Genomic DNA, 49,427 nt, shown 5'->3' on the forward strand with positions numbered 1-49,427 from the left:
TGGAGGATTTTTGCCTTGATATAGTCATAGGTAAAGGCTCAACAGCAAGATCCGTTCGTTTAGATCTCCCTCCATTCACGCTAATTGGAGCAACAACAAGAGTTGGCTTGTTAACAGCTCCGCTTCGTGACCGTTTTGGAGTCTTGAGCAGATTAGAATATTATAATGAAAAACAGCTAGCACATATTATTGAACGTACAGCAGAAATATTAGAAGTTGGTATTGAATATGATGGTGCAATCGAAATGGCTAGAAGATCTCGTGGTACACCAAGAATTGCAAATCGCTTGCTAAGAAGAGTAAGAGATTTTGCTCAGGTTATGGGAGTAGAGACAATAACAACTGAATTAGCTGTAGACGCATTAGAGAGGCTTCAAGTAGATAAATTAGGATTAGATCATATTGATCATAAGCTTCTCCTTGGAATTATTGAAAAATTCCGAGGAGGACCGGTTGGAATTGATACAATTTCGGCTACAATAGGAGAAGAGTCACATACAATTGAAGATGTATATGAGCCATATTTACTGCAAATTGGATTTCTTCAACGAACTCCAAGAGGAAGAATTGTAACAGATCTTGTATATCGTCATTTTCAAATGGAGGTTCCAAACATTGACTGAGTTTCCTAAAGTATTAATGATAATCGGTGGTGTGCTTTTAATCATTGGGGTTTTTATGCAATTTATTGGGAAACTACCTGGAGATATTGTGTTTAAAAAAGGGAATACAACTATATTTTTTCCCATTGTCACATGTATTGTCATTAGTATTGTTCTTTCTCTCATATTTTCGTTTTTAGGTCGATTTAAGTAAAGTAAGTTAAGTGATTATAGAAAAAAGGTGAACGTTTTGAAGGTAGAATTATTTGATTTTCACCTTCCAGAAGAACTGATTGCACAGGTTCCTTTAAAGGAAAGGGATGCGTCTAGACTAATGGTTCTTCACAAGGAGACAGGTGAACTACAGCATGAGTCATTTAAGTCAGTTATTGATTATTTCCACTCTGGTGATTGTCTCGTATTAAATAATACAAGAGTTATGCCAGCGAGGCTTTTTGGTATGAAAGAAGATACTGGTGCAAGTATTGAGATCTTGTTATTAAAACAGCAAGAAGCTGATGTATGGGAAACTTTAGTTAAACCAGCCAAACGGGTAAAAGAAGGCACAGTGATCACTTTTGGTTCAGGTATACTAAAGGCTACTTGTGTGGGAACAAGTGAGCATGGTGGTCGATTACTACAATTTGATTATGATGGAATCTTTTATGAAGTTCTAGATTCACTTGGAGAAATGCCATTACCACCGTATATAAAGGAACAATTAGATGATCGAGAAAGATACCAAACTGTTTTTTCTCGTGAAATTGGATCTGCTGCCGCACCAACTGCAGGATTACACTTTACAGAAGAAATTCTTGATCAACTTAAAGAAAAAGGGGTTCATATCGCGTTTATTACTCTACATGTGGGGTTAGGTACATTTCGGCCAGTTAGTGCTGAGACAGTAGAAGAACATGATATGCATGCTGAATTTTATCAAGTAACAGAGGGTACGGCTTCTCTTTTGAATGAAGTACGTTCAAGAGGTGGTCGAATTATCTCAGTGGGGACAACCTCGACTAGAACACTTGAGACGATTGCGTCCAAGAATGAAGGGCAATATGTATCAGAAAGCGGCTGGACCAATATTTTTATTTATCCTGGTTATGAATTTAAAGGTATTGATGGTATGATCACAAACTTCCATCTGCCTAAATCTTCTTTAATTATGCTCGTTAGTGCTCTAGCATCAAGAGAATATGTGATGAACGCATACGCAGCAGCTGTTAAGGAAAAGTATCGATTTTTTAGCTTTGGAGATGCGATGCTTATTATCTAGATAGATAAGAAAAGGTTGGAAAATAATATTGTGTCTAGCTTCAACGCCAAACTATTCATGAATTGATGATAAAGAATACCTTATCTTCATAAAAGTTTTAGTTTCACTAGGCTTTAGCGAGGCACTTCCGCATTTCATTTAAGGAGGAAAAAAGGTGTCAACTTCACCAATTCGTTACGAACTTATTAAAACTTGTAAACAAACAGGTGCAAGGCTTGGAAAGGTACATACACCACATGGCAGCTTTGAAACACCTGTATTTATGCCAGTAGGCACGCTTGCAACCGTAAAAACAATGTCTCCTGAAGATTTAAAACAAATGGGAGCAGGAATTATATTAAGCAATACCTATCATTTATGGCTTCGTCCAGGCCATGAGATTGTGAAAGAAGCCGGTGGATTACATAAGTTTATGAACTGGGACCGAGCAATTTTAACAGATTCTGGCGGATTCCAAGTTTTTAGCTTAAGTGATATGCGTAGAATAGAAGAAGAGGGAGTACATTTTAGAAATCATTTAAATGGAGACAAGCTTTTCCTATCTCCAGAAAAAGCAATGCAAATTCAAAATGATTTAGGCTCTGACATTATGATGGCTTTTGATGAATGCCCGCCATATCCTGCTGAATATGATTATATGAAAAAATCGGTTGAACGGACGAGCCGTTGGGCAGAGCGGTGTTTAGAAGCTCATAACAGACCAAATGAACAAGGATTATTTGGGATCATTCAAGGTGGAGAATATGAGGAATTACGTAAACAAAGTGCACGAGATTTAGTATCATTAGATTTCCCAGGTTATGCAGTTGGCGGATTATCAGTAGGGGAACCGAAAGATGTCATGAATCGTGTTCTTGACTTTACAACTCCACTTATGCCAGCAAACAAGCCGCGATATTTAATGGGTGTAGGCTCACCGGATTCATTAATTGATGGAGCGATTCGTGGAATTGATATGTTTGACTGTGTTCTACCAACTCGTATTGCTCGAAATGGAACATTAATGACAAGTGAGGGTCGATTGGTTGTGAAAAATGCAAAATTCGCAAAAGATTTCGGACCACTTGATGAGAATTGTGATTGTTATACATGTCGTAATTATTCACGTGCATATATCCGCCATTTAATAAAATGTGATGAAACATTCGGATTAAGATTAACATCTTACCATAATCTATATTTTCTGGTAAACTTAATGGAGAAAGTAAGAGAAGCCATTCGAGAAGATCGTTTAGGCGATTTCCGCGATGAATTTTTTGAAAAATACGGTTTTAATAAACCGAATGCTAAAAACTTCTAATACATGCTTGAAAGGGGTGAAAATAATGGAAATGTTAGGAACTGTATTACCTTTAGTACTTATGTTTGCTATTTTTTATTTCTTGTTGATTCGTCCGCAGCAAAAGCAACAAAAAGCGGTACGTGAAATGCAGAACAGCTTACAAAAGGGTGATAAAATAGTAACGATTGGTGGCCTACATGGTATTTTAGATTCAATCGACGAAAACAAGATTATTGTTAAAGTTGGTGACGGGACTCGTCTAACGTTTGATCGTAAATCAATTCGTGATGTTGTTAAAGACTAAAATGTACATAAGTGCACAAAAAAACAGGGTTCAATTGGACCCTGTTTTTATTTACTCGCTCTAGATGATGTCATATTGACTCCAAATACTCCCCCGAGCATTGCTACAACTAAAAAACCTCCGTGATACATTGTTTGTTCCATTGTAAAGATATGACCATAGCCTAAAAATTGAAAAAGAAAAATAATTAAAGAGTAGAGGATAGCAGTCACTCCACCAATTAACCATCCCTTTTCCTGTCCTTTTCCTCCAGCTACAAATCCTCCTATAAACATTGCTAAAACTGAAAGACCTAATAGTAACCATGCAATGGAAGATTCCGTTAGGCTTGTAAATTTTAAAAGCAAAGAAAATATTAAGCTAGTAGCTAAAGCGATAACAAAGATTGTGATAAGACCATAGAGAATTGCTTTTCCCCATTTTTTTGTTTCCACTTAGACTTCCACCTTTCCTTCTAAGTTCAAGCTTGTTTCTGCTCGTCTTAGTACAGAATATTCATAGAAGAAAAAAATAGAATACAAATATTTTTGTGGACTTGCATCATATGATGGTAAGAGGAAGTATATTTCTTGAGATATAGTTTTAGTGTCTAGCTATAGTGACTAACCCCTTGGCTCTACAGCACTCATAATAGAAGGGAAATACTTCTTCTATTCATGATCGTTAATTTCCTGAGGACGAACAAGTCGCTTAAGCTTTTCATGTGGAAGGGGTTAAATGATGCTAACAATATTGACTGTCATCATTTTTTTATTAACCTATATCGTAATTATGACAGAAAAAATTGATCGTGCGTTAGCTGCTGGGATCGGTGGTGTCGCAATGCTTATCGTTGGAATCTATGATGTGAACAAAGCCTTTGTCACTTATATTGATTGGAATACGATTGCATTGTTATTTGCTATGATGATCATTGTCATCATAACTAGTCAAACAGGTGTGTTTGAATATGTTGCGATTATAATGGCGAAGGCTGTTGGCGGTAGACCAATTCCCTTGTTGATTGTTATTTCAACCTTAACAGCTATTGGTTCAGCTTTTTTGGCTAATGTGACAATGGTTTTGTTACTCGTACCAATTATATTAACAATTGTTAGAATGCTCGATATTCCTGCAATACCCTATTTGATTTCGATTATTATTGCATCAAACATTGGTGGAACTGCAACATTGATTGGAGATCCACCCAATATTATGATTGGTCAAGCAGTTGAGCACTTATCGTTTAATGCATTTCTTATCCATCTTAGTCCAATTGTTCTGATTATTTTTGCTGTTGTTTTGCTTTATTTAATCATCATTTATTGGCCTAAGCTACAAGTAGATCACATTGATCGAAAAAAGCTTGCTTCTGTAAAAGCAAGCAATTACTTAAAGCTGACCGCTGCATTGCCAAAGTCAATTATCGTCTTAGCTTTAACAATAGCGGGATTTATTTTAAACCCGATACTTCATATCGATTTAACAAGTATTTCACTAGCAGGTGCACTGCTTCTCCTTTTGCTTACCCATGATGAAAATAATCCTGAAGGTATTCTTAAACAGGTAGAGTGGGGAACATTGTTTTTCTTTATTGGTTTATTCATGTTAATCGGTGGGTTAGAAGAGGTTGGGATTATTGATGAATTAGCTAGAGGAGTTGTTCTTTATACAGAGGGAGATTTACCTAAAACGTCTATGTTAATCCTTTGGATGACAGGGATTTTATCTGGATTTGTTGATAACATTCCATTCGTTGCAGCAATGATTCCGGTCATTTTAGAATTTAAAGATTATGGAATGACGAATCTTGATCCATTGTGGTGGTCATTAGCACTGGGTGCATGCCTAGGAGGTAATGGTACATTATTAGGAGCAAGCTCTAATTTAGTAGTAGCAGGGTTAGCAGCAAAGGAAAAGGAACATATCAGATTTAGTGAATTTTTAAAGGTCGGCTTTCCGATTGTTATTATCTCATTAATCATATCGTCGATTTATGTTTATCTTCGTTATTTACTAAACTTTACAGGCTAACTGTTTTTTCTTACATAAAACAATGGTTAACGTCCAAACTAATTGTAAGTAACTGCGGTAAAAGGAGGCCATTAAATGGAAGTATATATCACCATTGTGGCTCGAACGATTTTTCTTTACTTCTTAATCGTTTTGATTTTTCGATTAATGGGGAAAAGAGAAATAGGAGAATTGAGCATTTTTGATTTAGTTGTCTTTTTAATGATTGCTGAAATGGCTGTAACAGCAATAGAGGATCATAAAGACTCATTAATACATACAATAATCCCAATGTTACTTCTAATGATAATTCAAATTTCATTAGCATTTTTGTCGCTGAAAAGTCAAAAAATCCGGTACTTGCTTGATGGGAAACCGACCATTATTATTAATCGTGGAAAGGTAGATGAGCACGCAATGAGATCACAACGTTACAATTTTGACGATTTAATGACTCATTTACGTGAAAAAGACATTAAGAGTATTGCTGATGTTGAATTTGCCTTATTGGAGTCTTCCGGAAAACTGTCAGTGATCGAGAAACAAAAGGACGAAAGAAATCAACCCGAACTACCAATTCCAGTTATTATTGATGGACGTATCCAAGAGGAGAACCTAGAATCCATTAACAAAAATAATTTATGGCTAAGGCAACAGCTTCGAAAATTAGGATATGATAACATCAAACACATCTCCTTTTGCTCATTTGGAAAAGGGATCTTTTTTATTGATTTGAAGGATGAAAAAAAATAAATACAAACATACAAAGTTGAGGATCTTTAGGTCTTCATCTTTTTTGTTCTAGATAATAGGACATAACAAAAACAGACAGTAAATACCGTCTGTTTCATCTTTAGATATAGAGGTTTATCACATACTAGTTTGGCTTTATTTTTTTACAGGAATTAACCTTGATAATTGTCCGCCAATATAAGGTATCCGATTAATCTCATCCTTTTCAACCAAATTTAACAATAAGAGCAGGATACAGTAAAAGATCGAGGTTACACTTATCGCAGCAATTAGTCGAAAAGCAATGGCTCCATTAACTAATACATTCTCATAAAAAAGATACCCTACAAAACCTGATGCAACCATGGTTAAGCCGCTTTTTAAATAGTCTTTTATATATATAGTGAATGGTAAAACTTTCATGACTGTAGCAAAATGTAATAAGGTGACTAACATAATCCCAATTACAATAGCCAAAGCAGCACCCATAATTCCAAGTGATGGTCTAGTAGCTAAAACAAAAATTAATGCCGTTTTAACAGCAGCTCCTATTAAACTATTAACCATAGCAGCTTTTGCTAAATCAAGTGCTTGTAAAACTGCTTGTAGTGGTCCTTGAAAATATTGAAAAATAAAGAATGGAGCCATTACTTTAACAAAAATGGCGGATTGACTACTACCATACATGACAAGCATTAACGGCTCTGCAAAGATATATAGAACAACACATGCTAAGCCACCACTCACTATTGATAAACGAATTGACTGCTGAAGGCGATGCTCAACAAGTTTTAAATTGTTTTGTGCCATTGCTTCACTTATAGCAGGAACTAATGATGTAGATAGGGAAAATGTGATGAAAGAAGGTAGCATTAATAATGGAAGGGCATATCCTGTTAGTCCACCATATTGTTTTGTAGCAACAGTGGTTAATACGCCTGCAATAGCTAGACTATTAGCAACAACAATTGGCTCAAAAAACCATGAAATTGATCCTATTAGCCGACTTCCTGTAGTTGGAAGAGCAATGCTCATTAATTGATTAAACGTCTCTTTACCGTTTTTGACAGATTTGAAAAATTTTCTACGTATCTTTATTTTCTTTTTTACCTTGAACATCGCGGCGAGATAAATGAGGGAGACAAGTTCACCGATAACTGCTGAAATCATTGCACCTGCTGCTGCATACTCAATCCCATAGGGTAAAAAAGCACTTGTAAAAAGAGCAACTAAAGAAATTCGAACAACTTGCTCTAATACTTGAGAAGCTGCAGCGGGACGCATGTTTTGCTTCCCTTGAAAATAACCACGAATAACAGATGAGATCGCAACAATTGGAACGACAGGTGCAATTGCAAGTAGTGGCCATTTAATACGATCATCTGTAAACACTTCTTCAGCTAAAATAGGTGCTAAGAAACCCATTGCCGGAGTGAAAAGAATACTTAAAGTTCCAGTGACAGTTAAAGAAACAACAAGAATTTTTTTGATTTTCCGGTGGTCTCCTTGTGCCTCTGCTTCAGCAACAAGCTTTGAAATGGCAACAGGTAAACCAAGCTGTGTAATCGTAATAACCAATACGAGAGTAGGTACAGCCATCATATATAAGCCTACACCTTCTTCTCCAATAAAGCGTGCTACGACGATCCGATTAATAAAACCTAATACTCGCGTAATAAATCCTGCTAAAATTAAAATAAGCGTTCCTTTTAGAAACGTTTGTTTTGACATTTCTCTCCCTGCCTTCTCAAATAACGTGGAATCATATACAATTACTATATGCGGACTTGTGGGCCAAGCATGACAAGTTCTAACATGAAAGAATGAGAATGCATTCTAGTTACATAAATGAAAAGATAATCAAAGAAGATCTATTTAGTTTAATTAAGGAGTGGAGTTAATGGATAGGCAGCCTTTGGATGAATTCAAAGATCATGTAAAACCTGCAATTGTAAGCAAGCTTGAAGAGTTTGTATTATTAGGCTATACGGATGTATCTGAAGAAAAACTGTGGGGATTTTTAAAAAACAAAAAGTGGAAAAAAACAACAGAACTTTCTGTACATGAAGTTGTCCGTGATGTATTAGCATTAAAAATAGGTGATTTTATGAATTATGCAACAGTGGAATCTTATAAAACAGCAAATTGGTTTGAAAGTGATGAAGGAAAAGACATCTTGAAAGACCTTATATAGAGTTAATTAAATTTCATAAAAAGCGTATAATTTTGATGAAGAATCTTACTTGTTAAGTATATTAAAAGAGATCGTTTACCATCTTATATTTGCAGTCATACATAAATTGTTTTCTAGATGTTAAGGAGGATACATAATGGTCAAGCGTGGACGCATTATTGCGTTTTTTCTACTTGTCCTATTTGTGGGAAGTTTAATTGGCTTAAACACAAACAGGGTGACGAACAACATTATATTAGGCTTAGATTTACAAGGCGGCTTTGAAATACTTTATGAAGTAAAGCCAGCAAATGAAGGGGATAAAATAACAAGGGACGTACTAGTAAGCACAGTGAATGCACTACAAAAACGTGCCAATGTTCTTGGTGTCAGTGAACCTAATATACAAATTGAAGGTGATGATCGGATACGCGTTCAGCTTGCTGGAGTAGATGATCAAACGAAGGCACGAGAAATCCTTTCCACACAAGCTGAATTAACATTCCGTGATTATCAAGATAAGGAAATGTTAAATGGAGCTGATTTAGTTGAAGGTGGAGCAAGTCAGTCATTTGATGAACAAGGAAAGCCGAACGTTGCAATCAAGCTAAAGGACGCATCAAAATTTAAAGAAGTAACTCAAGAGATTGTTGGTAATGCTCCTTATAATCAGTTGGTTATTTGGCTAGATTATGCAGAAGGAGATGCGTATCAGGAGGAGGCTACAAAGGCTGAACCAAAATTTATTTCTGCACCAAATGTAGACCAAGTGTTTAATCAAACAGATGTAACGATTACTGGAGATTTTACGGTACAGGAAGCAAAGGATTTAGCTAATTTATTAAATGCTGGTTCCCTTCCAGTTAAGTTAGATGAGATGTATTCAACCTCGGTTGGTGCACAGTTTGGTGAACAGGCTTTAGATCAAACAGTTCTTGCGGGTATTATTGGGATTGCGATTATCTTCTTATTTATGCTTGCTTTTTATCGCTTGCCTGGGTTAATCGCAGTTATTACGTTATCTACGTATATTTACGTGATCCTCCAAGTGTTCGACTGGATGAATGGCGTATTAACATTACCTGGAATTGCTGCTCTTATTCTTGGGGTAGGGATGGCTGTTGATGCCAACATTATTACATATGAACGAATTAAAGAGGAACTAAAGCTAGGTCGTACTGTTCGCTCAGCCTTTAAAGCAGGGTCGAGACGCTCCTTTGCTACAATTTTTGATGCAAACATTACGACGATACTCGCTGGTGGAGTCCTATTTTTCTTTGGGACTAGCTCTGTAAAAGGTTTTGCCACAATGTTAATTCTAAGTATAGTTGTTAGTTTTATAACTGCTGTTTTCTTATCGAGAATCTTACTTGCTCTTTTAGTTGAAAGTCGTTGGCTTGATAAGAAAAAAGGATATTTTGGTGTGAAGAAAAAGGATATCTTAAGTATTGAAGAAACTGATGATGATACAACTGCTCCAACTAAGTTTGATCAAGTAGATTTCTTAAAGTATCGTAAGTTATTCTTTATGCTTTCAACAGTTGCTGTTATTGCAGGGATTATCATCTTATTGGTATTCAAACTAAACTTAGGGATTGATTTTGCAAGTGGTACACGAGTTGAAGTTCTTGCCGGTAAGACGATGACAACAGAAGAAATAACTGAAGAAATGAGCAAGCTTGATCTTGAAGTAGATGATGTTGTGTTATCAGGTGATGAAAATGAGATTGGAGTTGCCCGTTTTACAGGTACTTTAGATCAACAGAAGATTGCAGATTTAAAAAATCATTTCAAAGAGAAGTATGGTACTGAACCGAATGTTAGTACTGTTTCACCTACAGTAGGTAAAGAACTTGCTCAAAATGCGATGTATGGTGTTCTAATCGCAGCTATTGGTATCATTATATATGTCGCGATTCGTTTTGAATTTTATATGGGACTTGCCTCAGTAGTCGCGTTATTACACGATGCGTTTTTCATTATCGCTTTCTTTAGCATTACGCGTTTAGAGGTTGATATAACGTTTATCGCAGCTGTCTTAACAATAGTCGGATATTCGATAAATGATACGATTGTAACATTTGATCGTATACGTGAATTACAAAAAAAGAGAAAGGTTAAAACAGTGGAGGATTTACAGTTCATAGTAAATCGAAGCCTTCAACAAACCTTTACTCGTTCAATTAATACGGTGTTAACCGTTGTTATTGCAGTTGTTGCATTGCTTATATTCGGTAGTTCATCGATTACAAACTTCTCAATCGCACTATTAGTTGGATTAGTTTGTGGAACGTATTCATCGCTGTTCATTGCAGCACAGCTTTGGTTAATTTGGAAAGGGAAGCAGCTTAGTAAAAAGAAGGAAATGCCTTCTAATGTAAGTGATGAACCACAAGTTTAAATAATTGTTAATAGGGTCAGCTCTCTCAAGGAGTATGATATTATGAACGTGATGAAATAGGTCACGTAATAATACATTGAGGTGAGCTGACCCTTATTTACTAACAACAAGGCTCTGTTAACTTGGTTGTTGATTTCCGCTGCATGCGTTCGCTACAATCAACAAAGTGCCAAAATACAACAGTGTGCTTTAATAGAGCTAATAACAAGAGAAAGGAGAGTTCAAATGAAACGTCAATGGAGCATTATTTTAGCCATTATTTTTACAATTATTATTGCTGTTTTTGCGGTAATAAACGTTGAGTCTGTCGAGGTGGACTATTTGTTTGGAACCGCTGAATGGCCACTCGTTCTTATCATCCTTGGTTCTGTTCTAATGGGTGGGTTTATGATCGCGACAACAGGGGTTGTACGTATTTTATCACTTCAACGGAGACTTAAACTAGCTGAAAAAGAAAATGCAAAATTAAAAAATGAACTCGATGCTAGCAAGCAACAACAAGAGCAATTACCTGAAACTCACGTAGAGGAAATCGATCAATAAGTCGAATCTACTTAGAAGAGATGTTATATCCATAATCCTCAAATTGAAACCCCTTGATCTCTCTAGTATAATGGGAGGGTTGAGGGGTGAATTTATGTTAAAGGCAAAAACTAGATGGATGGTTCAACCATCTGATGATACATTAATGAAAACATATATAGATAACTTATCGATTACGCCACTTGTTGCGTCATTACTTGTTAATCGTGGGATAAATACAATTGAAAAAGCTCGTGAATTTTTACAAACGGAGCAACAGACTTTTCACGATCCTTACCTTTTAAAAGATATGGACAAGGCTGTCCACCGAATTAAAACAGCAATCGAAAAAAGAGAACATATATTAGTATACGGTGATTATGATGCGGATGGCGTAAGTAGTACAACTGTTTTGTTAACTACTTTACGTAAGATGGGAGCACAAGCAGACTTTTATATACCGAATCGTTTTACAGAAGGCTATGGCCCTAATGAAACAGCTTTTAGACAGGCACATGAGAAGGGCTTTTCACTGATTATTACTGTTGATACAGGAATTGCAGCTGTTCATGAGGCTGATGTTGCTAAAGAGCTTGGTATTGACCTTATCATCACTGACCATCATGAACCAGGGCCGATTTTGCCTGCTGCTTTAGCCATTATCCATCCCAAACAACCTGAATGTCCTTATCCATTTAAGGAATTGGCTGGTGTTGGAGTTGCATTTAAATTAAGCCACGCACTTTTGGGTGAACTCCCAGCGGATTTATTAGAGGTCGCAGCAATTGGAACAATCGCCGATCTTGTGACTCTACATGGGGAAAATAGATTAATTGCAAAAATCGGAATTAATCAGTTGAAATCGACAAGCCGTACTGGGATAAAAGCATTGTTAAAGGTAGCGAAAGTTACTAACTCAGACATTAACGAAGATACCATTGGTTTTGCATTAGCACCAAGAATTAATGCAGTTGGCCGGTTGCAGTCTGCTGATCCTGCTGTAGACTTATTATTAACAGAAGATGCAGAAGAAGCATTTGAAATTGCGCAGGAAATAGATTTATTAAATAAAGAGAGACAAAAGCTAGTAAGTACAATGACAGAGGAAGCGATAGAGCAGGTGGAATCAAGTTATCCGGTCACTGATAATCCTGTGCTTGTCATAGCAAAGGAAGGCTGGAATCCAGGGGTTGTCGGAATTGTTGCATCACGGCTTGTTGAACGCTATTATCGACCAACAATTGTTCTAAGCATTGATAAAGAAAAAGGTATTGCGAAAGGTTCTGCAAGAAGTATTGTTGGGTTTGATTTATTTGAAAATCTTTCAACCTGTCGAGATATTTTGCCACATTTTGGTGGTCATCCAATGGCTGCAGGTATGACACTAGAACTTGAAAATGTAGATTTATTAAGAAAACGATTAGTTGAAAAAGCAAACACTATTTTAACAGATGAAGATTTTACACCAATTACAAAGGTTGATGTCTCCTGTAAATTAGAGGATATCTCAGTAAAATCAATAGAAGAGATGCAGCTTCTTGCACCGTTTGGTATGCACAATCCAAAGCCGATTATTCAGGTTGAGGATGTCACGTTAGCAAACATACGAAAAATCGGTGCAGAACAAAATCATCTAAAGCTTGTATTTGAACAAGAAGAACATCAACTCGATAGTGTTGGATTTGGATTTGGTTATATTCATGACGATCTTTCACCTACTGTTACATTATCTGCAATTGGGGAACTATCTATTAATGAATGGAATAATTTTCGAAAACCTCAATTAATGCTACAGGATGTAAAAGTAGATCAATGGCAACTGTTTGACTATCGTGGCACACGAAATGTTGACAAGCTTTTAAAAAATGTTAATTTAGTAAAAAATAGTACCATTATTACATTTCAGTCAGCTATTTATGAGGATTTGAAACAAAAAGGCTTTGATACGAATACAATCTTTGTTAATACTGTATCTGTCGCTCAAGACCTTAATAGAATAAATAAAAACCTTGTATTAATGGATATACCGTCATCACTAGACTTGCTGGATTCTCTTTTTGTTCAAGGAAAGCCAGATCGAATCTATACTGTTTTTTTACAAGAGGCCGATCACTTCTTTGCAACAATACCAACTAGAGATCACTTTAAATGGTATTATAGCTTTTTATTAAAAAAGGGCTCCTTTAAATTAAAGGAACAAGGTGAACAACTTGCAAAACACAAAGGTTGGTCAAAAGAAACAATAGAGTTCATGTCACAGGTGTTTTTTGAGCTAGAATTTGTTACAATAGAAAATGGTGTTATTTCGACAAATTCTACGTCTCGAAAAAGAGATTTAGCTGAATCGAAAACATATGCACAAAAGCAAATGCAAATTGAATTAGAAAAAACGTTATTATATACATCTTACATGCAGTTAAAACAGTGGTTTGAAGAGAGATTTCAATCATCAGCTGATACGTTTGTAAATGTATAAGGAGGACAAAGGAAAAATGGATTTAAAGCAATTCGTAACAGTCGTACCTGATTATCCAAAACCAGGTATCCAATTTAAGGATATTACAACATTGATGGATAACGGTGATGCGTATAGATATGCGACAGATCAAATCGTTGAATATGCTCGTGAAAGACAAATCGAGCTTATCGTTGGACCTGAAGCTCGCGGCTTTATCATAGGTTGCCCAGTTGCATACTCTCTTGGTGTAGGTTTTGCTCCTGTTCGTAAGGAAGGGAAATTACCTCGTGAAGTTGTACGTGTAGAATATGGGCTTGAATATGGTAAAGATGTATTAACTATTCACAAAGATGCTATTAAACCTGGTCAACGTGTTTTAATTACTGATGACTTACTTGCTACAGGAGGAACAATTGAAGCAACGATCAAGCTGGTTGAAGAGCTAGGTGGAGTTGTTGCAGGAATTGCTTTCCTAATTGAGTTATCATATTTAGATGGACGTAAATTACTTGATGGATACGATGTATTAACATTAATGCAGTTCTAAAAGAAGAGTAGCGACATTCTGTCATACAGACAAATGTTATACTTTCTTAGTATTAAAAAGAAGCACTCAAATGGGTGCTTTTTTTACAAGATTTTTTAATGAGATTAAAGAATTTGTTAGTCCTCAAGCTTTACATCTAATTGATTGAATATTTATTAAATACTTTATTCACTTTTGTACTATACCCAACATGATTCTTTCGCTTCAATTATTCCAGTGCGTATAACATGAATTTATATTTTATTTAGAAATATTAATTACTAGGTTGAAAAGAAACCAGTAATTGGACGGCATAAAAAATGTGAATCTTCTTTACATCTCTACTTTTTTTATTGATAATAGTTACAATATAGAAAAACTTCCAAATTCGAGAAGAACATATTTATTTAGTTGTTTTTTACTAGCACTTATAACTAGAATTTTATTATAAAATATCTGCCCACTGTAAACATATAGAAATGATTTTATCAGAGGGCTTATCAAAGTTTTCATTATAAAAAGGTGATTCCATGGCAAATGAACAAGTACTATCTTCCGAGCAAGTAATTGAAAAGGCACAGCGTTATTTGTCAGCTGACGATACCGCTTTTATTCAACGTGCCTACGACTTTGCTGAAGAAGCACATCGTGAACAATTCCGAAAATCAGGTGAACCATATATCATCCATCCAATCCAAGTTGCAGGAATATTGGTAGATTTGGAGATGGATCCTTCTACAATAGCGGGTGGCTTCTTGCATGATGTTGTGGAGGATACGGATGTTACTCTTGACGACATACGTACAGCGTTTAGCGACGAAGTAGCGATGTTAGTTGATGGGGTAACCAAGCTAGGGAAAATTAAATATAAATCTCAAGAAGAGCAGCAAGCTGAAAACCATCGTAAAATGTTCGTTGCAATGGCTCAAGATATTCGTGTGATTTTAATAAAGCTTGCTGACCGCCTTCATAACATGAGAACCTTAAAGCATTTACCACAAGAAAAGCAAAGACGAATTTCAAATGAAACATTAGAAATTTTTGCACCTCTTGCACATCGTTTGGGGATCTCAAAAATAAAGTGGGAGCTAGAGGATACTTCACTACGCTATTTAAATCCTCAACAATATTATCGAATTGTTAATCTAATGAAGAAAAAGCGTCAAGAACGTTTGGAATACTTAGATCAAGTGATTGATGAGGTTCGCGATCGGGTTGATGAAGTTAATATTGAAGCAGAATTCTCTGGTAGACCAAAACATATTTACAGTATCTACCGAAAAATGGTTCTTCAGAATAAGCAATTTAACGAAATTTACGACCTTTTAGCTGTTAGAATAGTCGTTAATAGTATTAAAGATTGTTATGCCGTATTAGGGATCATTCATACATGTTGGAAGCCAATGCCTGGCCGTTTTAAAGATTATATTGCCATGCCTAAACCAAATATGTATCAATCTCTCCATACGACTGTAATTGGTCCAAAAGGTGATCCGCTAGAGGTTCAAATCCGTACAATTGAAATGCATCAGATCGCTGAATACGGGATTGCGGCTCATTGGGCATATAAAGAGGGAAAAGAAGTTGAAGAAAAAACTACATTAGAAAAGAAACTTTCCTGGTTTAGAGAGATTTTAGAATTCCAAAATGATGTAACAAATGCTGAGGAATTCATGGAATCACTAAAAATAGATCTATTTTCTGACATGGTCTTTATTTTTACGCCTAAAGGGGATGTCATTGAATTACCTTCAGGTTCTGTTCCAATTGATTTTGCCTATCGAATTCATTCAGAAATTGGTAACAAAACAATCGGAGCAAAAATAAATGGTAAAATGGTGACATTAGATTATAAGCTTAAAACTGGCGATATAATTGAAATTTTAACTTCTAAGCATTCTTATGGACCAAGTCAGGATTGGTTGAAGCTAGCTCAAACGTCACAGGCAAAAAATAAAATCCGCCAATTCTTTAAAAAGCAACGTCGTGAAGAAAACGTTGAAAAAGGAAGAGAAATGGTTGAAAAGGAAATTAAAAACCTAGACTTTGAAGTAAAAGAAGTTATGACCACCGATAATTTACAACGAGTAGCTGAAAAATTCAACTTCTCTAATGAAGAGGATATGTACGCTGCTGTTGGCTATAATGGTGTTACAGCTTTACAAGTTGCAAATCGTTTAACGGAAAAGTGGCGAAAAATACGTGATCAAGAGGAACAGGAAAAGAATATCCAAGAGGTCATTAATGATGCGAAACAAGTCCCTTCTTCCTCGACAAGAAAGCGTGATGCAGGTGTACAGGTAAAAGGTATTGATAATTTGCTCATTCGCTTATCAAAATGCTGCAATCCTGTGCCAGGTGATGACATTGTTGGCTTTATCACAAAAGGTCGTGGAGTTTCTGTTCACCGTGCTGATTGTACAAATGTTCATACTGATGATGCAAAAGAGCGTCTTATCGATGTTGAATGGGAAAATCAACCGTCAACAACTCGAAAAGAATACAATGTTGAAATTGAAATACTTGGCTATGATCGTCGCGGTTTATTGAATGAAGTTCTCCAGGCAGTGAATGAAACAAAAACAAATATCTCTTCTGTGTCTGGAAAATCAGATCGAAACAAAGTCGCGACAATTAATATGGCGATTTCAATCTCGAATATTAACCATCTACAAAAAGTAGTTGAACGTATTAAGCAAATCTCGGATATTTATTCTGTTCGAAGAATGATGAATTAAGCTAAGGTGTAGGGGAAGGGGACAGAACTCGCTTACTTATCCCTGAAATTTGAACAAGTTAACAATTATACCTGTTCCGCCCTAAAAGTGATAGTTTAAAGCTTGCTCGTTTCACCCCTAACTGGATTGGACTTGTAGTCAAATCTATTTTCCTTTCATTTTAGCTTATATTGTTAGTACGTTATTAGGGGGATTATAAGCGTGAAAGTAGTAATACAACGAGCAAAACATGCTAAAGTAACTGTAGAGGATAACGTAGTTGGTGAAATTGACGAAGGTGTGATGGTCCTAGTTGGGATCACACATGATGATACAGAAGCTGATGCTGATTACCTCGCAGAAAAAATAGTTAACTTAAGAATTTTTGAAGATGAAGCTGGTAAAATGAATCATTCATTATTAGATGTAAATGGACAAGTCTTATCTGTTTCACAATTCACCTTATATGGTGATTGCCGTAAAGGAAGACGACCTAATTATATGAATGCAGCTAAACCAGATTATGCAAATGACATCTATGAGTTTTTTAATACAAAATTAAGAGAAAAAGGCCTACATGTTGAGACTGGAATATTCGGAGCGATGATGGATGTTCAATTTACAAATGTAGGACCTGTGACATTGATTGTTGAAAGCAAATAAATAAGATCAGCCTTCTAAGAGAAGGCTGATCTTATTTGGTTCAGTAACGTTGCTTATTGAACCACTTTTCAAGCTATTGAACCATTTATCCTGTGAATTGAATCAACTACAAGAATAATTGAACATAAGTCCGTGTTTTTGGACCACACTAACGTTTCTCGTCAAATTTTGTATGTGTATTGAACTGCTCCTAACTATCTATATACCAAATTCTCTAAGCGAATTGAACCACCCAAAAATGAACCCCTTTATTAGCAAAAATCATCCAGTTCACACAAAAAAATAGGCTGCCTTTATAGGCGGACCTTGGTAAATTATTTTTGCAATTTCAAAAATTTTAGCTTATTAAGAATACTTGATAAGGCGATTTTCTTATTTAAAATACTGTGTTAGTCCATTATAAATACCTTGTGATACATGTTCCTGATAGCTTGATGTATTAACAGTTAATTCCTCTGTGCGATTACTTAAAAAACCAAGTTCTAAAAGTGTTGCAGGTACATTGTTTTCACGAAGTACATGGAAGTTTCCGTATTTGATACCACGGTTTCTTAGATTAGATTGTTTCACTAATTCCGAATTCATTTTCGAAGCTAGTTGTGCATCCTTTAGTGAGCTGTAATAGTAAGCTGTTGTTCCATTAGCACTTCTATCAGTTGTACTATCATAATGAAGACTAATAAATGCTTTGGCATTACGATAATGTGATGTGCGAACTCTTGAGTTCAGGCTTATATAGGTATCATTAGAGCGAGTTAAATAAACATTTGCACCTGCTGATTTTAGCTTGTCGTAAACTAATTTAGCTGTTGTTAATGTTAAGTTTTTTTCTAGTGTACCCCTTGTCCCAACGGCACCGCTATCCTGTCCGCCATGGCCTGGGTCGATAACGATTGTTTTATTTTTAACGTATTGCTCAGAACCAGGCTTTGTCACAGGAGAACTAACACCGCTTGTCTCAACAACCCACCCTGCAATATAGCCAGTATTATTACTCCCAAGATTAATTTTGTACCAGTCACCAACGGTTTCGATGATCTCGTACGATTCTCCTAAACTTGCTCGTTTTACAATTGATTTGCTAGTTGAGGCACCTGATCGAATGTTAGTACCATTATAAATGATTTTTACATACTTCTTATCAGTTGTACTAGGAGAAGAGCCTGTTTTATCAATAGTTTTTGAAATATACCATCCTGCAACCCAGCCTGTTTTATTTGAGCTATAGGTTATTTTGTACCAATCATTTTTTTCTTCAGTAATGGAAACCTTCATTCCTTTAGTAACAGTCCCAACAACCTTACCATTTAATGTACCATTATTCCTAACATTTAAGGATGCAGCAGTAACAGTTCCGCTTGCTTTTACCGTTGTACTCGGGCTTGTGGTTGAAGGTGTATCTTTTGATGAACCTGTACTGCTAAATTTTAAATAATCACTATGTACCCAGCCTTTAATGCCGTTTACTTCGATTTGTGCCCAGTTACCTTGCTCTTGAATAACTGTAACACTAGCATTCTTATTTAGGCTCCCAACACGAGTCCCGTTAGTAGAAGGCGTTTTTCTGACGTTAAGGGAGGTTGCGGTGATACTAGCTGTTTTTTTGACTTTAGACGGTGTCGTTATGTTCGTGTTTCCATTAGTTTTTACATAGCTAGCAGCTACCCACCCCTGCTTACCTGAGTAAGAAATTTTGATCCATTCTCCACTTTTGTCTAAATAAGTAGCTATTTTTCCTTTTTCAAACACACCAATAACACCAAACGATGTTCCTGGCCCTGAACGAAATCTTAATCCAGTAGCTTTGGATTCAACTGTACCATTTCCACTTGAAACTGATGAAGATGAAGAAGGGCTACTAGCTTTCTGTGTCACAAGCCATGCAGCAACCCAGCCAGTTGAATTACTTGAAAGTTTAATTTTAATCCAATCATTTTTCTTTTCTACGACATCAAAGGTTTGGCCCTTTTTTACTTTGGCAAGAACAGAAGAGGTAAGAGCTGCCCCACTTCTAACATTTAGCAGATCGACATTTATTGTCACTTGTTCGCTTTCTGCAGTCGATTTAATCGGACTTACAAATGAAGCAATAAAAAGAAGCGTAAAACATATGTACATGGTCATGCCTTTGCGAATCAACGAAAAATCCTCCTTTTTCTAGGTGCTAACCTAAACATTTCTCTACTTATATCGACATTCCTTTTAAAAAATGAAATAAATTCTTCCAAAATAGGTAAAGATATTTGTATGAGTCTTAATTTGAAGGGAAGTAATGAAGATGCGCAATAGTGAAAAGGGAGAATTAACACACACACGTCATGATGTTTTTGGCATGGATTTTCATGATTTTATGGTGAAAGAACAAAATGATACATCATTGGAATTGGCATCAGAATTTGGAATTTCACTAAGAGAAGTAAAGAATATAAAAAAACATTTAAATCGTTCTTGACATTGTGCGTCAAACATTCGTATGATAAGATAAAATTCGAGTAATTTGATTTGAAGAAATTCCTTACATAGGCTTTGAACCGGTGAGGGAGAAAAGTAAATAAGAGCACACATGAATAGAGAGGAAATGCCCTTGGCTGAAAGCATTTCTACATGATGACTTATTGAAAAACACTCCTTAGGTTTCTCTCTGAAAAACAGCTTGTTTAGTAGGAGCAGAACGTTACAGGCGTTAACTGATTGAGTGGAAATAGTACTTTTATCTATTTCAACTAGGGTGGAACCACGGGTATAACTCTCGTCCCTACATTTTGTAGAGACGGGAGTTTTTTATGTTTTTGTGGGAATCGTCTTATGCTTGTCGGAGCTGATCAAGGCGCTTCCTCTTTTTTAAAGTGAAAATAGTACATTTTTTGTACTTAGTTTTCGTGTCTAGCTACAGCGCCTAGCTCCTCGAGTCATAAGCCACTTCGGAATTGAAGGTAAAGAACACCTTTTATTCCGAAGTGTCTTATGCTTGTCGGAGCTGAACGAGGCGCTTCCGCATATCTAGTATTGGAGGAGAAAGTTATGTCATTCCAGATTCCTAGAGGAACTCAGGATATTTTACCTGGAGAAGTTGAAAAGTGGCAGTTTGTAGAAAATACTGCACGAGAATTATGTAACAGATATCAGTATAAGGAAATACGTACGCCGATCTTTGAACATACAGAATTATTTGCACGCGGTGTTGGTGAAAGTACTGATATCGTTCAAAAGGAAATGTACACATTCCAAGATCGTAAGGGAAGAAGCATGACGCTAAGACCTGAAGGAACAGCTTCGACTGTACGTTCTTTTGTGGAAAAAAAGCTTTATGCAAACCCATCTCAACCAACTAAGCTTTATTACATTGGACCTATGTTTAGATACGAACGTCCGCAAACTGGCCGTTTTCGTCAATTTGTCCAATTTGGTATAGAAGCACTTGGAAGTAATGACCCTGCTATTGATGCTGAGGTAATTTCACTTGCGATGTCTCTCTATCAAACACTTGGTTTAAAGAGCTTAAAGCTTGTGATAAACAGCTTAGGTGATGCAGATAGCCGAACAGCACATCGCACGGCATTAATCTCACACTTTGAGCCGAGAATTGGAGAGTTTTGTTCAGATTGTCAAAAACGTTTAGAACAAAACCCTTTACGGATTTTAGATTGTAAGAAGGATCGCGATCATGAATTAATGAAAACTGCTCCTTCGATTCTTGAATTTTTAAATGATGAGTCAAAGAGCTACTTTAATAAGGTCCAGCAATATTTGACGGCAAATGGGATCCCTTATGAAGTTGATCCAGGGCTAGTAAGAGGCTTAGATTACTATAATCATACTGCATTTGAAATCATGAGTAATGCTGAAGGCTTTGGAGCTATTACAACCTTATGTGGAGGTGGCCGCTATAATGGGCTTGCTCAAGAAATTGGTGGACCTGAGACTCCAGGGATTGGTTTTGCGCTAAGTATTGAACGCCTTTTAGCAGCTCTTGACGCCGAAAATGTAACATTACCGATTTCTAGTGACATAGATTGTTATATCGTTACAATGGGGGATCAAGCGAAGGACCGTGCCGTTTCATTGCTTTATGAGATGAGAAATGCGGGTTTAAAAGCAGAAAAAGACTATGAAGATAAAAAAATGAAAGCACAGTTCAAAGCTGCAGATCGTCATCAGGCTAAGTTTGTAGCTGTATTGGGTGATGATGAGCTCGAAAAAAATGTGATAGCTGTTAAGAATATGGAAACAGGTGTCCAAGAAGATATTGGAATTGATCAACTTATTTCTTATTTAAAGGCTTTTTTCTAAGAGATTGTTGTTTTAAAACGAAAATCAACCACACCGCACTACTTGGTAAATAGCAACAAAGTTTGCGAAAAAAGCCTATTTAAAACAAACATCTATTTGATTAACAAAGGAGAGGGTACAATGTTTGGCCGTACATACTATTGTGGAGAAGTACCAGAGTCAGCTATTGGAGAAAAAGTCTTATTAAAAGGTTGGGTGCAAAAACGACGTGATTTAGGAGGAGTTATTTTTATTGATCTTCGCGATCGCACAGGTGTTGTTCAAATCGTTTTTAACCCAGAAATTTCTGAGGAAGCTTTAGCAATTGCTGAGCGAGTTCGTAGTGAATATGTATTAGATATAACGGGGAAAGTTGTTGAACGTGATGCAGAAACAGTAAACCCAAATGTCCCAACTGGGAAAATAGAGGTTATAGTTGAGAATATAACGATTATCAACGCAGCTAAAAACCCACCATTCTTAATTGAGGATAAATCAGATGAAGTATCTGAGGATGTCCGTCTAAAATATCGTTATTTAGATTTAAGAAGACCAGCATTATTTAATACGATTCAAATGCGTCACAATGTAACAAAATCAATGCGTAATTTCCTAGATGAAAGTGGCTTTTTAGATATTGAAACGCCAATCTTAACAAAGAGCACACCTGAAGGAGCTCGTGATTACTTAGTTCCTAGTCGTGTGCATGAAGGTGAGTTTTATGCATTACCACAATCACCACAAATCTTTAAACAGCTATTAATGGTGTCAGGTTTTGATAAATATTATCAAATAGCTCGCTGCTTCCGTGATGAAGATTTACGTGCTGACCGTCAGCCTGAATTTACACAAATTGATATTGAAGCTTCATTTATGAGTCAGGATGATATTATGTCCATGACAGAACAAATGATGGCAAGAATTATGAAAGAAACAAAGGGTGTTGAGATTGACCTACCAATGCAAAGAATGCCATATGACGAGGCTATGGGGCGCTTTGGATCTGATAAGCCAGACACACGCTTTGGTTTAGAGCTTGTTGATGTAGGGGAAATTGTTAAAGACAGTGGCCTAAAAGTATTTAGCAGTGTAGTAGCAAATGGTGGTCAAGTAAAATCGATCAATGTTAAAGGTGCTGCTGATAAATATTCTAGAAAAGATATGGATGCACTAGCTGAATTCGTTGCACCATATGGAGCAAAAGGTTTAGCTTGGCTAAAAGTTGAAGAAGATGGTTTAAAAGGTCCGATTATTAAATTCTTCACTGAAGAAGAGCAAAAAGGATTACTTAGAACTATGGAAGCAACAGTTGGTGATTTGCTTGTATTTGTAGCTGATAAAAAATCAGTTGTTGCTGATTCCCTAGGTGCGCTTAGATTAAAGCTTGGTAAAGACCTACAGTTAATTGATGAAAGTAAATATAATTTCCTTTGGGTTGTTGATTGGCCATTACTTGAGTATGACGAAGCAACAAAACGTTATTATGCGGCACATCACCCATTTACAATGCCAGCGCGTGAAGATTTAAGTTTATTTGATACAGATCCGGGTAATATGAAAGCACAGGCATATGATATTGTTTTAAATGGATACGAGTTAGGTGGCGGATCAATTCGTATCTTTGAAAAAGGCGTTCAAGAAAAAATGTTCAAGCTATTAGGATTCACAGAAGAAGAGGCCAAAGAACAATTTGGATTCTTATTAGACGCTTTTGAATATGGCACACCACCACATGGCGGTATCGCTCTTGGTTTAGATCGATTAGTTATGTTATTAGCTGGTCGTACAAATTTAAGAGATACAATTGCTTTCCCTAAAACAGCAAGTGCCAGTGATTTATTGACAAATGCTCCAAGTACTGTAAGTGAAGCGCAGTTAGAAGAATTAAATTTAGAATTGCGTGACTAAATCATTATTTGCGTCTGTCAAGATCTTGAAATGATATTTTCAATATGATATTATTTTAAAAAATAACATTCAAAGTCCTGATGTGTTCGTTGTACACCTAGTTTTGACCTAACATTTTTTCTACGGGAGCTTGTGTTTCTCAGACAGAGTAAATGCCTCTCTAACTCGTTAAAGAGGACTTACAACCTCTGGAATAAAGCACCCACCTGCTAAGGGCGGGATCAAAACGAGGGAAACGGCGACGGCACGATTGGGACTACTACATATGATTGACTAAGGGTCTGACCCCTCAATGTAAACTAATAGATAGTACATTAACTAGGTTCGTACTAATTATTATGGATTGAGAGGACAGACCCTTTTTGTTTGTTAAATCTAAGGTTACTAAAAGCCTGAAAGTTAACCAAAAGATAGTACATTCAGCTGTACTTAGGGTGTATTAAAAAGTTTTGAATGAGGGTTCTTGAAATTCCTTATTTGAAGAACTATAAAATCTCTTGCTTTTCCTACAATGTATGTTATATTCGTTTTCAGGTAAAAATACTGTCATTATAAAATGACAGTGAAATTAATTGGATAATAATTGGAGTGAGTTAGTTGCTACATCAATTTTCACGTAATGAATTAGCGATTGGTAAAGAAGGTTTAGATATCCTAAAGAATAGTACTGTTGCTGTGCTAGGTATAGGCGGTGTCGGTTCTTTTTCAGCGGAAGCACTTGCGAGATCTGGAGTAGGGCGATTGGTTTTAGTTGATAAAGATGATGTAGATATTACAAATGTAAATCGTCAAATTCACGCACTAATCTCAACAGTTGGTCAACCGAAAGTGGACTTAATGGAAGCACGAATAAAGGATATAAATCCTGACTGTGAAGTTATTTCTCTCAAGATGTTTTATACAGAAGAAACCTACGAGCAATTTTTTGATCAAAAGCTTGATTATGTCATAGATGCATCTGATACCATTTCTTATAAAATTCATTTGATGAAGGAATGTTTAAAACGAAATATTCCGATTATTTCTAGCATGGGTGCTGCAAATAAAATGGATCCTACTAGGTTTCAAGTTGCAGACATTTCGAAAACACATACAGACCCAATGGCGAAGGTTATTCGTATTCGTTTACGTAAAGAAGGAATTCATAAAGGAATAAAGGTTGTTTTCTCTGATGAAAGCCCGATTGTCATTCGTGAAGATGTACGTAAAGAGGTTGGTAATGATGCTGCACAAATCCGTAAAGCAAAAATGCCACCAGCATCAAATGCATTTGTACCTTCTGTAGCAGGGTTAATTATGGGAGGATATGTTGTAACTGATTTAGTTAAGGATATTAAGATTGTACGAGTTAAAGATGAAAAATAACAAAAAGAGGCTATTTTAGCCTCTTTTTGTTTGCTTAGACGTTCTTACTTTCTTTGTTGCTTCAACAGCTTGTCATACACTTGACTTAAGGTTAATTCGAATTTTCCAGTTTTTTTCGGTTCATAATACACCTTGTTTTTTAATCGATCTGGCAGGTATTGCTGTTTTACCCAGCCATTTTCATAATCATGTGGATATAAATAGTCAATTCCCCTGCCTAATGCTTTTGCGCCCTGGTAATGTGCATCCTTTAGATGAGTGGGAACGTCACCTATTTTTCCAGCTCTGATGTCAGCGATCGCGTTATCTAAAGCTTGGTAAGCACTATTTGATTTCGGTGAAAGGCATAATTCAATGACTACATTTGCAAGTGGAATTCTTGCTTCAGGGAATCCTAATCGTTCAGTTGATTCAATTGCTGCTAATGTTCGCGCTCCTGCTTGTGGATTTGCAAGACCAATATCCTCATACGCAATGACTAAAAGTCTTCTGTTGATACTTACTAGATCACCCGCTTCAATTAGTCTACCTAAATAATGTAAAGCGGCATTTACATCAGAACCTCTAATTGATTTTTGAAATGCTGAAATTACATCATAGTGGGCGTCACCGTCTTTATCGTGAACAAAGCTTTTCTTTTGCAGACATTCCTCAGCTATTTCAACCGTAATTTCAATTAGTCCATCGCTATTAGCCTCAGTAGACAAAACTGCTAATTCAAGTGCATTTAGGGCTGACCGTACATCACCTCCACAGCTGCCAGCTAAATGAAGCAGGGCATCTTCACTTATTTCGACCTCCTGTTTTCCTAATCCATTTTCTTTATCATGAATTGCCCGGAGTAATGCCTGTTTTATATCCTCCTCATCTAGTGAATGTAGTTCGAAAATCTGACATCTGCTTCGTATCGCTGGATTAATCGCATGATAAGGGTTACTTGTAGTCGCCCCGATTAAAATAATCATTCCATTCTCAAGATAAGGTAGTAAAAAGTCTTGCTTTGCTTTATCAAGACGATGTACCTCATCTAAAATTAAAATTACTTTTCCTGACATCTTTGCTTCTGCAACAACAATTTCCATATCTTTTTTATTGTTTACAACAGCATTAAGCTTGCGAAAGGCTGTACCAGTGCTACCAGCAATCGCCGTTGCAATCGAGGTTTTTCCGATCCCAGGGGGTCCGTATAATATCATTGAGGACAAATGTTTTGCTTTAACCATGCGCTGAATAATTTTTCCTTCAGCTACTAAATGAGTTTGACCGATAATATCTTCTAATATTTTTGGACGCATTCTATATGCAAGTGGTTGTTTCAATTTATACACTCCAAACGTTTAGTGAAAATGTCATGATTAATGATTAGATGGTAAATGTTGTGATAACCTTAAATCTTTATAATAGGCTCATTTCTAAGAGATTGTTGCTTTTAGAACTAAAACTGTTTAAGAGGTTGATTGGAGCGGAAGTGCGAGACTCCTGCGGGAGCAGCGGGACAGGTGAGACCCCGCAGGCGTTTACGCCGAGGAGGCTCACCGCCCGCCCCGCGGAAAGCGAGCAACTGGAGCGGAAATCAACCTCACCGCACTACTGGGTAAATAGCAACTAAGTTTGCGAAAACAGCCTTAAACACTATGTCCAAGCAGCAAAGTCGGTTTTCGTGCCTAATAAGTTAATAATATGCTATAATGGCTAATGTTCAAAGTAAGAAACATAGAAAAATAAATGTTCTAGTCTAAAGGATGTGCATGCTTGTCTTACACCTTAGAAGTTTCTTCAAAGCATATCGGGGGATCCTAGCATGAAGAATAACAACAATATCTTTGTATCCATTGTAAAATGGGTGATATATTTTATAGGCTTGCTAATTATGTCATTAGGAATAGTGTTAACAATTAAAGCTGATTTAGGAGTTTCCTCTTGGGATGTTCTCCACATTGGTTTGTATCGTCAACTGGGCTTAACGATTGGAACATGGACGATATTAACTGGTGCAATTGTTCTTTGTGTAGCAACACTTTTAACAAAAAGGCTACCACAGCTTGGTGCATTTATTAACATGCTAAGTATTGGAGTTTTCATTGATTTATATTTAATGATACCGTTTCTAAAGACACCTGAATCATTTATCGGACAATTGATTATGCTTATGATAGGCATTATTGTATTAGGCTATGGGATGGGATTATATATATCAGCTAAATGTGGTGCTGGACCTAGGGATAGTTTAATGATTTCTCTGGTAGAAAAAACAGGGAAATCGATAACTTTTATTAGAGGCGCTATTGAAATTATTGTTTTAGGTATTGGCTGGTTTTTAGGTGGACCGGTATATATTGGTACAATCATTACAACGGTAACGATTGGATATGTAGCAGGAATGATGATAACGTTTTGTCATAAATCAACGGATCGACTGTTAATCAAACTATCAAGCAACAAGGGAGCAATTCGAGAAAATAGGTTGCTAGATCGTAAAATATAGGGGTGTTAGTATGAAAATATCTACAAAAGGACGTTATGGTTTAACAATTATGATTGAGTTGGCACGAAAGCATGGAGAAGGTCCAACATCATTAAAAAGTATTGCACAAGCCCATGACTTGTCAGAACATTATTTAGAGCAGCTAATTGCTCCACTACGAAATGCAAGACTCGTAAAAAGCATAAGAGGCGCTTATGGTGGTTATATTTTAGGAGATGAGCCGACGAACATTACATCAGGTGATATTATACGTGTTCTAGAAGGACCGATAAGTCCTGTTGAAGTATTAGAGGATGAAGAACCAGCTAAGAGACAACTTTGGGTGAAAATTCGTGATGCAGTAGCGGATGTACTTGATAATACAACACTAGAAGACCTTGCAAGCTATACAGACGGAGAGCAAGAGCCTTATATGTTTTATATTTAAAACTGTTCTAGATATTAAGATAGGAGGGGTTGCCTGATGAAACGAATTTATTTAGATCATGCTGCAACATCCCCATTGCATCCAGAGGTAGCTGAAAAAATGCTGCCGATTATGTTGGAAAACTTCGGTAACCCTTCAAGCATCCATTCATTTGGTAGAGAAGCCCGACGCATTACTGATGAATCTAGAAGAAATCTTGCTAATCACATCGGGGCAACGCCTGGAGAAATCATTTTTACAAGTGGTGGTACTGAGGCTGATAATCTTGCAGTTATTGGAGCAGCTTTAGCAAATAAACATGTGGGTAAGCACATCATCACCACGCAAATTGAGCATCATGCTGTCTTGCATGCATGTAAGCATCTAGAGAATGCTGGGTATGAAGTAACCTATTTGCCTGTTAATGAACAAGGGGTTATTTCGATCGATCAACTTAAGGAACATTTAACAGATCAAACTGTACTTGTAACAATTATGTATGGAAATAACGAGGTTGGTTCAATCCAGCCAATTCAAGAGATTGCTAACGTGCTTAAGGACCATCAAGCTTTGTTTCATACAGATGCGGTACAAGCCTTTGGAGTGGAACATATAAATGTAAAAGACTTAGGTGTTGACCTTTTATCAGTATCAGCACATAAAATAAATGGACCTAAAGGTGTAGGGTTTTTATACGTGAAAAATGGAGTGAAGCTTCAACCATCCTTATATGGGGGAGAACAGGAGCTGAAGCGTAGAGCTGGTACAGAAAATGTATCAGGGATTTATGGGTTTAGTTATGCTGCAGATCTTACCTTATCAACTCGTGCACATAAAACCGAGCAATACAGAGCATTTAAGCAAGAAATGATTGGTATCTTTGAAGAGCAAAATCTTCAATTTCAATTAAACAATTCATTAAATGGATTGCCACATATATTTAATGTTTATTTTCCAGGAACACATATTGAATCATTATTAGTCAATTTAGATTTATCAGGCATTGCAGCCTCAAGTGGATCAGCTTGTACAGCTGGTTCTGTTGATCCATCACATGTATTAGTTGCAATGTTCGGTAAAGAGTCAGATCGAGTATTATCTTCGGTTCGATTTAGTTTTGGTTATGGAACAAGTCTAGAAGAAATTCAATATGCTGCAGAGAAAATAGCAAAGATTGTTAAGCGAGTAACAGCTCAAGAGTAAGTGGAGGTGAAAGGGATGAAAAAAGATCCTAAAGATATAAGAGTAGTAGTAGGTATGTCAGGTGGAGTTGATTCATCTGTTGCGGCGCTTCGATTAAAAGAGCAGGGCTATGAGGTAATCGGAATTTTTATGAAAAACTGGGATGACACTGATGAAAACGGTGTTTGTACCGCGACAGAGGATTACAACGATGTTATTGAAGTGTGTAATCAAATTGGTATTCCGTATTATGCAGTGAATTTTGAAAAACAGTACTGGGACAAGGTGTTTACGTACTTCCTTGATGAATACAAAGCAGGTAGAACGCCAAATCCTGATGTGATGTGTAATAAAGAAATTAAATTTAAAGCTTTTTTAGAACATGCAATGTCACTTGGAGCAGATTATTTAGCAACAGGTCATTATGCACGTGTGGAATACCGTGATGGTGAATACAAAATGCTACGTGGTATAGATGATAACAAGGATCAAACATATTTCCTTAATCAGTTAGGTCAGGAACAACTTTCAAAGGTCATTTTCCCATTAGGTGATATTGAGAAACCATTGGTTCGTGAAATGGCAAAGAAAGCGAATTTAGCAACTGCAACAAAGAAAGATAGTACCGGTATCTGTTTTATTGGAGAACGAAATTTTAAAGAGTTTTTAAGTGGGTATTTGCCAGCACAGCCTGGAATTATGCAAACTCTTGATGGTGAAGTGAAGGGGAAGCATGATGGGCTTATGTACTATACAATCGGCCAACGCCACGGCCTTGGAATCGGTGGTAGTGGTGACCCTTGGTTTGCAATTGGAAAAGACTTAGAGAAAAATGTGTTATATGTTGATCAAGGTTTCCATAATGAGCTTTTATACTCTGATTCCATTATTGCTACAAATATAAGTTGGGTATCAGATAGCCAAGTTTCTGAATTGACTTGTACAGCTAAATTCCGTTACCGTCAAGAAGACAATGACGTTGTTGTTACAATGTTGGATAAATCAACAGCAAAAGTTGTTTTTAAGAAACCAATTCGTGCAGTAACCCCAGGACAAGCTGTCGTCTTTTATGATGGAGAGGTTTGTCTAGGTGGTGGAACAATCGATAATGTGTTCAAAAATGATAAAAAGCTGTGGTACGTAGGGTAATCGTGAGTTACTAAAGTAAGGGGGTTGACACATTTGTTTGAGTCAGCCCCTTTTAACTATGATAAGAGTTTTTAAGTTACACTACATATGAACAAAATGTTGAAAGAGGGTTTTTGACAATGGATATGAATCAACGTGGGATTGAAGCAATGCAAGAGGGGAATTTTGAGGAAGCAGCAACAATTTTTTCTGAAGCTATTGAAGCTAAACCAAATGATCCTATTAGCTACATCAATTTTGGTAATTTGCTCTCAGCTGTAAATGAACTTGAAAAGGCATTAAAATTTTATGAAAAAGCGATTGAATTAGATGAAGATGCAGCAACTGCCTATTATGGGGCAGGAAATGTTTATTTTAATCAAGAAAAATATCATGAAGCGAAAAATAGGTACGAAAAGGCGTTGAAAAAAGGATTGGATCACGGAGATTTACATTTTATGTTAGGAATGAGCTTGCAAAATATTGGTCAAAATCGCTTAGCCCTTCCATATTTTCAACGTGCTACAGAATTAAATGAAGATGATATAGATGCAAGATTCCAATATGGTTTATGTCTTGCACAATTAGACTTAGTTGATGAAGCGATGAAGCAATTTCAAACTATAGTTGAGCTGGATGAAGAACATGCAGATGCTTATTATAATTTAGGTGTTGCTTATGCATTTAAAGAGGATGTGAAAAAAGCAACAGATATGCTAGAAAAAGCATTAAACATACAGTCAGATCATTTATTAGCAGGTCATGCTTTAAAAATCTTGAAGGAAAATAAAGAGTAATAAGATGACACGCAGGGAAGAAGGGAGAACGGATTCATGCAGGAAAGTGCTGATTTATTCGGGGAAAATGAACGTTATGTAAAAGGACTTGTAAAGGTTGTTATTTTTCACAATGAGCAAAACTTATATTCAGTGTTAAAAGTAAGAGTTCATGAAACAAGTGAAAATATTGAAGATAAAGAGATAACTGTTACAGGTTACTTTCCACTCCTGCATGAAGATGACACCTATACCTTTTTTGGAGCATTTAAAAACCACCCAAAATTTGGTCTTCAATTTCAAACTGAACACTTTCGAATAGAGATCCCTCAAACAAAGGAAGGGATTATTCAATATTTATCAAGTGATCTTTTCAAAGGGATTGGCAAAAAGACAGCGGAAGCTATTGTTGAGAAACTAGGTGAATCAGCAATCTCAAAAATTCTGCAAAACCCTTCGATTTTAGATGATATTCCAAAGGTAAATAAAGATAAAGCGAAACAACTTGTTGAGGCATTAATTTCCCATCAAGGGCTAGAGCAAATAATGATAGCACTCAATCAATTTGGTTTTGGACCTCAACTTGCCATGAAAATTTATCAAGTTTATCAAGACCAAACCTTGACAATTATTCAAGAGAATCCATATCAATTGGTTCATGATGTTGAAGGAATAGGTTTTGTGCGAGCAGATGAGCTTGGTCAGCATTTAGGTATTTCTGAAAAAAGTGCAGAAAGAATTAAAGCTGCATGTCTTTATATTATTGAACATATGAGCTTACAAGAAGGACATGTTTATTTAACATTAGAACAGCTTATTGTAAAAACGAAGGAATTGCTTGATCATTCAAAACAGGAGAGTATACCTGAAACAGATATTGCAACTGAAATAACCGCATTAAATAATGATAAAAAAGTGATCGTTGAAGAAGAACGTGCATATATACCATCTCTTTATTACGCGGAACAAGGATTAGTAAAAAACATAAAAAAAGTACTTGCTCAAACGGAATATGATGACCTTTTTCCTGAGTCTGAATTTTTGCTATCGCTTGGCAACCTCGAAGAAAGAATGAAGGTACAATATGCACCAACTCAAAAGGATGCAATCCAACAGGCGTTGATGTCTCCAATGCTTTTATTAACAGGAGGACCTGGGACAGGTAAAACAACTGTTATTAAGGGAATTGTTGAATTATATGCCGATTTACATGGATGTTCTCTAGAACCAAAGGATTATAAAAAAGAAGAACCATTTCCGATTTTACTTGTTGCGCCAACAGGACGTGCTGCAAAACGAATGAGTGAAGCAACAGGTATGCCAGCTGTTACGATTCATCGCCTTTTGAAGTGGAATGGTGCAGATGGTTTTGAGCATGATGAAGATAATCCGATCGCTGGAAAGCTACTCATTGTTGATGAGGTGTCAATGGTTGATTTATGGATTGCAAATCAATTGTTTAAAGCACTCCCTGAAAAAATCCAAGTAATAATGGTTGGGGATGAGGATCAGCTCCCATCTGTAGGTCCTGGTCAGGTGCTTCGTGATTTATTAGCTTCCAAAATGATTCCCACGGTCCAACTAACCGATATTTATCGTCAAGCAGAAGGGTCATCAATTATTGAGCTTGCACATGATATTAAGCAAGGTAAAATGCCGCAAAATATCACATCTCCAACCTCTGACAGGTCATTTATCCAATGCACACAAGCGCAAATGAAAGAGGTTATTGGAAAGGTAATTAAAAGTGCAATCAACAAAGGCTATACAGCGAGAGATATTCAAATTTTAGCACCCATGTATAAAGGTCCAGCAGGAATTGATCAATTAAACAAACTGCTTCAAGAGCTTTTCAATCCTAAAACACCTGGAAAAAGAGAAATGACATTTGGTGATACAATATACCGGAACGGTGATAAAGTTCTCCAATTAGTCAACCAGCCTGATAGTAATGTCTTTAACGGTGATATTGGAGAAATAGTTTCGATCTTTTATGCAAAAGAAAATACTGAAAAAGAAGACATGATTGTCGTTTCCTTTGATGGCAACGAGGTTACCTATATAAAACAAGATTTTAATCAGTTTACTCATGCGTTTTGCTGCTCGATTCATAAATCACAAGGTAGTGAATTTCCGATCGTTGTGCTGCCTATTGTAAAAGGATATTATCGAATGCTTCGTCGTAATTTAATTTATACAGCCATTACAAGGAGCAAGCGGTCTTTGGTTTTATGTGGGGAAATAGACGCTTTACAGTGGGGGATTTCGAATAGCGATAGTTCAGACAGGCAGACAAGTCTCAAAATTAAGCTAAATGATTTTGAGGAAGTAGATGAATTACAAAAAGAGCTACCATTCCCTGTCCAAGATGCAAATATTGGGATGGAAAACGTTACACCGTATGACTTTATGTAAAAAGGCCAAAGCTAAAATTGTTCGGAAAGGTGGAGATTTCTTTGCGGACATTTTCAAAGCTAAAAGGGCTCCCAGTATATAGTAATAGTAATGCTGACCTCCTTGGTCATATTGCTGATTTATGTTTATCTTCCAATGGCTCTGTAATCGGACTGATGATGGAAGGAAAAGGGTTGTTTAATCGTGATCGTTTTGTTCCAATTGAATCAATCCAGGCACTTGGAGAAAATGGTGTGATGGTTGAGGATAAGAACAAGCTCATTTCAATCCAAAATATGAGAGCAAATTACTCATATAACACATATGATGATATCCGCTATAAATCAGTTCTGACAAGAGAAGGACAGAAACTTGGTTTATTAGAGGACGTATATTTTTCCGAAAAAGAGGGCACAATTGAGGCATACGAATTGACGGACGGATTTTTTGCAGACATCGCTGAAGGTAAAAAAGTAGTAAAGGCTACTGGTGAATCATTATTGATAAGCAAAGATGCGATCGTCATCGACTTTTGAATTAAAGAGGTGTGCCGAGTTTGTTATCATGTCCGAATTGTAAAAGCAAAGACCTAGGGAAGATCGGTGTAAATCAATATTATTGCTGGAGATGCTTTATTGAACTTTCTGTTGCCAAAGGAAAAATTTTAACTCATCAAGTTGAAGAGGATGGAACTTTGAGCTCACTTGATGACTTGTTTTCTGATGATGAACGATCAATAAGCATGTAAAGGGGAGATAGATCTTGAATCGTACTGTAACCTCATTAGTATCTTTAGGTGTGGGTGCTGCAGCATATTATTTTGCACGTTCATCTAACATGACAAATAATCGTTCAATGAGAAAATTACGTAAACGCGTAACGAAAATGTTTTAATTTAAAGGAGCTGACTAAATTGTCAGCTCCTTATTTATGCATAAATTATGACTTCACTCTCCACAATATATGGCATAGGAGTGAGAGTCATGAGAGACCGTCAAATAAAATGGTTGTTAAGAATAACGATTTTATTGTTGGGTTTATTAACGATTTATGTGTTTTTTAAACTTCATAACATTTGGGATCCTTTTTTTCTAATGTTTAAAGCAATCTTTATTCCTTTTATTATAAGTGGATTTATTACGTATTTACTTCATCCTGTCATAGAAAGACTTCATCGGACTGGTGTTCCAAGGTCCATATCGATACTTATTATCTATTTACTATTTTTCGGTGTAATCGGATATGGCTTTTATCGAGGTGTACCTGTGTTGGTCAACCAGCTTCGTGACCTTTTGGAGAATTTTCCACAGTTTTCCGATACATATAATAATTGGATAAACTCTATACGCAATCAAACCAATCGATGGCCAGATGGAATACATGAGCGTATTGATAACATGTTCCAACAAACAGAGGAATGGCTTGCGTTAACGATTGAGAAATTAATAAACAGTTTAAGAAGTATTTTTGATTATATTCTTTTGATAGCGATCATTCCATTTTTAGTTTTTTATATGTTAAAAGACTATGATCAGATAAAAAAAGCTGCATGGTATTTGACACCAAGAAAATGGAGAAATGAAGCTATTCAGTTTTTAAAAAATCTTGATCGATCGCTAGGTAATTACATTAGAGGGCAGTTATTCGTTTGTTTAATAATCGGGAGTCTTGCTTTTCTATCACTATGGTTTTTTAAAGTGAAATATCCATTAATATTGGGTTTGCTCATCGGAGTGACGAATATTATTCCATACTTTGGGCCAATAATTGGAGCAGTTCCAGCACTGATTATTGCAGCGACTATGTCTGCTAAAAGTGTCATTATCGTAATTGTGATCATTTTAATTTTGCAATTTATAGAGGGAAACATCTTGGGGCCATTAATTGTTGGAAGAAGTCTTCATATGCATGAGATCATCATCATGCTTGCGCTGCTCGCAGGTGGTGAAATTGGAGGCGTAGTAGGTCTAATGCTCGCTGTTCCGGTTGTTGTGATAGTAAGGGAACTGATTGTACATCTTGTTCAACTTAGAAGGCACCATTGACAATTATTATTTGCTTGTCTATAATTCACGATAGAATAAAGCTAAATCAATGATGGAACAAAGTATGTTGTGACCACCTTTTTAGAGAGGAATTTCCCCTGGCTGAAAGAAATTCTAAAGGATACCAACAGAAAGCTAATCCTAAGTGCAGAAAAAACTGCCGTTTAATCCACGTTACGGTTAATAAAGGTGATGGACTTTTGATTGACCACAAAGTTTAGGTTTTTTTACTTAGCTTTGTCGCCAATAGTCGAGCGTGTTGCGAATATCGAGTCCATAATCAGGGTGGTACCGCGAGTTAACTCTCGTCCCTGTGAAAAGAGGAGATTCTTTACACAGAGACGGGAGTTTTTTGTGTTTTAAGTTTTGGCACTATGTTGATTGGTACATAAGGCGTGAGACTCCTGCGGGAGGCACACGGACCGCCCAAGGAAAGCGAACGCCTGCAGCGGAAATCAACAACCTAGTTTAACAGAGCCTAAATTTTAAAAGCAAGTAACATAGTTAATTTAAGGAGGATACATATGAGAAATTTACAATCAGCTGAAGTACGACAAATGTTTTTAGATTTTTTTAAAGAAAAAGGACATGCTGTTGAACCTAGTGCATCACTTGTCCCACATGAAGACCCAACATTGCTTTGGATCAATAGCGGTGTTGCGACATTAAAAAAATATTTTGATGGTCGCGTGATTCCAGCGAATCCTAGAATTTGTAATGCGCAAAAATCAATTCGAACAAATGATATTGAAAACGTTGGTAAAACAGCGAGACATCATACGTTTTTCGAAATGCTAGGTAACTTTTCAATTGGTGACTATTTTAAAGTCGAGGCAATTGAATGGGCATGGGAGTTTTTAACGAGTGAGAAATGGATCGGCTTTGATCCAGAAAAATTATCGGTTACGATTCATCCTGAAGATCAAGAAGCCTATGATATTTGGAAGGATAAAATTGGAGTACCTGAAGATCGTATTATTCGTTTAGAAGGAAACTTCTGGGATATTGGTGAAGGACCAAGTGGACCTAATACAGAGATCTTTTATGATCGAGGTGAATCATATGGCAATGATCCACAAGATCCAGAGTTATATCCTGGAGGTGAAAATGAACGATATTTAGAAGTATGGAATCTTGTCTTTTCTCAATTTAACCATAACCCAGATGGTACATATACTCCATTACCTAAGAAAAACATTGATACAGGAATGGGACTTGAACGGATGGTTTCCGTTATTCAAAATGTTCAAACGAATTTTGATACGGATCTGTTCATACCGATTATTCGTGCGACTGAACAAATTTCAAATGAAGTTTATCGTCAAGATCATGAAAAGGATGTTGCTTTTAAAGTAATCGCTGATCATGTTCGTACAGTTAGCTTTGCTATAAGTGATGGTGCACTTCCTTCTAATGAAGGCCGTGGTTATGTTTTGCGTAGATTGTTAAGAAGAGCAGTTCGCTATGCGAAGCAAATTAACATTAATCGTCCATTTATGTATGAACTTGTACCAGTTGTTGCGGAAATCATGGTAGATTTTTATCCAGAAGTAAAAACAAAAACAGAGTTTATACAAAAAGTTATTAAAAATGAAGAAGAACGCTTCCATGAAACATTAAACGAGGGCTTGGCTATACTGAGTGAAGTAATAAAGGTTCAAAAAGACAAAGGCAGTGAGATGATTCCAGGAAATGATGTCTTCCGTTTATATGATACATACGGTTTCCCTGTTGAATTAACAGAGGAATATGCGGAAGAGGAAGGTATGAAGGTTGACCATACTGGCTTTGAAGAAGAGATGGGAAGACAACGTGACCGTGCTCGTGCTGCAATTCAAAAGGTAGATTCAATGCAGGTTCAAGGTGGGATGCTTGGTGAAATAAAAGATGCAAGTGAATTTGTTGGTTATAATCAATTAACCGTAGAGGCTGCTTCAGTTCTCGTATTAGTGAAAGATGGAGAACTAATTAAAGAAGCAAATGAAGGGGAAGAGGTACAGCTAATTCTTGATAGAACTCCTTTCTATGCTGAGAGCGGTGGGCAGATTGCAGACGTTGGTGTGCTAACAAGTGATAAAGTGATTGTGAAGGTGAAGGATGTTCAAAAAGCACCTAATGGACAGAATCTTCACAATGTCTTCATAGAAAGTGGAACTCTCCAAGCTGGAGACGTTATTACAGCAAAAGTCACTGAAAATAATCGCAGTGCGATTGTTAAAAATCATACGGCTACACATTTATTGCATCAAGCATTGAAAGATGTTCTCGGGTCCCATGTAAATCAAGCAGGATCATTGGTAACCGCTGACCGACTTCGATTTGATTTTTCTCATTTTGGACAAGTAAGCGCTGATGAATTAGCTCGTATTGAGCAAATCGTAAATGAGCAAATTTGGAAGAGTATTGCAGTTACGATTGATTTGAAATCACTTAAAGAAGCGAAGGAAATGGGCGCCATGGCTCTTTTTGGAGAAAAATATGGAGATGTTGTCCGCGTCGTTCAAGTTGGTGGGTATAGTTTGGAACTTTGTGGTGGTTGCCATGTTGACAACACAGCATCAATTGGATTGTTTAAAATCATGACAGAGACAGGAATCGGTGCTGGGACAAGACGTATCGAAGCAGTAACAGGTAAAGCTGCTTATCAATTAATTAATGGACAGCTTGAAAAGTTCCAGGAAGCTGCATCACTTTTAAAAGCTAATCCTAAGGATCTTGTGTCAAAAATAGATAGTCTATTAACTGATTATCGTATGATTCAACGTGAGAATGAATCATTAACAGCTAAACTAGGAAATCTTGAAGCAAATAGTATTGTTGATAAGGCAGTTACCATTAATGGTGTAACAGTTCTTGCAACAAAGGTAAATGCAAAAGATATGAATAGCTTACGTGGCATGATGGACGACTTGAAAAATAAACTTGAATCAGTTATTGTTGTTCTCGGAGCTGTTGAAGATGGAAAAGTTAACCTAGTTGCAGGTGTTACGAAGGATTTAGTTACACAGGGCTACCATGCTGGTAAATTAATTAAAGAAGTTGCTGAACGCTGTGGAGGGAAAGGTGGCGGTCGTCCAGAGATGGCCCAAGCAGGTGCTAAAAATCCTGAAAACCTTACAGAAGCGCTTAAATATGTCGAAGAATGGGTTCAATCCGTTTTATAATTAAGCAAAGTAGTGTAGAATGTATGTAAGATGGGACAAAAAGATTCTATTTTGATTCTCTAGAAAGAGGTGCGAATTAGTGAGTTCATTTGATAAAACGATGAAATTTAATTTTTCTGATGAATCGGTCGAAACAAATGTAAATGAAGTCCTTTATACTGTTTACGATGCATTGCAAGAAAAGGGCTATAATCCAATTAATCAAATCGTTGGCTATTTGCTTTCTGGTGATCCTGCCTATATTCCACGTCATCGTGATGCTCGAAATTTAATTCGCAAGCTTGAACGTGATGAATTAATTGAAGAGCTGGTCAAATCTTACTTACACAAACGAACATAATTAAGAATGAAGGTGAACCTGAGTTTTACTTTAAATCTCAAATTCAAATAAGGATGGAACAAGCTAACTAATTAAGCTAGTTCCATCTCCTTACCTTCATTCAAAAAAATCGAGAGGCTTAAAATGCGTATAATAGGACTTGATTTAGGAACGAAAACACTTGGCGTTGCAGTTAGTGATGAACTTGGCTGGACCGCACAAGGAATCGAAACGATCAAAATTAATGAGGAAAATCGAGATTATAATTTTGCCAGACTGACTGAAATCATTAATGAGTACTCAATAGAAAAAATCGTTTTAGGAATGCCGAAAAATATGAATGGCTCTATTGGACCAAGGGCAGAAGCGAGTCAAAAGTTTGCTGATATCCTAACGAAAAAATTCAAACTGCCTGTTATTTTGTGGGATGAAAGATTAACAACAATGGCGGCAGAACGAATGCTCATTTCAGCTGATGTCAGTCGGAAAAAGCGAAAGCAAGTCATAGATAAAATGGCTGCAGTTATGATATTACAAGGCTATTTAGACAGCTTAAATTAAGATTTAATAATAATAATGAGGTGAACCAACATGGAACATGGCGAAAAACAAATTACAGTTATTGATGAGAACGGAAATGAGCAACTTTGCGAAGTACTATTTACTTTTGAATCAGAAGAATTTAAGAAATCATACGTTCTTTACTACCCATTAGGGGCAGAAGAGGATGATAGCGAAGAAATTGAGATTCACGCATCTAGCTTTAATCCACACGCTAATGGTGAGGACGGAGAACTTGAGCCAATCGAAACAGAAGAAGAGTGGGATTTAATTGAGGAAATGTTAAACACTTTCCTTGATGAAGAAGAGGAAGAATAAGCTTTGCAAGAGGTTGACTCAAAAGGTCAGCTTCTTTTTTTTATGTCTAGGAAATTATAAAATTCTAGTATTGCGGCTAAGCGCTAGGCATCCAGCTCTAGCCCCTAGCCCCTCGATCTCATGAATAGAAGGTGAAAAACACCTTCTATTCATGAGCGTCTTATTTGCCCGAGGCTGATCAAGGCGCCCTGAGCTTTTGTTCTGTCTAAAATTTCATCTTTTAATAAGATTTATGTCGATAACATGCAATGCTTCCATCAATTGTCTGATTTTTTAATCCACCTTAAGAAAGAATAAAAATAACAATAATGTTATTTAGCTTATTCTTACTTTAAAATCCTCTCTCTTTCGTACTTTTCTACCTTTTGTGAAAAAATTGCCGAAACATAAAGAACATTGTAGTATAATAATTGGGATGAGAGGAGGATATGTATGTCTGAAGTTGATTCAAAAAAGGATACATTCCGTAAAAAGCTTCTAGAAAAACAAAAAGAGGCAAAGGTAGTAAGAAAAATTGTCTTGACCGTTTTTATCGTATTAATTATTGCCTTTTCAGGTCTTATCGGAGGCGGTTATCTATATATTAAATCTTCATTAGAACCAGTCGATCCAAGTGATCAAACTGGTATTGATGTTACTGTTCCAATTGGCTCATCAGTATCAACAATATCAAGAATTTTAGAAGAGAATGATATCATTAAAGATGCCCGTGTATTTAAATATTACATTAAATTTAAGAACGAATCAGGCTTCCAAGCTGGGAATTATAAATTAAATAGAGCGATGACATTTACTGAAATCATTGAAATCTTAAAGCAAGGAAAGCTAATGGATGACGTAGCGTTTCAAATCACGATACCTGAAGGAAGACAATTAAAAGAAATCGCCTCAATTATTTCAAATAACGCATCATTTAGTGAGCAAGAAATTATTCAAAAACTAACTGATAAAACATTTATTGAGTCGATGAGAGCAAAATATCCAGACTTACTTACAGATGATATATTTGGAGAAAATGTAAAATACGCACTTGAAGGATATTTGTATCCAGCAACCTACCCTTATTATAAAAAGGAACCAACTCTAGAGGAAATTTTGGAGCCTATGATTAAAAAAATGAGTGAGGTTGTTGCAAAATATATTCCACAGCTACAGGAGCAAAAGATGAGCGTACATCGTTTTGTGACTATGGCATCCTTAATTGAGGAAGAAGCCACTGAAAAAGCTGATCGTGAAAAGATTTCAAGCGTTTTTTATAATCGTATAGAAAAAGATATGCCTTTACAAACAGATCCAACAGTTTTATACGCTCTTGGTAAACATAAGGACCGCGTTCTTTACAAAGACCTTGAAGTTGATTCGAAATACAATACATATCAAAATAAAGGTCTACCACCAGGTCCAATCGCTAATGCAGGTGAAGTATCCTTTGTAGCAGCTTTATCACCTGAAGATACAGACTTCTTATATTTCTTAGCAACAAAAGAAGGTGATGTCATCTTCACGAAAACACTTGACGAGCACAATAAGGAAAAAGATAAACATATTACAAACAAATAATGATACAAAGGCAAAGGGGAAGTGAATTTTTTATTCGCATTCCCTTTCTTGTTGTGGTAAAATATATCGAGTTGTTATGGGGTTTTGTAACTTTAATATTAAATAAGCTAAGAGTTCTCATTGATGAGGCTCTTATTTTTAGGTATACAAGATAATAATCAAAAAATAATGACATTTTTCATATAGCTATACGAAATGCAGGAGGCAATTATGTTAAACGAAGAAGTACTAACATATATAGAGAATCTTATACCTGATCCGCAAGATTATATAAAACAAATGGAAGTTTTTGCCGAGAAACATGATGTACCAATAATGGAGAAAACAGGTATTGAAGTGTTATTACTTCTACTCTCTATGCAGCAGCCTAAAAAAATTGTTGAGATTGGTACAGCAATTGGGTACTCCGCAATTCGAATGGCATTAAAATTACCCAATACTGAAATTATCACGATAGAGCTGGACGAGGAGCGCTTTCGACAGGCAAACCTCAATATTAAGGAAATGGGACTTGAAGAAAGAATTCAAGTACTACATGGTGATGCCCTTTCATTATCAGAGGAAATTAATAAGTATGGTCCATTTGATGCATTATTTATTGATGCGACAAAGGCAAAATATACAAAGTTTTTCAAGTTATATGAACCAATGCTTTCTTCAAATGGAATTATTTATACAGATAATGTACTGTTCAAAGGAACTGTTGCTCGCGATCGTTCAGAATTAAAAACAAGAAGACAACGAACACTTGTCAGAAAACTTGATGAGTTTAATCATTGGTTGTTTACATTAGATAAGTATGAAACAACAATCATTCCTGTCGGAGATGGGATTGCAGTATCAAAACGAAAATAAAGTTTAAAAGAGGTGTATGACATGCGCAAACCGGAATTATTAGTTACACCCAAAAAAGTAGAGGACTTAAAGCCCTTAATACAAGCAGGTGCAGATGCGTTTATTATTGGTGAACAAAAATTTGGTCTTCGTCTAGCCGGTGATTTTTCAAAGGAACAGGTAAAAGAAGCGATTGCTATTGCCCATCACCATCATAAAAAGGTGTACGTGGCTATGAATGCGATTTTCCATAATGATTTAATTGATGAATTAGGAGAGTATTTGACTTTTCTAAAAGAAGTAAAGGCAGACGCAGTTGTTTTCGGTGATCCAGCAGTACTTATGGTTGCAAGAGAAGTTGCACCTGATTTAAAGCTGCATTGGAATACAGAAACAACAGCAACAAACTGGCACACGTGTAACTATTGGGGAAGAAAAGGTGCCAAACGTGCAGTTCTTGCTCGTGAGTTAAGTATGGATGCGATTATCGAAACAAAGGAATATGCAGAAGTTGAAATTGAAGTTCAAGTCCATGGAATGACATGTATGTTCCAATCAAAACGCAGCTTATTAGGTAACTACTTTGAATATCAAGGTAAGGCTTTAAAAATAGAAAATCGCGCTGAAAAAGAAATGATGTTTTTATATGATCCTGAAAGAGATAATAAATACCCAATTTTTGAAGACGCAAATGGAACACATATTATGAGTCCAAATGATATGTGTATTATTGATGAGCTTAGTGAAATGATTGACTCTGGTATTGACTCCTTTAAAATCGATGGGGTACTTCAAACATCTGAGTATGTAATTGAAGTGACAAAGAAATATCGTAAAGCAATCGATCTATGTGAATCTAATAATACTGAGTATGAAGAGATAAAAGATGAACTATTAGCAGAAATAGAAGATTTACAGGCGGAAAATCGACCATTAGATACTGGTTTTTTCTTTAAAGAGACGGTTTATTAAAAATAACTTTAGAGTTACAAGAAGATGTTGAATTCACATTAAAAAGGGAGTGAAAAAAATGACTGTAGTAAAGGATAAAATCTCTAGCATTATCAATGGAAAGCGTGTAATCACGAAAAAGCCTGAGTTACTAGCACCAGCGGGTAACTTAGAAAAACTTAAAATAGCGATCCATTATGGCGCAGATGCTGTTTTTATTGGTGGAAGAGAATATGGACTACGTTCAAATGCTGATAATTTCTCCCTTGAAGAGATGGCTGAGGGCGTTCAATTTGCTAATAAATATGGAGCGAAAATCTATGTCACAACAAATATTTTTGCTCATAATGAGAATATGGACGGACTAGATGAGTATTTAATGGGGATTGAAAATGCAGGAGTGACCGGCATCATTGTAGCTGATCCATTAATTATTGAAACATGTAGACGTGTTGCTCCGAGGTTAGAAGTACATTTAAGCACACAACAATCACTTTCAAACTGGAAGGCAGTTCAATTTTGGAAGGAAGAAGGCTTAGAGCGTGTCGTCTTAGCCCGTGAAACTGGTGCTGAAGAAATTAGAGAAATGAAGGAAAAGATCGATATTGAAATTGAAGCTTTTATTCATGGTGCTATGTGTATCGCGTATTCTGGTCGCTGTACATTGAGTAACCACATGACAGCTCGAGATTCTAATCGAGGCGGCTGTTGTCAATCATGTCGCTGGGATTACGACTTATTCAAACTAGAAAACAATGATGAAGTTGCTCTTTTCGATGCAAATGATGCACCATTTGCGATGAGTCCGAAAGATTTAAATTTAATAGAATCAATCCCTAAAATGATTGAGCTTGGAATTGATAGTTTGAAAATTGAAGGAAGAATGAAATCTATCCACTATATTGCAACAGTTGTAAGTGTTTATCGCAAAGTGATTGATGCTTATTGCGCAGATCCGGATCATTTTAAAATAGATCCTGAATGGTTAAAAGAATTAGATAAGTGTGCAAACCGTGAAACAGCTTCTTCATTCTTTGAAGGTATTCCAGGTTACAAGCAGCAAATGTTTGGTAATCACAGTAAGAAAACAGCCTATGATTTTGTAGGCCTTGTATTAGATTATGATCAAGAAACACATATGGTTACTTTACAGCAACGAAACCACTTTAAACCAGGAAATACAGTTGAATTCTTTGGCCCAGATATTGAAAACTTTACACAAACGATCGAGAAGATTTGGGATGAAAAAGGAAATGAGCTTGATGCTGCTCGCCATCCGTTACAAATTGTGAAATTCAGAGTAGATAAACCAGTCTTTAGGAACAATATGATGCGAAAGGGGTTCTGATTAAATGAGTAAGAAGCCCGTTGTAATCGGAGTCGCTGGAGGTTCTGGTTCAGGTAAAACAAGTGTTACAAAATCAATTTATGACCATTTTAAAGGTCATTCGATTTTAATGCTAGAACAAGATTATTATTATAAAGATCAAAGTGATCTGCCATTTGAACAAAGATTAAATACAAACTATGATCATCCATTAGCTTTTGATAATGATTTGTTAATCGATCACTTAAAAACATTACTAAATCACCAATCAATTGAAAAACCGGTGTATGATTACAAATTGCATACAAGATCAGAAGATGTTATAGTTGTTGAACCGAAGGATGTTATTATTCTAGAAGGCATATTAATCCTAGAAGACGAGCGTTTACGTGATTTAATGGATATTAAGCTTTTTGTGGATACGGATGCAGATCTTAGAATCATACGTCGAATTATGCGAGACATAAAAGAACGTGGTCGTTCAATTGATTCTGTTATCGAACAATACATTTCCGTTGTTAGACCAATGCATAATCAATTTATTGAGCCAACGAAACGATATGCAGATATCATTATTCCTGAGGGTGGACAAAATCACGTTGCAATTGATTTGATGACAACAAAAATTCAAACAATTCTTGAACTAAATGCAATTTTGTAATAACATAGCATAGATAAAGAGTACTGTGATCATATTATGTATAAGAATTAATATTTTTCTTTAGGCATTGTTTTTTATATGAAGTAAAGGGCATAATGTTGCCCTTGCTTTTTTAATACTCACCTGTTTCTTGCCTTTTCAATAAAAGTATTTTCTTATCATTGATCACACCATATGAAAATGAAAGTATGTTTTTTAATGCTTACATCTTTCATCTTGAGGCATATAGTCTCAGGCTTATACATACGTATTTTTAATCTCTTATCACAAGATAAGTAATTCAACAGAAAAAAGAACAAAACCGACGGGGAACAGTCTACTAGAAGGAGTGGAACAAACATGGCACAAGAAAAAGTTTTTCCAATGACAAGAGAAGGTAAAGATAAGCTTGAACAAGAGCTTGAATATTTGAAAACGGTTAAACGTAAAGAGGTTGTAGAAAGAATTAAAATTGCACGTAGCTTCGGTGATCTATCAGAGAACTCAGAGTATGATTCTGCTAAAGAGGAACAAGCATTTGTTGAAGGACGTGTTACCACACTAGAAAATATGATTCGAAACGCAAGAATTATCGAAGGTGAAGCTGATACTAGCTCTGTTTCACTAGGTAGAACAGTTACGTTTACTGAGCTTCCTAATGGTGATGAAGAAACATATACTATCGTTGGTAGTGCAGAAGCAGATCCATTTGAAGGCAAGATTTCAAATGACTCTCCAATTGCCAAAAGCCTAATTGGCAAAAAAGTAGATGATGAAGTAACAGTTCAAACTCCTGGTGGAGAAATGCTTGTGAAAATTGTGAAAATTACTTAAAAATAGGTTTATATAGCGAACACCTCGTCGAAAATGAAGACGAGGTGTTTTTTTATTGTCTAGGAAATTATAAAATTCTAGTACTGTGGATAAGCCCTAGTCATCCAGCTCCAGCGCCTAGCCCTTCTTGGGTCTTGCAACCACTCATGAATAGAAGGTGAAAAACACCTTCTATTCATGAGCGTCTTATTTGCCCGAGGCTGTTCAAGGCGCTTGCGCTTTTGTTCTTGTCTGTTTTCGCAAACTTTGTTGCTATTTACCAAGTAGTACGGCGTGGTTGATTGCAGCGAGAGGATGCTCGCTTTCCGCGGGGCGGGCGGTGAGCCTCCTCGGCGTAAACGCCCGCATGAGTCTCACCTGTCCCGCTGCTCTAAGCATGAGTCTCGCAATCCGCTCCAATCAACCATAAACAGTATCTTTGTATAAGCAACAATCTCTTAGAAAAGAGCCTTAATAAACAGGAGGTTTGAATGATTTCCAAAAAAAGATTTATTATCGTCGGAACCTTTTTTCTTATGGCTTTATTTTTTATTCTTTATCGTTTAGCTGATATTCAATTGATTCATACAGAATCGTTTTCAAAAAAGGGAGTGAATCTAGTTCAGGAAAGTGTTAATCAAAGAACACAAGAGGTTGTCATTGACGATGGTCGTGGACGCTTTGAAGACAAGAATGGTGAATCTCTTCGTAATAAAGTTGAGCCATCACTCGTTCTATTTCCTTTTTTAAAAGAGATTACCTGGCCTATAGATGAGCTTTCAGATTTAGTAAATGTTTCAAGCTATGAACTTAAAAGACAGTTACAAGATTCAACAGAACCACTTGTTCTTTCGAGTAAAGACGGTGTGAAATTATCAAGTTCAGAGCTTGAAAAAATTAATAAACTTGAGATCCCTGGAGTCTTTGGCATCTATCGACAGTCTCCTGTTGAAGAAACCATTGGTGAGCATATAATTGGAATTACAGGAGAGAATGCAGAGGTTTTACGAACAAAATATCCTGATCGAGAGGATTTATCCTATAAAACACAAATTGGACTAACAGGGCTTGAGAAAGCATTTGATGAATTTCTTTTACCAGATGAAGAAACGAAGCTGCTTTATCATGTTGATGGGGATGGAAATCCGCTCTTTGGAGTAAATGTTAAATATATCGCAGACTCTAATCCATTTTATCCTGTCACCGTTAAGACAACAATAGATAAAGATATTCAGGAAATTGCAGAAGACGTGTTGGAAAAGCAAAAGGTCGATAACGGAGGACTTGTTTTGCTCGATGTTGAGACAAATGAGATATTAGCAATGGTTAGTAAGCCTGAATTAAATCGCTCTGTCGGTGTTACTCTTACGAATCATATGGTGCAACCTATTTTTCCAGGCTCGATATTTAAAACAGTCATTTTAGCCGGTGCAATTGAATATGGTTTAGATGATGCAACAAGAGAGTTTAATTGCAATCTGAACCTTTATGGAGAAAATGATGGTGGACAGGATGATGGAATGCTTACACTAGGAAGGAGTTTTGCAAAAAGTTGTAATTACACCTTTACGACTTTAGCAGAAGAGCTAATGGAAAAGGATAGCAATGTAATTGAGAATACTGCTGAAAAGTTAGGTTTACTAGGACCCGTTGGTTGGAGTGGTAAAGTTTTTCATTATCAAAATTTCAAACAACTCCCAGATGAGAAGTCAGGAAAAATTTGGGGAGATGAAAAGGATAAAAAGGTGCAAAGAGCGATAGATCAAACTGCGATTGGACAAAAGGATGTTAAGGTTACGCCACTGGGAGTTGCTAACATGATGGCAACAATTGCACGAGGCGGTCATAAAGAACAGATTAAAATCGTAGAAAATATATTATATAAAAATGGAACTAATATGTTTTCTTTTACGTCTAACTTATTAGATGGTGGAAAAATATCACCCTTAACAGCATCAAAGCTTCAAAAACAACTTCGTTTAGTCGTAACAGATCCTGAAGGAACTGGAAGAAGGTTTCAATCTTCTCCTTATGAGGTATCAGGTAAATCAGGAACCGCTCAAACAGGTAAAAAAAATGATCAAGGCCAAATGTTATACAACAAATGGTTTGCAGGCTATTTTCCATCAAGTAATCCCAAATATGCTCTTGTAGTCGTGGAGATGGATACAACTAGTGAGGAAGCTGGGACTAATGCAGCATTTTACGATATAGTTGCTGAATTATCCAAGATAAACGAGCAATAAGACCTATGCTAAAGATGAAGAGTAATAACGTAAAGAAATAGTGGGGATAGCTAGAGAACTATCAGAAAAAAGGGTGAGCAGCCTTTAATGCATTTTTGCAATAAGGTATAAAACATGTACTATTTGTGATTCTAAATATCCAGTAATGAATATGTTACAAATGTTAAAAAGATAAAACGACTAGATAGAAAAACGTTCTAGTGCTAGAATAAGACAGAAGGTATGAGGGAAAAAGGAGTGTAGGGCATTGAGTAATCATGTAAACTCTCGTTATGAAAAAAGAGATAAGCGTAGAAAAACCAACGTAGTATTAAATACTTTAATAGGAATAGTTGCATTACTTATTCTTGTTATTGGGTCTCAGCTCATTTTTGGAGGAAGTGATTCTGAAAAAACGGCAAAATACAATGAACAACCTGATATAAAGCTCGCAAACGAAGAAGAGAGCAATGAAGAAGCAATAGCGGATGAAGAAAAAGAAGAAGAGGAAAATAGTAATAAATCTAATGCAGAACTAGATGAAAATAGTGATGGAAAAGCAGATTCTGAAGAAAAATCTGATGAAGAAGCAACTGAAGATCCATTCGAACAAGCAACAATTACTGAAGGAGATCCAGGCTCAGGTGTTGAAGAAACAATTGAAAACCCAGGTTGGGCACCAGTTGGTACATCTCAATCAGAACCTCATTCAGCTAATTATAAAAAAGGCTCTCAAGATTGGGCTGAAATGACAAAAGCACTTAGTTATGCAACAGGAATCCCTGAATCGGAAATGATTATATGGTTTCTTGGAAACAATGGATCACCCAATGATGCTGTTGGAACCATCTCACCAAAAGATAAATCAGCTAAATACAAAGTATATATTACATGGGTTGAAAACGAAGGTTGGAAACCTACTAAAATTGAAAAAGTAAGTTGAGAACAAAAGCCAAACGAAAAAAAGCAGCGGCACAATTGAAGTGACCCCATAAAGTGAGACAAGGAAAAAACACCTCCTGAGTCGTATTTAATCAATATGATTCTAGCGGAGGTGTTTTTCTTATGGGTACAAGAATCCCTTATCCAGAGGAAATTAAATGGAA

Annotated in this window: 44 protein-coding genes, 1 other RNA gene and 1 other annotated feature (1 of these 46 only partly in view); of the genes, 41 read left to right on the plus strand and 4 right to left on the minus strand. The window is 36.3% G+C overall.

What is annotated here, in order from left to right:
* The 5 genes from ruvB to yajC all read left to right on the plus strand — a co-directional run.
* Positions 1 to 623, plus strand: the 3' portion of a protein-coding gene (ruvB, locus tag I7822_RS24480) for a Holliday junction branch migration DNA helicase RuvB (RefSeq protein ID WP_207981701.1). The gene continues 382 nt to the left of window position 1, outside the view; 623 of the gene's 1,005 nt are visible here — the last part of the coding sequence; its start codon lies beyond the left edge, outside the window; it ends in the stop codon at positions 621 to 623.
* Positions 616 to 816: a DUF2905 domain-containing protein gene (locus I7822_RS24485; RefSeq protein ID WP_207981702.1), complete on the plus strand. Its 201-nt coding sequence runs from the start codon at positions 616 to 618 to the stop codon at positions 814 to 816. The genes ruvB and I7822_RS24485 overlap by 8 nt, the downstream gene beginning before the upstream one ends.
* A 36-nt stretch (positions 817 to 852) precedes the next feature.
* Positions 853 to 1,881, plus strand: coding sequence for a tRNA preQ1(34) S-adenosylmethionine ribosyltransferase-isomerase QueA (queA, locus tag I7822_RS24490; protein WP_207981703.1), 1,029 nt, complete (start codon positions 853 to 855; stop codon positions 1,879 to 1,881).
* 154 nt (positions 1,882 to 2,035) lie between these two features.
* Positions 2,036 to 3,181, plus strand: a complete 1,146-nt coding sequence (gene tgt / locus I7822_RS24495) for a tRNA guanosine(34) transglycosylase Tgt (RefSeq protein WP_207981704.1) — start codon at positions 2,036 to 2,038, stop codon at positions 3,179 to 3,181.
* A gap of 25 nt (positions 3,182 to 3,206) precedes the next feature.
* On the plus strand, positions 3,207 to 3,467 hold the full coding sequence (gene yajC, locus I7822_RS24500) for a preprotein translocase subunit YajC (protein WP_207981705.1): 261 nt from the start codon (positions 3,207 to 3,209) through the stop codon (positions 3,465 to 3,467).
* A 47-nt stretch (positions 3,468 to 3,514) separates the two neighbouring features.
* Here the strand turns inward: yajC and I7822_RS24505 are convergent, their stop codons facing one another.
* The gene (locus I7822_RS24505) at positions 3,515 to 3,901 is read right to left on the minus strand and encodes a TIGR04086 family membrane protein (protein ID WP_207981706.1); all 387 of its coding nucleotides are present in this window, start codon (positions 3,899 to 3,901) and stop codon (positions 3,515 to 3,517) included.
* A gap of 283 nt (positions 3,902 to 4,184) precedes the next feature.
* On the opposite strand from I7822_RS24505, the gene I7822_RS24510 reads away from it, so the two are divergent.
* Positions 4,185 to 5,480 carry an ArsB/NhaD family transporter gene (locus tag I7822_RS24510; RefSeq protein ID WP_307847871.1) on the plus strand — a complete coding sequence of 432 codons (1,296 nt, stop codon included), beginning with the start codon at positions 4,185 to 4,187 and terminating at the stop codon, positions 5,478 to 5,480.
* A 75-nt stretch (positions 5,481 to 5,555) separates the two neighbouring features.
* A complete protein-coding gene (locus I7822_RS24515) occupies positions 5,556 to 6,212 on the plus strand; it encodes a DUF421 domain-containing protein (RefSeq protein WP_207981707.1) in 657 nt (218 codons plus the stop codon).
* Between the two features lie 135 nt (positions 6,213 to 6,347).
* Here the strand turns inward: I7822_RS24515 and spoVB are convergent, their stop codons facing one another.
* A complete protein-coding gene (gene spoVB, locus I7822_RS24520; protein ID WP_207981708.1) occupies positions 6,348 to 7,922 on the minus strand; it encodes a stage V sporulation protein B in 1,575 nt (524 codons plus the stop codon).
* Positions 7,923 to 8,091: 169 nt separating this feature from the next.
* On the opposite strand from spoVB, the gene I7822_RS24525 reads away from it, so the two are divergent.
* The 7 genes from I7822_RS24525 (at position 8,092) to dtd (ending at position 17,651) form a co-directional block, all read left to right on the plus strand.
* On the plus strand, positions 8,092 to 8,385 hold the full coding sequence (locus I7822_RS24525; protein ID WP_207981709.1) for a post-transcriptional regulator: 294 nt from the start codon (positions 8,092 to 8,094) through the stop codon (positions 8,383 to 8,385).
* 136 nt (positions 8,386 to 8,521) lie between these two features.
* Positions 8,522 to 10,765 (plus strand): protein translocase subunit SecDF, encoded by a 2,244-nt coding sequence (gene secDF / locus I7822_RS24530; RefSeq protein ID WP_207981710.1) that lies wholly within the window; start codon positions 8,522 to 8,524, stop codon positions 10,763 to 10,765.
* Between the two features lie 225 nt (positions 10,766 to 10,990).
* The gene (locus I7822_RS24535; RefSeq protein ID WP_207981711.1) at positions 10,991 to 11,308 is read left to right on the plus strand and encodes a LapA family protein; all 318 of its coding nucleotides are present in this window, start codon (positions 10,991 to 10,993) and stop codon (positions 11,306 to 11,308) included.
* A 94-nt stretch (positions 11,309 to 11,402) separates the two neighbouring features.
* Complete coding sequence (gene recJ / locus I7822_RS24540; protein WP_207981712.1) at positions 11,403 to 13,763, plus strand: single-stranded-DNA-specific exonuclease RecJ; 2,361 nt, start codon at positions 11,403 to 11,405, stop codon at positions 13,761 to 13,763.
* A gap of 16 nt (positions 13,764 to 13,779) precedes the next feature.
* A complete protein-coding gene (locus I7822_RS24545; protein ID WP_207981713.1) occupies positions 13,780 to 14,292 on the plus strand; it encodes an adenine phosphoribosyltransferase in 513 nt (170 codons plus the stop codon).
* Positions 14,293 to 14,801: 509 nt separating this feature from the next.
* Positions 14,802 to 17,009 carry a RelA/SpoT family protein gene (locus I7822_RS24550; protein WP_207981714.1) on the plus strand — a complete coding sequence of 736 codons (2,208 nt, stop codon included), beginning with the start codon at positions 14,802 to 14,804 and terminating at the stop codon, positions 17,007 to 17,009.
* Positions 17,010 to 17,210: 201 nt separating this feature from the next.
* Positions 17,211 to 17,651: a D-aminoacyl-tRNA deacylase gene (dtd, locus tag I7822_RS24555; RefSeq protein WP_207981715.1), complete on the plus strand. Its 441-nt coding sequence runs from the start codon at positions 17,211 to 17,213 to the stop codon at positions 17,649 to 17,651.
* A gap of 372 nt (positions 17,652 to 18,023) precedes the next feature.
* Here dtd and I7822_RS24560 read toward each other — a convergent pair whose 3' ends face one another.
* The gene (locus I7822_RS24560) at positions 18,024 to 19,790 is read right to left on the minus strand and encodes an N-acetylmuramoyl-L-alanine amidase family protein (RefSeq protein WP_207981716.1); all 1,767 of its coding nucleotides are present in this window, start codon (positions 19,788 to 19,790) and stop codon (positions 18,024 to 18,026) included.
* A 133-nt stretch (positions 19,791 to 19,923) separates the two neighbouring features.
* On the opposite strand from I7822_RS24560, the gene I7822_RS24565 reads away from it, so the two are divergent.
* The 5 genes from I7822_RS24565 to I7822_RS24585 all read left to right on the plus strand — a co-directional run bounded on the left by I7822_RS24565 (position 19,924) and on the right by I7822_RS24585 (position 25,193).
* Entirely contained in the window at positions 19,924 to 20,103 is a 180-nt protein-coding gene (locus tag I7822_RS24565; RefSeq protein ID WP_207981741.1) for an RNA polymerase subunit sigma-70, read from the plus strand.
* 73 nt (positions 20,104 to 20,176) lie between these two features.
* Positions 20,177 to 20,411 (plus strand) — a binding site (T-box leader).
* Positions 20,412 to 20,672: 261 nt separating this feature from the next.
* Positions 20,673 to 21,941 (plus strand): histidine--tRNA ligase, encoded by a 1,269-nt coding sequence (gene hisS, locus I7822_RS24570; protein ID WP_207981717.1) that lies wholly within the window; start codon positions 20,673 to 20,675, stop codon positions 21,939 to 21,941.
* A 120-nt stretch (positions 21,942 to 22,061) separates the two neighbouring features.
* Positions 22,062 to 23,828, plus strand: a complete 1,767-nt coding sequence (aspS, locus tag I7822_RS24575; protein ID WP_207981718.1) for an aspartate--tRNA ligase — start codon at positions 22,062 to 22,064, stop codon at positions 23,826 to 23,828.
* Positions 23,829 to 23,899: 71 nt separating this feature from the next.
* Positions 23,900 to 24,089: non-coding RNA, 6S RNA (gene ssrS, locus I7822_RS24580), on the plus strand.
* A 336-nt stretch (positions 24,090 to 24,425) separates the two neighbouring features.
* Positions 24,426 to 25,193, plus strand: coding sequence for a tRNA threonylcarbamoyladenosine dehydratase (locus tag I7822_RS24585; protein WP_207981719.1), 768 nt, complete (start codon positions 24,426 to 24,428; stop codon positions 25,191 to 25,193).
* Positions 25,194 to 25,237: 44 nt separating this feature from the next.
* Here the strand turns inward: I7822_RS24585 and I7822_RS24590 are convergent, their stop codons facing one another.
* Complete coding sequence (locus tag I7822_RS24590) at positions 25,238 to 26,488, minus strand: replication-associated recombination protein A (RefSeq protein WP_207981740.1); 1,251 nt, start codon at positions 26,486 to 26,488, stop codon at positions 25,238 to 25,240.
* Between the two features lie 506 nt (positions 26,489 to 26,994).
* On the opposite strand from I7822_RS24590, the gene I7822_RS24595 reads away from it, so the two are divergent.
* The 22 genes from I7822_RS24595 to I7822_RS24700 all read left to right on the plus strand — a co-directional run bounded on the left by I7822_RS24595 (position 26,995) and on the right by I7822_RS24700 (position 49,264).
* Positions 26,995 to 27,678 (plus strand): YczE/YyaS/YitT family protein, encoded by a 684-nt coding sequence (locus tag I7822_RS24595; RefSeq protein ID WP_207981720.1) that lies wholly within the window; start codon positions 26,995 to 26,997, stop codon positions 27,676 to 27,678.
* 10 nt (positions 27,679 to 27,688) lie between these two features.
* Positions 27,689 to 28,105 (plus strand): cysteine metabolism transcriptional regulator CymR, encoded by a 417-nt coding sequence (gene cymR / locus I7822_RS24600; protein ID WP_066334484.1) that lies wholly within the window; start codon positions 27,689 to 27,691, stop codon positions 28,103 to 28,105.
* A 36-nt stretch (positions 28,106 to 28,141) separates the two neighbouring features.
* Positions 28,142 to 29,287 carry a cysteine desulfurase family protein gene (locus tag I7822_RS24605; protein WP_207981721.1) on the plus strand — a complete coding sequence of 382 codons (1,146 nt, stop codon included), beginning with the start codon at positions 28,142 to 28,144 and terminating at the stop codon, positions 29,285 to 29,287.
* A 15-nt stretch (positions 29,288 to 29,302) separates the two neighbouring features.
* The gene (gene mnmA / locus I7822_RS24610; RefSeq protein WP_207981722.1) at positions 29,303 to 30,415 is read left to right on the plus strand and encodes a tRNA 2-thiouridine(34) synthase MnmA; all 1,113 of its coding nucleotides are present in this window, start codon (positions 29,303 to 29,305) and stop codon (positions 30,413 to 30,415) included.
* 119 nt (positions 30,416 to 30,534) lie between these two features.
* Positions 30,535 to 31,191 carry a tetratricopeptide repeat protein gene (locus I7822_RS24615; protein WP_207981723.1) on the plus strand — a complete coding sequence of 219 codons (657 nt, stop codon included), beginning with the start codon at positions 30,535 to 30,537 and terminating at the stop codon, positions 31,189 to 31,191.
* 36 nt (positions 31,192 to 31,227) lie between these two features.
* The gene (gene recD2, locus I7822_RS24620; protein WP_207981724.1) at positions 31,228 to 33,585 is read left to right on the plus strand and encodes an SF1B family DNA helicase RecD2; all 2,358 of its coding nucleotides are present in this window, start codon (positions 31,228 to 31,230) and stop codon (positions 33,583 to 33,585) included.
* A gap of 41 nt (positions 33,586 to 33,626) precedes the next feature.
* Positions 33,627 to 34,100 carry a PRC-barrel domain-containing protein gene (locus I7822_RS24625; protein ID WP_207981725.1) on the plus strand — a complete coding sequence of 158 codons (474 nt, stop codon included), beginning with the start codon at positions 33,627 to 33,629 and terminating at the stop codon, positions 34,098 to 34,100.
* 20 nt (positions 34,101 to 34,120) lie between these two features.
* Entirely contained in the window at positions 34,121 to 34,312 is a 192-nt protein-coding gene (locus tag I7822_RS24630) for a YrzR-like zinc ribbon domain (RefSeq protein ID WP_207981726.1), read from the plus strand.
* Positions 34,313 to 34,326: 14 nt separating this feature from the next.
* The gene (locus I7822_RS24635) at positions 34,327 to 34,458 is read left to right on the plus strand and encodes a YrzQ family protein (protein ID WP_207981727.1); all 132 of its coding nucleotides are present in this window, start codon (positions 34,327 to 34,329) and stop codon (positions 34,456 to 34,458) included.
* Positions 34,459 to 34,547: 89 nt separating this feature from the next.
* Positions 34,548 to 35,609, plus strand: a complete 1,062-nt coding sequence (locus tag I7822_RS24640; protein ID WP_207981728.1) for an AI-2E family transporter — start codon at positions 34,548 to 34,550, stop codon at positions 35,607 to 35,609.
* 524 nt (positions 35,610 to 36,133) lie between these two features.
* Positions 36,134 to 38,773 (plus strand): alanine--tRNA ligase, encoded by a 2,640-nt coding sequence (gene alaS, locus I7822_RS24645; protein ID WP_207981729.1) that lies wholly within the window; start codon positions 36,134 to 36,136, stop codon positions 38,771 to 38,773.
* Positions 38,774 to 38,852: 79 nt separating this feature from the next.
* Positions 38,853 to 39,113, plus strand: a complete 261-nt coding sequence (locus tag I7822_RS24650) for an IreB family regulatory phosphoprotein (protein WP_066334513.1) — start codon at positions 38,853 to 38,855, stop codon at positions 39,111 to 39,113.
* Positions 39,114 to 39,236: 123 nt separating this feature from the next.
* A complete protein-coding gene (gene ruvX / locus I7822_RS24655; protein ID WP_066334515.1) occupies positions 39,237 to 39,653 on the plus strand; it encodes a Holliday junction resolvase RuvX in 417 nt (138 codons plus the stop codon).
* A 30-nt stretch (positions 39,654 to 39,683) separates the two neighbouring features.
* Positions 39,684 to 39,971, plus strand: coding sequence for a DUF1292 domain-containing protein (locus tag I7822_RS24660; RefSeq protein ID WP_066334525.1), 288 nt, complete (start codon positions 39,684 to 39,686; stop codon positions 39,969 to 39,971).
* 432 nt (positions 39,972 to 40,403) lie between these two features.
* Positions 40,404 to 41,531, plus strand: a complete 1,128-nt coding sequence (gene mltG / locus I7822_RS24665) for an endolytic transglycosylase MltG (protein WP_207981730.1) — start codon at positions 40,404 to 40,406, stop codon at positions 41,529 to 41,531.
* A gap of 210 nt (positions 41,532 to 41,741) precedes the next feature.
* On the plus strand, positions 41,742 to 42,386 hold the full coding sequence (locus tag I7822_RS24670; protein ID WP_207981731.1) for an O-methyltransferase: 645 nt from the start codon (positions 41,742 to 41,744) through the stop codon (positions 42,384 to 42,386).
* A 21-nt stretch (positions 42,387 to 42,407) separates the two neighbouring features.
* Positions 42,408 to 43,337 carry a peptidase U32 family protein gene (locus tag I7822_RS24675; RefSeq protein ID WP_207981732.1) on the plus strand — a complete coding sequence of 310 codons (930 nt, stop codon included), beginning with the start codon at positions 42,408 to 42,410 and terminating at the stop codon, positions 43,335 to 43,337.
* Between the two features lie 58 nt (positions 43,338 to 43,395).
* Entirely contained in the window at positions 43,396 to 44,664 is a 1,269-nt protein-coding gene (locus I7822_RS24680) for a peptidase U32 family protein (protein ID WP_207981733.1), read from the plus strand.
* A 4-nt stretch (positions 44,665 to 44,668) separates the two neighbouring features.
* Positions 44,669 to 45,304 carry a uridine kinase gene (gene udk / locus I7822_RS24685; RefSeq protein ID WP_207981734.1) on the plus strand — a complete coding sequence of 212 codons (636 nt, stop codon included), beginning with the start codon at positions 44,669 to 44,671 and terminating at the stop codon, positions 45,302 to 45,304.
* 339 nt (positions 45,305 to 45,643) lie between these two features.
* Positions 45,644 to 46,117, plus strand: coding sequence for a transcription elongation factor GreA (gene greA, locus I7822_RS24690; RefSeq protein ID WP_207981735.1), 474 nt, complete (start codon positions 45,644 to 45,646; stop codon positions 46,115 to 46,117).
* Positions 46,118 to 46,587: 470 nt separating this feature from the next.
* Positions 46,588 to 48,342, plus strand: coding sequence for a peptidoglycan D,D-transpeptidase FtsI family protein (locus I7822_RS24695; RefSeq protein ID WP_207981736.1), 1,755 nt, complete (start codon positions 46,588 to 46,590; stop codon positions 48,340 to 48,342).
* 247 nt (positions 48,343 to 48,589) lie between these two features.
* Positions 48,590 to 49,264: a YrrS family protein gene (locus I7822_RS24700; RefSeq protein ID WP_207981737.1), complete on the plus strand. Its 675-nt coding sequence runs from the start codon at positions 48,590 to 48,592 to the stop codon at positions 49,262 to 49,264.
* The last annotated feature ends 163 nt before the right edge of the window (positions 49,265 to 49,427 follow it).

Origin of the sequence: Metabacillus bambusae (genome assembly GCF_017497975.1) — a bacterium.
GTDB classification, from domain to species: Bacteria; Bacillota; Bacilli; order Bacillales; family Bacillaceae; genus Metabacillus; species Metabacillus bambusae.

What these genes read in the sequence shown, in the direction of transcription:
- yajC (WP_207981705.1), top strand. Translation starts at nt 3,207, where the DNA reads ATGGAAATGTTAGGAACTGTATTACCTTTAGTACTTATGTTTGCTATT.
- I7822_RS24510 (WP_307847871.1), top strand. Translation starts at nt 4,185, where the DNA reads ATGATGCTAACAATATTGACTGTCATCATTTTTTTATTAACCTATATC.
- I7822_RS24515 (WP_207981707.1), top strand. Translation starts at nt 5,556, where the DNA reads ATGGAAGTATATATCACCATTGTGGCTCGAACGATTTTTCTTTACTTC.
- spoVB (WP_207981708.1), bottom strand. Translation starts at nt 7,922, where the DNA reads ATGTCAAAACAAACGTTTCTAAAAGGAACGCTTATTTTAATTTTAGCA.
- I7822_RS24525 (WP_207981709.1), top strand. Translation starts at nt 8,092, where the DNA reads ATGGATAGGCAGCCTTTGGATGAATTCAAAGATCATGTAAAACCTGCA.
- secDF (WP_207981710.1), top strand. Translation starts at nt 8,522, where the DNA reads ATGGTCAAGCGTGGACGCATTATTGCGTTTTTTCTACTTGTCCTATTT.
- I7822_RS24535 (WP_207981711.1), top strand. Translation starts at nt 10,991, where the DNA reads ATGAAACGTCAATGGAGCATTATTTTAGCCATTATTTTTACAATTATT.
- recJ (WP_207981712.1), top strand. Translation starts at nt 11,403, where the DNA reads ATGTTAAAGGCAAAAACTAGATGGATGGTTCAACCATCTGATGATACA.
- I7822_RS24545 (WP_207981713.1), top strand. Translation starts at nt 13,780, where the DNA reads ATGGATTTAAAGCAATTCGTAACAGTCGTACCTGATTATCCAAAACCA.
- I7822_RS24550 (WP_207981714.1), top strand. Translation starts at nt 14,802, where the DNA reads ATGGCAAATGAACAAGTACTATCTTCCGAGCAAGTAATTGAAAAGGCA.
- I7822_RS24565 (WP_207981741.1), top strand. Translation starts at nt 19,924, where the DNA reads ATGAAGATGCGCAATAGTGAAAAGGGAGAATTAACACACACACGTCAT.
- hisS (WP_207981717.1), top strand. Translation starts at nt 20,673, where the DNA reads ATGTCATTCCAGATTCCTAGAGGAACTCAGGATATTTTACCTGGAGAA.
- aspS (WP_207981718.1), top strand. Translation starts at nt 22,062, where the DNA reads ATGTTTGGCCGTACATACTATTGTGGAGAAGTACCAGAGTCAGCTATT.
- I7822_RS24590 (WP_207981740.1), bottom strand. Translation starts at nt 26,488, where the DNA reads ATGCGTCCAAAAATATTAGAAGATATTATCGGTCAAACTCATTTAGTA.
- I7822_RS24595 (WP_207981720.1), top strand. Translation starts at nt 26,995, where the DNA reads ATGAAGAATAACAACAATATCTTTGTATCCATTGTAAAATGGGTGATA.
- cymR (WP_066334484.1), top strand. Translation starts at nt 27,689, where the DNA reads ATGAAAATATCTACAAAAGGACGTTATGGTTTAACAATTATGATTGAG.
- I7822_RS24605 (WP_207981721.1), top strand. Translation starts at nt 28,142, where the DNA reads ATGAAACGAATTTATTTAGATCATGCTGCAACATCCCCATTGCATCCA.
- mnmA (WP_207981722.1), top strand. Translation starts at nt 29,303, where the DNA reads ATGAAAAAAGATCCTAAAGATATAAGAGTAGTAGTAGGTATGTCAGGT.
- I7822_RS24615 (WP_207981723.1), top strand. Translation starts at nt 30,535, where the DNA reads ATGGATATGAATCAACGTGGGATTGAAGCAATGCAAGAGGGGAATTTT.
- recD2 (WP_207981724.1), top strand. Translation starts at nt 31,228, where the DNA reads ATGCAGGAAAGTGCTGATTTATTCGGGGAAAATGAACGTTATGTAAAA.
- I7822_RS24640 (WP_207981728.1), top strand. Translation starts at nt 34,548, where the DNA reads ATGAGAGACCGTCAAATAAAATGGTTGTTAAGAATAACGATTTTATTG.
- alaS (WP_207981729.1), top strand. Translation starts at nt 36,134, where the DNA reads ATGAGAAATTTACAATCAGCTGAAGTACGACAAATGTTTTTAGATTTT.
- ruvX (WP_066334515.1), top strand. Translation starts at nt 39,237, where the DNA reads ATGCGTATAATAGGACTTGATTTAGGAACGAAAACACTTGGCGTTGCA.
- I7822_RS24660 (WP_066334525.1), top strand. Translation starts at nt 39,684, where the DNA reads ATGGAACATGGCGAAAAACAAATTACAGTTATTGATGAGAACGGAAAT.
- mltG (WP_207981730.1), top strand. Translation starts at nt 40,404, where the DNA reads ATGTCTGAAGTTGATTCAAAAAAGGATACATTCCGTAAAAAGCTTCTA.
- I7822_RS24670 (WP_207981731.1), top strand. Translation starts at nt 41,742, where the DNA reads ATGTTAAACGAAGAAGTACTAACATATATAGAGAATCTTATACCTGAT.
- I7822_RS24675 (WP_207981732.1), top strand. Translation starts at nt 42,408, where the DNA reads ATGCGCAAACCGGAATTATTAGTTACACCCAAAAAAGTAGAGGACTTA.
- I7822_RS24680 (WP_207981733.1), top strand. Translation starts at nt 43,396, where the DNA reads ATGACTGTAGTAAAGGATAAAATCTCTAGCATTATCAATGGAAAGCGT.
- udk (WP_207981734.1), top strand. Translation starts at nt 44,669, where the DNA reads ATGAGTAAGAAGCCCGTTGTAATCGGAGTCGCTGGAGGTTCTGGTTCA.
- greA (WP_207981735.1), top strand. Translation starts at nt 45,644, where the DNA reads ATGGCACAAGAAAAAGTTTTTCCAATGACAAGAGAAGGTAAAGATAAG.
- I7822_RS24695 (WP_207981736.1), top strand. Translation starts at nt 46,588, where the DNA reads ATGATTTCCAAAAAAAGATTTATTATCGTCGGAACCTTTTTTCTTATG.